General features: G+C 49.3%; 45 protein-coding genes, 1 other RNA gene and 1 pseudogene (1 of these 47 running past the window's edge). 37 read left to right on the top strand and 10 right to left on the bottom strand.

Features of this window, described 5'->3' with window-relative positions:
* The 3 genes from DW819_RS07135 to DW819_RS07125 all read right to left on the bottom strand — a co-directional run.
* Positions 1-646, bottom strand: partial view of a GDSL-type esterase/lipase family protein gene (locus DW819_RS07135; protein WP_118732713.1) — the 5' end (the start) only. 1,007 nt of this gene lie to the left of the window's left edge; the window shows 646 of its 1,653 coding nt (coding positions 1-646); it begins with the start codon at positions 644-646; the stop codon falls past the left edge of the window.
* A gap of 217 nt (positions 647-863) precedes the next feature.
* On the bottom strand, positions 864-2,138 hold the full coding sequence (gene aroA, locus DW819_RS07130) for a 3-phosphoshikimate 1-carboxyvinyltransferase (RefSeq protein WP_118732712.1): 1,275 nt from the start codon (positions 2,136-2,138) through the stop codon (positions 864-866).
* A 62-nt stretch (positions 2,139-2,200) separates the two neighbouring features.
* Positions 2,201-3,301 carry a prephenate dehydrogenase gene (locus DW819_RS07125; RefSeq protein WP_118732711.1) on the bottom strand — a complete coding sequence of 367 codons (1,101 nt, stop codon included), beginning with the start codon at positions 3,299-3,301 and terminating at the stop codon, positions 2,201-2,203.
* A gap of 202 nt (positions 3,302-3,503) precedes the next feature.
* Here DW819_RS07125 and DW819_RS07120 point away from each other — a divergent pair, with 202 nt between their 5' ends.
* From DW819_RS07120 to DW819_RS07105, 4 genes are all read left to right on the top strand, one after another.
* The gene (locus tag DW819_RS07120) at positions 3,504-5,606 is read left to right on the top strand and encodes an elongation factor G (protein WP_118732710.1); all 2,103 of its coding nucleotides are present in this window, start codon (positions 3,504-3,506) and stop codon (positions 5,604-5,606) included.
* A 4-nt stretch (positions 5,607-5,610) separates the two neighbouring features.
* The gene (locus DW819_RS07115) at positions 5,611-6,528 is read left to right on the top strand and encodes a CPBP family intramembrane glutamic endopeptidase (RefSeq protein WP_182432585.1); all 918 of its coding nucleotides are present in this window, start codon (positions 5,611-5,613) and stop codon (positions 6,526-6,528) included.
* Between the two features lie 273 nt (positions 6,529-6,801).
* Positions 6,802-7,239, top strand: a complete 438-nt coding sequence (locus tag DW819_RS07110) for an Lrp/AsnC family transcriptional regulator (RefSeq protein WP_118732708.1) — start codon at positions 6,802-6,804, stop codon at positions 7,237-7,239.
* 114 nt (positions 7,240-7,353) lie between these two features.
* On the top strand, positions 7,354-8,136 hold the full coding sequence (locus DW819_RS07105; protein ID WP_118732707.1) for an N-acetylmuramoyl-L-alanine amidase: 783 nt from the start codon (positions 7,354-7,356) through the stop codon (positions 8,134-8,136).
* Positions 8,137-8,715: 579 nt separating this feature from the next.
* Here the strand turns inward: DW819_RS07105 and DW819_RS07100 are convergent.
* Positions 8,716-9,651, bottom strand: coding sequence for a radical SAM protein (locus DW819_RS07100; RefSeq protein WP_118732706.1), 936 nt, complete (start codon positions 9,649-9,651; stop codon positions 8,716-8,718).
* A gap of 181 nt (positions 9,652-9,832) precedes the next feature.
* Between DW819_RS07100 and ssrS the strand changes: the two genes are divergently transcribed.
* From ssrS to DW819_RS07060, 8 genes are all read left to right on the top strand, one after another.
* Positions 9,833-10,010, top strand: a non-coding RNA gene (ssrS, locus tag DW819_RS07095) — 6S RNA.
* A 152-nt stretch (positions 10,011-10,162) separates the two neighbouring features.
* Entirely contained in the window at positions 10,163-11,416 is a 1,254-nt protein-coding gene (locus tag DW819_RS07090; RefSeq protein WP_347560183.1) for an AI-2E family transporter, read from the top strand.
* Between the two features lie 8 nt (positions 11,417-11,424).
* Positions 11,425-13,683, top strand: coding sequence for a SpoIID/LytB domain-containing protein (locus DW819_RS07085; protein ID WP_118732705.1), 2,259 nt, complete (start codon positions 11,425-11,427; stop codon positions 13,681-13,683).
* Positions 13,684-13,941: 258 nt separating this feature from the next.
* Positions 13,942-15,171: a 6-phosphofructokinase gene (locus DW819_RS07080; RefSeq protein WP_118732704.1), complete on the top strand. Its 1,230-nt coding sequence runs from the start codon at positions 13,942-13,944 to the stop codon at positions 15,169-15,171.
* Between the two features lie 102 nt (positions 15,172-15,273).
* Positions 15,274-15,786: an SEC-C metal-binding domain-containing protein gene (locus tag DW819_RS07075; RefSeq protein WP_118732703.1), complete on the top strand. Its 513-nt coding sequence runs from the start codon at positions 15,274-15,276 to the stop codon at positions 15,784-15,786.
* 72 nt (positions 15,787-15,858) lie between these two features.
* On the top strand, positions 15,859-16,611 hold the full coding sequence (locus DW819_RS07070) for a class I SAM-dependent methyltransferase (RefSeq protein WP_177304691.1): 753 nt from the start codon (positions 15,859-15,861) through the stop codon (positions 16,609-16,611).
* 27 nt (positions 16,612-16,638) lie between these two features.
* Complete coding sequence (gene hslO, locus DW819_RS07065) at positions 16,639-17,520, top strand: Hsp33 family molecular chaperone HslO (protein WP_118732702.1); 882 nt, start codon at positions 16,639-16,641, stop codon at positions 17,518-17,520.
* A 42-nt stretch (positions 17,521-17,562) separates the two neighbouring features.
* Complete coding sequence (locus DW819_RS07060) at positions 17,563-18,108, top strand: DUF5662 family protein (RefSeq protein WP_118732701.1); 546 nt, start codon at positions 17,563-17,565, stop codon at positions 18,106-18,108.
* A 13-nt stretch (positions 18,109-18,121) separates the two neighbouring features.
* Here DW819_RS07060 and DW819_RS07055 read toward each other — a convergent pair whose 3' ends face one another.
* The 3 genes from DW819_RS07055 to DW819_RS07045 form a co-directional block, all read right to left on the bottom strand.
* Positions 18,122-18,376, bottom strand: coding sequence for a hypothetical protein (locus DW819_RS07055; RefSeq protein ID WP_118732700.1), 255 nt, complete (start codon positions 18,374-18,376; stop codon positions 18,122-18,124).
* A gap of 141 nt (positions 18,377-18,517) precedes the next feature.
* The gene (locus DW819_RS07050) at positions 18,518-19,309 is read right to left on the bottom strand and encodes an N-acetylmuramoyl-L-alanine amidase family protein (protein WP_118732699.1); all 792 of its coding nucleotides are present in this window, start codon (positions 19,307-19,309) and stop codon (positions 18,518-18,520) included.
* 115 nt (positions 19,310-19,424) lie between these two features.
* Positions 19,425-21,038, bottom strand: coding sequence for a CTP synthase (locus DW819_RS07045; protein WP_118732698.1), 1,614 nt, complete (start codon positions 21,036-21,038; stop codon positions 19,425-19,427).
* Positions 21,039-21,247: 209 nt separating this feature from the next.
* On the opposite strand from DW819_RS07045, the gene ftsH reads away from it, so the two are divergent.
* On the top strand, positions 21,248-23,152 hold the full coding sequence (ftsH, locus tag DW819_RS07040) for an ATP-dependent zinc metalloprotease FtsH (RefSeq protein ID WP_118732697.1): 1,905 nt from the start codon (positions 21,248-21,250) through the stop codon (positions 23,150-23,152).
* A 47-nt stretch (positions 23,153-23,199) separates the two neighbouring features.
* Here the strand turns inward: ftsH and DW819_RS07035 are convergent, their stop codons facing one another.
* Complete coding sequence (locus tag DW819_RS07035) at positions 23,200-23,637, bottom strand: hypothetical protein (protein WP_118732696.1); 438 nt, start codon at positions 23,635-23,637, stop codon at positions 23,200-23,202.
* 111 nt (positions 23,638-23,748) lie between these two features.
* On the opposite strand from DW819_RS07035, the gene addB reads away from it, so the two are divergent.
* The 6 genes and pseudogenes from addB (at position 23,749) to DW819_RS07010 (ending at position 33,535) form a co-directional block, all read left to right on the top strand.
* Positions 23,749-27,171 (top strand): helicase-exonuclease AddAB subunit AddB, encoded by a 3,423-nt coding sequence (addB, locus tag DW819_RS07030; RefSeq protein WP_118732695.1) that lies wholly within the window; start codon positions 23,749-23,751, stop codon positions 27,169-27,171.
* Positions 27,153-30,761, top strand: coding sequence for a helicase-exonuclease AddAB subunit AddA (gene addA / locus DW819_RS07025; protein ID WP_118732694.1), 3,609 nt, complete (start codon positions 27,153-27,155; stop codon positions 30,759-30,761). Before addB ends, addA begins: the two co-directional genes overlap by 19 nt.
* A gap of 175 nt (positions 30,762-30,936) precedes the next feature.
* Positions 30,937-31,350 (top strand): annotated as a pseudogene (locus DW819_RS16130) (MATE family efflux transporter); the annotation flags it as partial.
* Positions 31,351-31,374: 24 nt separating this feature from the next.
* A complete protein-coding gene (locus DW819_RS16125) occupies positions 31,375-31,848 on the top strand; it encodes a DUF6472 family protein (RefSeq protein ID WP_347560185.1) in 474 nt (157 codons plus the stop codon).
* A 22-nt stretch (positions 31,849-31,870) separates the two neighbouring features.
* Positions 31,871-32,122, top strand: coding sequence for a DUF4321 domain-containing protein (locus DW819_RS07015; protein ID WP_118732692.1), 252 nt, complete (start codon positions 31,871-31,873; stop codon positions 32,120-32,122).
* Between the two features lie 27 nt (positions 32,123-32,149).
* Positions 32,150-33,535: an MATE family efflux transporter gene (locus tag DW819_RS07010; protein ID WP_118732691.1), complete on the top strand. Its 1,386-nt coding sequence runs from the start codon at positions 32,150-32,152 to the stop codon at positions 33,533-33,535.
* A 79-nt stretch (positions 33,536-33,614) separates the two neighbouring features.
* On the opposite strand, the gene DW819_RS07005 is transcribed toward DW819_RS07010, so the two are convergent.
* Positions 33,615-34,073, bottom strand: coding sequence for a hypothetical protein (locus DW819_RS07005; protein ID WP_347560182.1), 459 nt, complete (start codon positions 34,071-34,073; stop codon positions 33,615-33,617).
* 256 nt (positions 34,074-34,329) lie between these two features.
* Between DW819_RS07005 and yqeB the strand changes: the two genes are divergently transcribed.
* The 16 genes from yqeB to DW819_RS06925 all read left to right on the top strand — a co-directional run bounded on the left by yqeB (position 34,330) and on the right by DW819_RS06925 (position 55,299).
* Entirely contained in the window at positions 34,330-36,627 is a 2,298-nt protein-coding gene (gene yqeB / locus DW819_RS07000; RefSeq protein WP_118732689.1) for a selenium-dependent molybdenum cofactor biosynthesis protein YqeB, read from the top strand.
* A 68-nt stretch (positions 36,628-36,695) separates the two neighbouring features.
* Positions 36,696-37,325, top strand: a complete 630-nt coding sequence (locus tag DW819_RS06995; protein ID WP_118732688.1) for a hypothetical protein — start codon at positions 36,696-36,698, stop codon at positions 37,323-37,325.
* 6 nt (positions 37,326-37,331) lie between these two features.
* The gene (locus DW819_RS06990) at positions 37,332-37,820 is read left to right on the top strand and encodes a dihydrofolate reductase (RefSeq protein WP_118732687.1); all 489 of its coding nucleotides are present in this window, start codon (positions 37,332-37,334) and stop codon (positions 37,818-37,820) included.
* A gap of 146 nt (positions 37,821-37,966) precedes the next feature.
* Positions 37,967-38,851 (top strand): sulfide/dihydroorotate dehydrogenase-like FAD/NAD-binding protein, encoded by an 885-nt coding sequence (locus tag DW819_RS06985; RefSeq protein WP_118732686.1) that lies wholly within the window; start codon positions 37,967-37,969, stop codon positions 38,849-38,851.
* Between the two features lie 78 nt (positions 38,852-38,929).
* On the top strand, positions 38,930-40,318 hold the full coding sequence (gene gltA, locus DW819_RS06980) for an NADPH-dependent glutamate synthase (RefSeq protein ID WP_118732685.1): 1,389 nt from the start codon (positions 38,930-38,932) through the stop codon (positions 40,316-40,318).
* 234 nt (positions 40,319-40,552) lie between these two features.
* Positions 40,553-41,245 (top strand): hypothetical protein, encoded by a 693-nt coding sequence (locus tag DW819_RS06975; RefSeq protein WP_118530060.1) that lies wholly within the window; start codon positions 40,553-40,555, stop codon positions 41,243-41,245.
* A gap of 18 nt (positions 41,246-41,263) precedes the next feature.
* The gene (locus DW819_RS06970) at positions 41,264-42,274 is read left to right on the top strand and encodes a GGGtGRT protein (RefSeq protein WP_118530062.1); all 1,011 of its coding nucleotides are present in this window, start codon (positions 41,264-41,266) and stop codon (positions 42,272-42,274) included.
* Between the two features lie 258 nt (positions 42,275-42,532).
* Entirely contained in the window at positions 42,533-43,147 is a 615-nt protein-coding gene (locus DW819_RS06965) for a metal-dependent hydrolase (protein WP_178275933.1), read from the top strand.
* A gap of 158 nt (positions 43,148-43,305) precedes the next feature.
* Complete coding sequence (locus DW819_RS06960; protein WP_118732683.1) at positions 43,306-44,886, top strand: glucose-6-phosphate isomerase; 1,581 nt, start codon at positions 43,306-43,308, stop codon at positions 44,884-44,886.
* A 9-nt stretch (positions 44,887-44,895) separates the two neighbouring features.
* Positions 44,896-46,269, top strand: a complete 1,374-nt coding sequence (locus tag DW819_RS06955) for a Wadjet anti-phage system protein JetA family protein (RefSeq protein WP_118732682.1) — start codon at positions 44,896-44,898, stop codon at positions 46,267-46,269.
* Between the two features lie 119 nt (positions 46,270-46,388).
* Positions 46,389-47,006 carry a DUF4194 domain-containing protein gene (locus DW819_RS06950; protein WP_118732681.1) on the top strand — a complete coding sequence of 206 codons (618 nt, stop codon included), beginning with the start codon at positions 46,389-46,391 and terminating at the stop codon, positions 47,004-47,006.
* On the top strand, positions 46,987-50,370 hold the full coding sequence (locus DW819_RS06945) for an SbcC/MukB-like Walker B domain-containing protein (RefSeq protein WP_118732680.1): 3,384 nt from the start codon (positions 46,987-46,989) through the stop codon (positions 50,368-50,370). The genes DW819_RS06950 and DW819_RS06945 overlap by 20 nt, the downstream gene beginning before the upstream one ends.
* Positions 50,360-51,541, top strand: coding sequence for a Wadjet anti-phage system protein JetD domain-containing protein (locus tag DW819_RS06940; RefSeq protein WP_118732679.1), 1,182 nt, complete (start codon positions 50,360-50,362; stop codon positions 51,539-51,541). The genes DW819_RS06945 and DW819_RS06940 overlap by 11 nt, the downstream gene beginning before the upstream one ends.
* 327 nt (positions 51,542-51,868) lie before the next feature.
* Positions 51,869-52,690 carry an MBL fold metallo-hydrolase gene (locus DW819_RS06935; protein WP_347560181.1) on the top strand — a complete coding sequence of 274 codons (822 nt, stop codon included), beginning with the start codon at positions 51,869-51,871 and terminating at the stop codon, positions 52,688-52,690.
* A 14-nt stretch (positions 52,691-52,704) separates the two neighbouring features.
* Positions 52,705-53,877: a sugar diacid recognition domain-containing protein gene (locus tag DW819_RS06930; RefSeq protein ID WP_118732677.1), complete on the top strand. Its 1,173-nt coding sequence runs from the start codon at positions 52,705-52,707 to the stop codon at positions 53,875-53,877.
* Between the two features lie 78 nt (positions 53,878-53,955).
* Positions 53,956-55,299, top strand: a complete 1,344-nt coding sequence (locus DW819_RS06925; RefSeq protein ID WP_118530243.1) for a GntP family permease — start codon at positions 53,956-53,958, stop codon at positions 55,297-55,299.
* Positions 55,300-55,374: 75 nt separating this feature from the next.
* Here DW819_RS06925 and DW819_RS06920 read toward each other — a convergent pair whose 3' ends face one another.
* Positions 55,375-56,211 (bottom strand): AIM24 family protein, encoded by an 837-nt coding sequence (locus tag DW819_RS06920; RefSeq protein WP_118732676.1) that lies wholly within the window; start codon positions 56,209-56,211, stop codon positions 55,375-55,377.
* Positions 56,212-56,408: 197 nt separating this feature from the next.
* Between DW819_RS06920 and DW819_RS06915 the strand changes: the two genes are divergently transcribed.
* Together DW819_RS06915 and DW819_RS06910 are read left to right on the top strand one after the other, a co-directional pair.
* Positions 56,409-57,260, top strand: a complete 852-nt coding sequence (locus DW819_RS06915; protein WP_118732675.1) for a hypothetical protein — start codon at positions 56,409-56,411, stop codon at positions 57,258-57,260.
* Between the two features lie 175 nt (positions 57,261-57,435).
* Positions 57,436-57,618 carry a hypothetical protein gene (locus DW819_RS06910; protein WP_118732674.1) on the top strand — a complete coding sequence of 61 codons (183 nt, stop codon included), beginning with the start codon at positions 57,436-57,438 and terminating at the stop codon, positions 57,616-57,618.
* Positions 57,619-57,671 lie beyond the last annotated feature (53 nt).

Below are 57,671 nucleotides of genomic sequence, written 5' to 3'. Positions count from 1 at the left end.
CCTCATTCTTTTTTGAGGTGGTGATGTGTCCGTCTTCGCCGGTATAGTTGCTGGCCGCATTGCGGCGAACGATCGGGGTAACCAGGATCGGATTTGCCTGTTTGTTCTTCACCGGCTTGATATACTTTTCATAGAGGTTGTACTGGAAAGAACCACTGCTGGAAACAGAACCGGTCGGGTTGGAGTAGCGCCCCTGTTCGGTACGTTCGTCGTTATGGCCAAAACCGATCAGCACATAGTCACCGGCCTGCACACTCTGCAGCAGGGTCTGATACTGGTCCGTGTCCGAGTAGGACTTGGAGCTGGTGCCGGAGATGGCAAGATTGCGGATATTGACACCCTGCAGATACAGGCCGAGCTGGGTGCCCCAGCCGTAACGCGGGGAGTAGTAGGTGGTATCGCTGAATGCGGCTGCGGTGGAGTCGCCTACGACCCAGACGGTGGGGGGTGCGGATGGCTTGTCAACGGAAGTGCCGCCGGACTGCTGTTCGGTATAGGTTCCCGGTGCTGCGGTGAGGGCCGGATCGTTTGTGGCTGCGGAACCGCCTGCGACAACGGTGGCAGCAGAGGCAGGAACGGCAGACAGGGCTGTCGTCACCGCGCAGATGCACCCGAGAAGCAGAGCTTTCATGCGTGTTTTCTTCATGAGTCAGATATCTCCTAAGTTAGAAATTTGAAGGGCCTCTGCAGGGCAGAAAAAACCCGATGGTGTTTATTATAGACGATTGGGAAAAGGATGCCAAGGGATTTAAAAAGGTTGTAAGAGAATCTTAAAAAAGAGTTGTGACGAAAGTACGCGAAAAAATTATCCCGGCACTCCCATATGCCGGGATAATTTTTTGGCTGTATATTTCTGGCTAAAATTATTGAGCTAGTTTATTTAAGTCTTGGTAGAAGTCAGGATAGGAGATGTTGACGCATTCGGCACCGAGGATCTCCGTCTCGCCCTCAGCCAGGGCGGCGGTGATGGCAAAGGTCATGGCAATGCGGTGGTCGAGGTGACTGTCGATGGTGGCGCCGTGGAGCGGTTTGCCGCCGTGGATGATCATGCCGTCCACGGTCTCTTCTACATCAGCGCCCATGGCACTTAAGTTTTCTGCCATAACGGCAATACGATTGGACTCCTTGACCTTCAATTCAGCTGCGTCACGGATGATGGTGTCACCCTCTGCAAAGCAGGCCATGGCTGCGATCATCGGGAGCTCATCGATCAGGGTCGGTATGATGTCGCCGTGGATGTCGGTGGCGTGCAGACTGCTGGTGCGGACCAGAATGTCGGCTACCGGCTCGCCGGTCATGCGGACATTTAAGAGGGTCAGATCACCGCCCATGGCCCGGCAGACATGGATCATACCGTCGCGGGTCGGATTGATGCCTACATTTTTTATGAGGAGCTCAGAATGGGGGATCATCAGTCCGGCGGCCAGGAAAAAAGCAGCCGAGGAAATATCACCCGGAACGGCAATCTCCTTTGCAAACAGTTCTTCGGCCGGTCGGATCATGGCAGTGGTTTTTTCTGTGCGGACATCAGCACCGAATTCTTTTAACATCAGCTCGGTGTGGTTGCGGGAGAGGGAAGGCTCTGTTACTTTTGTTTCGTCTTCCGCGTAAAGCCCTGCCAGGAGAATGGCCGATTTTACCTGGGCAGATGCCACCGGAGACTGGTAATGGATTCCATGCAGTGTCCGTCCGTTGATTGCAAGGGGTGCACAGCCGTTGCCGTTTACACTGGTGATGTCTGCGCCCATCTGACTTAAGGGATCCATGATGCGCTTCATTGGGCGCTTCTGGATAGAGGCGTCTCCGGTGAGGGTCACGGAAAAATTCTGGGCGGAGAGAATACCGGAAATCAGCCGGGTGGTGGTGCCGCTGTTGCCGCAGTCAAGCACACTGTCCGGCTTTTTTAAGCCATGAAGACCGTTACCGTGTACCAAAACGGTATCTTCAAGATTTTCGATGGAAATGCCCATCTTTCGGAAACAGGAGATGGTGGAGAGGCAGTCTGCACCCTGCAGAAAGCCGGTGATCTTTGTGGTTCCCTTTGCCAGGGAGCCAAACATAACACTGCGGTGTGAGATGGATTTGTCACCAGGGATGGTGATTTCTCCACGCAATCCGCTAAGTGGATTAAATTTCATGAGAATAAGCTCCGTTTCTCTGATCAAAGCCTGGAAGCATGCCGGAAAGCCAGGCAGGCATGCTAGTGCTTTGGAATCAGTTCGTAATTATATTTTTTCAGCTGCGCCCATGCCTGTTCCATGGACTCCTTGTTATAGAAAACAATCTTTAAGGCACCCTCGCCCTGCTCCCGGTTATGGTTGATGCCGATGTTGCCGATGCTGATGCCGCGGGCGCTTAAGATACAGGACAGCGTAGAGATTGCACCTGGCTCGTCCACGATATCTACGGTAAAGGAATACTCCGGGGTGACGGATCCCTTCCTGCTTTCCGAGATGGAGTTACGGTATATGCGGGAGGTATCAAAAAGCTCATAGATGTCATCTCCGCGGTGCTGCTTTAAAGAGTCCAGGATCTGGGTTAAGGAAGCAATATAGTGTTCCATCATATCGATGATGTTGCCGGTATTGGTCATGCAGATCTGTTCCCACATCTCCGGCGAGGAGGATGCAATACGGGTGATATCCTTAAAACCGCCTGCGGCCAGACGTTTCATGAGCTCGTTCTGATTGTCGGAATCCTTTACGAGGTTTACCAGGCTGGAAGCGATCAGGTGAGGCAGATGGCTGATGGCAGCCACGATCCGGTCATGCTCATGATAATCCAGAACGATGGGGATGGAGCCGATGGATCTGGCAATTTCAACCAGCCGGTCGGCATCTTCCTGCTTTGTCTTTGCGGTCGGTGTCACAATATAGTAGGCATTTTCAAGAAGATGATCGGTCGAGTTTTCATAACCGGTCTTTTCAGAACCTGCCATAGGGTGTCCGCCCACGAAAAATTCCTCCATGTGAAGCGTGGTAACGACACGGTGGATATCTTCCTTGGTGGAACCGACATCGGTGATCAGGGCACCCGGCTTTAAGAATGGGCGGATCTGTGTCAGGTACTGGGCATTGTACTCTACCGGAGTGCATAAAAATATGATATCACATTCCAGCAGAGGTTCCCCGATGCCGTCAAGGATCACATCGACAATCCCGTCTTCTTTTGCCTGTTCCAGCTTTGCGCGGGTGCGCATATATGCCATGATCCGGGCAGTCGGGCAGGCACGCTTGATGCCTCTGGCAATAGATCCGCCGATCAGTCCCAGACCGATAAAACCAAATGTGGTGTCTTTCATTTCAGAATTCTCCTGTCATAGGTTACTTTCAATACTAACTGCTATTTTATGATAATCTGAAAATGTTGTCAATGCTTTATTGCTTTAAATTGCGATAGTGTTATAAAATAATTTGTGCAAATCGTATATCCTACTTGAAATTTTCGAACTTTTTTAGTAGAATATCATTATAGACTAAATTTGATGTACAGGAGGGAATTATATGAACGTTTATGGTACGAAACAGATCCGAAACGTCGTTTTACTTGGTCATGGCGGGGCCGGCAAGACGACGGTTGCAGAAGCGCTTGCCCTGGTAACCGGAGTCACCAAGCGCATGGGCAAGGTTGTTGACGGTAACACCATCAGCGACTATGACAAGGAAGAAATCAAACGTCAGTTTTCCATCTCCACGTCACTGATCCCGATCGAGTATCAGGGCGATGAAGGCATGATGAAGATCAACATCCTGGATACCCCGGGTTATTTTGACTTTGTCGGTGAAGTAGAAGAAGCAGTCAGTGTGGCTGATGCGGCGATCATCGTTGTAAACTGCAAGGCAGGCATCGAGGTCGGCACGGAAAAGGCATGGGAGCTGTGCGATAAGCTCAAATTGCCGCGCATCATTTTTGTCACCAACATGGACGACGACCACGCAAGCTTTAGAGAGCTTGTACTGAAATTAGAGAGACGGTTCGGCAGATGTATTGCTCCGTTCCAGCTCCCGATCCGTGAAAATGAAAAGTTTGTCGGATATGTAAACGTTGTCAAGATGGCCGGCAGACGTTTCACTAATCTGAGTGATTACGAAGAATGCGAGATTCCTGACTACTCCCAGAAAAACCTTGGCATTGCCAGAGACGCCCTTTTAGAGGCAGTGGCAGAGACCAGTGAGGAGTACATGGAGCGCTATTTCTCCGGCGAGGAGTTTACACTGGAAGAAATCCAGGGCGCTCTGCGGGAACATGTTATAGATGGCTCCATCGTTCCGGTCCTGATGGGTTCCGGCGCAAACTGCCAGGGCTTCAAGACCCTTTTACAGGTCATTGACCGTTACCTTCCGACTCCGGACAAGTTTGAGTGTATCGGTGTTGACGTCTCCACCGGTGAGCGCTTCACTGCCAAATACAACGACCAGGTTTCCTTATCCGCAAGAGTATTCAAGACCATCGTAGATCCATTTATCGGCAAATACTCTCTTATGAAGGTCTGCACCGGTATCTTAAAACCGGACAGCACCATCTACAATGTCAACAAGGACACGGAGGAGAAAGTTGGTAAGCTGTATCTGCTGCGCGGTAAGGATACCATTGAGGTTCCGGAGCTGCGCGCAGGCGATATCGGTGCTGTAGCAAAGCTCGGTGTAACCCAGACCGGTGATACCATTGCCCTGCGTTCCGCACCGATCGTATACCACAAACCGCAGACCTCTACTCCGTATACTTATATGCGCTATAAGACCGTAACCAAGGGTGATGAGGATAAGGTTTCCAGCGCACTGGCAAAACTGATGGAAGAGGATTTAACCTTAAAATCTGTAAATGACAAAGAAAACCGTCAGCTTCTGTTATACGGCATCGGTGACCAGCAGTTAGAGGTGGTAGTCAGCAAGCTCCTTGGCCGTTACAAAGTGGAGATCGAGCTCAGCAAGCCGAAATTTGCATTCCGCGAAACCTTAAGAAAGAAAGTTGAGGTTCAGGGCAAATATAAGAAACAGTCAGGCGGCCATGGTCAGTACGGCGATGTTAAGATGATCTTTGAACCATCTGGAGATCTGGAGCATCCATATGTATTCGAGGAGAAGGTGTTCGGCGGTGCTGTTCCGAAGAACTACTTCCCGGCAGTCGAAAAAGGTGTGGCAGAAAGCTGCGTAAAGGGTCCGTTGGCTGCATATCCGGTAGTCGGTGTCAAGGCCACCCTTGTGGATGGTTCCTATCATCCGGTGGATTCCTCCGAGATGGCCTTCAAGACTGCTGCCATGATGGCCTTTAAGAAGGGCTTTATGGAGGCAAATCCGGTTCTCTTAGAGCCGATCGCTTCCCTGAAAGTAACAGTTCCGGATAAATTTACCGGTGACGTTATGGGTGACTTAAACCGCAGAAGAGGACGTGTTCTTGGTATGAACTCCGATCACCACGGCAAACAGGTGATCGAAGCTGACATCCCGATGTCTGAACTGTTTGGCTATAATACGGATCTTCGCTCCATGACCGGCGGTATCGGCTTATATGAGTACGAGTTCAGCCGCTATGAGCAGGCTCCTGGCGACATCCAGAAGAAGGAAGTCGAGGCCAGAGCAGCCAAGATCGACACGCTGGACGTATAATCCTATGGAAACCAGAAGACAGATATCCAGGATATGCTGGGCGTATACCACATTCCTGGCGGTTTCTACCGCAGCGCCGCTTCTTCTTGGCGCGCTACTTAAGCCGCTTATTCTGATCTTTGGAGAGAGCCGTGCGCTTACGCGTGCGGCTCTTCTGGTGTCAGAATTTGCTATGTACGGTGTCGCTTTTCCGTTGTTTGCCTGGCTGATGGGACGGATTCCGTCCTGCGAAATGAAGGAGAAAAAGAAAATACGGTTAGGTCAGTTTCTGGGCATGCTGGTTTTTTGCTATGGCCTTACCTATCTTGGAAATATGATCGGCGGCCTTTTTATGGAGGCAGTGGGAATCCTCAGAGGAACAGCGTATGGGAATCCGGTAGCAGAAGCGATTGAGCAGATGGATATGGGTATGATCTTTCTGACAACGGTGCTGATCGCGCCCGTGATGGAAGAGCTTGTGTTTCGAAAATATCTGATCGACCGTCTCGTACCATACGGACAGAAGACTGCCGTAATCCTTTCCGGTCTGTTTTTTGCACTGTTTCACGGAAATTTTTATCAGTTTTTTTATGCGCTGCTTCTGGGTATGGTTTTTGCATGGCTCTACAGCAGCACCGGAAGAATCCGCTATAACATCATGCTGCATATGCTGATCAACCTGATGGGCGGAGTACTGCCGATTATGATGTCTCATGGAATGGATAGTGGAAATATCCTTGCTCTGATCGGATATGGCTGTATCAATATCTTTGCCTATATCAGCATGGTGATCGCAGTGATCATTCTTGCCTCCCATTACCGAAAGATTCCATGGTTTTCCGGCTGGGTTTATCAGGAGAAACCGATCGCAGTGATCCTTCTGAAAACACCGGGCTTCTGGGGATTTCTGGCCGGGTGTGTTTTGCTGTTTGTAATTGGCTGAAGCGTAAGAGCTTTCTTTCTTAAATTTTTTTATTGACAAGCAGATTAGAAAAGGGTATGATACATTACAAGATTAAGTGTTAAGAGCAAAGGCGTTCGAACAGAGGGTTCGGGCGCCTTTTTCATATGATAGGAAATTGCGTCCTATCATATAAAAATGCTCCGCGAGGAAGCGCACTCGGCGCAGAGGTAGATGGTTGCCGAAGCAACCGCGCCTCGGCGCGAGAATGTGCCAAAGCACATTCTTTTTCATATGGAGAGGAGATATAGAATTATGGATGACATCGACAGAAAAATATTAAAGCTTTTGCAGGATAATGCGCGCATTTCATTAAAGACCATGGCAGAGAATACCTTTCTTTCTTCTCCGGCTGTGTCAGCCCGCATTGAGAAATTGGAGAAGGATGGCGTGATCGCAGGCTATCATGCCCAGGTAGATCCCATTAGGCTTGGATATCATATCATTGCCTTTATCAATTTGGATGTGACACCGGAGGATAAGCCGAAGTTTTATGCATATGCGGAAAGCATTCCCAATGTACTTGAGTGCAACTGTGTGACCGGAGACTATTCAATGCTGCTGAAAGTAGCCTTCCAGAGTACCATGGAGCTGGATATTTTCATTGGTCAGCTGCAGAAATTTGGCAAGACCAGTACCCAGATTGTATTTTCCACTCATGTTGGCCCGCGCGGGGTGGACGTAGAAGAGTAGCCTGAAAAGCTTCCGGAAAAAGCTGCAGGCGGGAACCGTGCTGCATTGCGACACCAGAGAAACTTCCTTTTCATATTGTATTAAGAGAACAGTAGGAAAAGGAAGTTTTTTATTTTGGCAGAGACAAAGAAAGTGATTTTGGACGCCGGTCATGGCGGGACTACAGATCCGGGTGCGGTTTACCAGGGAAGACAGGAAAAAAATGATAATCTGCGGATGGCGCTGGCAGTCGGACAGATTTTGAGTGAGGATGGTGTAGATGTGGGCTATACCAGGGTGCAGGATGTGTACCAGAGTCCACTTCAGAAAGCACAGATGGCGAATAACTGGGAGGCAGATTATTTTGTTTCTTTCCACCGGAATGCCATGCCGGTTCCGGGAACTGCCTCCGGCACAGAAAGCCTGATCTTTTCGCGTGGCGGGGAGGCAGAGCAATTGGCTTCAAACATCAATGCTGAGCTTGGGCAGGCGGGGTGGAATGACCTGGGGACCACAGAACGGCCCGGACTCATTGTCCTGCGAAAAACAGAAATGCCTGCAGTTCTGGTGGAGGTTGGTTTTCTGGACAATCCGGAAGATAACCAGCGGTTTGATGCGCATTTTGAGCACACGGCCCGGGCCATCGCTGACGGGATCCTGAATACACTGCGAAGTCCAGAGGGGCAGCCGGAGTATTATCAGATCCAGGTTGGGGCATACGCGGATAAGGATCTGGCGCAGGGACTTCTCAGCCAGCTTCAGGCAGCCGGTTATCCGGCATTTCTTGTCTACCAGGATGGCCTGTATAAGGTACGGGTGGGGGCTTACTTAAAACTGGATAATGCAGCCTGGATGGAAAAGACCTTGCGGGCAGCCGGTTATCCCACGCTGATGGTGCAGGAAGCAGCAGTGTATTAATAATTTAAAATAATCAAACAAATTAAAAATAATACACAAAATAATCAAAACAAATAGATAAAACTAATAAAAAATTGCAAAAACATATTGACATATCAGAAACAATCTGCTATTATAAAGACAACAAAGAAAGAGAAACAAAAAGGAGCAGAAAACTCCAGATCAGAAATCCGGAAACGAAACGGATTTCAAAAATCTAAGAAAAGGAGGTACGGACCACCGAAATAGTTTAGCAGTATTTAAAAGTTTTCCAACAGACCAGAACGAAACCTGACAAACTTCATTTGAGAAACCTGTTAAAAACTGAAAAGAATTGTTTTAGCTGTATGACGAGAAAGTGCAGTTAGGGTGATAGATTTCAGAATCGGACAGGAAGAAAATAAGAAACAAACATCAGATAAGAAACAGTCAGAAGGTCAGAGAAAACAAAAACTGAATAAGGGAACGTATAAACCGAAAAAGTGAGGTACAGTCCAGTGGACGAAGTGAATTAAAAGCGGATATCAAAGATGTAAACCTTTGGTATCCGCTTAAATCATGTCTGAAACAACGTGTCCGGCAGCGCAGCTACGCAGGATATTACAGGCCTTCCAGATCAAAGGCCGGTGTATATTCTTCTCTGGCGCTGCTTTTTTTCTGCATAAATCCCTGTGTGAGTCCAAGATCCAGGGCAGTATCCACAACCTTCTGGTATTCGTAGCTGGTGATGCGGCGGTTCAGTTCCGGAAACTGCGGATTCTGTTCATAGGGGGTATACTGGCTCATGAGGCTGATATAAAAGCTGTCCTTTGGCAGCTGCTCTGCGATCCAGTGCATCAGCCGGATGGAGTCATCCTTACTGCCGGGAAGAACCAGATGCCGGATGATGACTCCGCGGTCCATGACCGGGGCTGCTTCTCCGGGTATCTTTTTGAGGTGCGGGTTCCCGGTCTGGCGGATCATCTGCGCAATTGCTTTCGCGGCAGCCTGAAAATAGAAAGGAGCTTGGGAGTAGCGCGCAGACAGTTCAGAGCTTTCGTATTTGAGATCCGGAAGCCAGATATCCACATAATCCTTCAGCGCCTCGATCGTTTCCGTCCGTTCATAACCGCCGCAGTTGTAGACAACAGGAATGCTCAGCCGGTCTTTGACAAGATCCAGTGCCGGGATGATCCAGGGCAGAAAATGGGTGGCGGTTACCAGGCTTATGTTGTTGGCACCCTGATCCTGAAGGCGCAAAAAGACATTGGCCAGCTCACGTGCAGTCAGTGTTTTGCCGTATAGGTCGCGGCTGATCTTGTGATTCTGGCAGAAGCAGCAGCGCAGGGTACATCCGCTGAAAAATACGGTGCCGCTTCCCCGGGTGCCGCTGATGCAGGGTTCTTCCCAGTAGTGCAGTGCGGCCCTGGCAGCCACTACACCGGACGGAGCCTGGCAGAAACCTCGCTGAATGCTGCGGTCAATGCCGCACATGCGGGGGCAGAGCTGGCAATGGTGAATCTGTTTCTGAAAATAGGATAAAGTCTGGTCTGGCATGATGGTGCTCCAATCTGGAATAGGATAAATGATATAATGAATGCGGTTTTCAGTATACAAGAATCTGCGGGAAAAAGCAAGAAAGTGCAGATGAACTGGAAACTCGAGGATGTTTCGAAAAGGAACTTGAAAAAGAACACTACATGTTGTATAATCAGTTCAGAACAAACAAGACAGCAAGTAATTCCTGAAGTGTTCGACAACCTTACCCATTTTGAACCTACATTACTGACTAAGGGATTCCTATATCTGCCGGCAGATGTCAGGCCTCCATCGAGTGGAAGGCAGAAACCAGCGTGCGGTTGCCCACCTAGCTTCGCTAGGCGTCAATAAGTAAGAACGGCACATTCGGGATTACAAAAGAGAAAAGAGCAGCGGAGAACCCGCTGCTTTTATTGTGTTATTTTATGATTTATTAACTTTATCTTTATATTGCGGTGTGATAAACTATAAATAGTGTGCATAGTTATCCATTGTGATTAAACCATGCATGTTCTGGGAATCATATTCCATGAAAGGATCAATGAACATGAAGAATGATAAGTACCGCACCTACATATACTGGGGTGTGACAGCTCTGACCGTGCTGCTGCTTCTGGTCGCGGCAGTGTTTGTGGTCATGCGCTGGTCTCTGGTGGCAGCGCTGGGAGCAAAAATCGCGAATATTCTTGCACCCGTGATTTACGGCGCTGTCTTTGCCTATCTGCTGAATCCTGTGTATAACCGGGTACAGGCAGCCGTCATGAAAATGACAGAAAAGATCATTACACAGGAAGAAGGCCGGAAACGGCTGGGAGGTTTTTTGGGTACGCTGGCAAGCTTGTTTTTGCTGATAGCTGTGGTGGTCGGCCTCATTTCCATGCTGATTCCGCAGTTGATCAACAGCATTCGCGGTGTTATGGAAACCCTGCCGGCCAGCATCAACAATCTGGAAATCTGGCTGGAAAAGGTTCTGGCAGACAATCCGGATCTGGAGCAACAGGTCATGCAGCATTATGGCGCAGCAGCAGATTATCTGCAGAACTGGCTGACAAATGTAGTGGTACCGAACATTTACCGGATCATTGGAAGCGTATCCAGCGGAGTGGTACTGGTGGTACGGGCCGTGTTTGATATTCTTATCGGTCTGATCGTTATGGTCTATCTGCTGAATATGAAAGAGAAACTGCTGGCTCAGGCCAAAATGATCATTTACGGTCTATTCCCGTTAAAGATTGCAAACAAAGTGATCGAGGAAGGCCGGTATGTGCATCAGGTGTTTGGCGGATTCATCATTGGAAAACTGCTGGATTCCCTGATTATCGGCCTGATCTGTTTTGTGCTGCTTGGTTTTGCAAATATGCCGTATGTGTTGCTGGTCAGTGTCATCGTAGGTGTGACCAATGTGATTCCGTTTTTCGGCCCGTTTATCGGAGCAATCCCGAGTGCATTCCTGATTCTGCTGTCAGATCCAATGAAGTGCCTGTATTTCCTGATTTTTATACTCCTTCTGCAGCAGTTTGACGGAAACATTCTCGGCCCGAAGATCCTCGGAGATTCGACCGGTCTTTCCAGCTTCTGGGTGCTGTTTTCCATCCTGCTGTTTGGCGGACTTATGGGCTTTGTGGGAATGATCATTGCGGTCCCGACGTTTGCGGTCATCTACCGCCTGGTGACAGAGTATACAACGTGGAAGCTTGGAAAAAAAGCACTGTCAGGTAGCCTTGATTCATATGACAGGCTGGATTATATCGATGAGACAGAACAGACTTATATGAAAAAATAGAGGAATTTATGAAAAAATGGAATATGATCCGGTGGATTCTCGGAATTCCGGTGATCGTCCTGACGCTTATTCTGGTGATCCTGATCTGTGAACCGGAAAAATCAGGAATCACCAGGGCGGCGGCTGCAAAGTCAGTCGCCCTTGCTCTTTTATCGCCGGAAGAGTTAAATGCCTGGGAAAAAACGTATGGGGCATCCCGCTTTGCAGCAGATGAAGTAGGAGAATGGTATGTTCCCTATCTGGATTATCTGTATGAAAATGACTATCTGGACGAAGCAGAGACTCCGGCCGACCGGGAACATGCAGAAGGATTTCTGACCTACCGTGAGGCGGCCCGGATCGCGGAGCAGCTGTCCGGAAATCTGAAACGGCTTGTCCCGGCAAATCGTCGGAACGGGGAGAAGGCATATCCCGCGGAGGACTGGTGGCTTCTATATGATTCGCTGTTAAAGGAAGCAGACCGGGAGGGTGCGGTACATACGGAAACCGTGTGTATATACGGAACTCCGGAAAACATTCAGGGCTGTCCGGCATGGACTGCGTACACCAGCCTGGGTACTCTCACATTCTATGGTCTGTCACTGGATTCCTATGTAGATCATGAGCTGTCCGTATTGCTGCGGGACGGCGAACTGATCCATGTGCAGAAAGATGAGGGACAGAATACCCTGTACCGGAATGTGTGGATCCTGGATGGGGATAGTCAGGGGCTGATGGTATATATTGGAGATATTCAGCGCAGGATCCCGTTTCGGAAAAATTATAAAAAAACGGATGAGCTGATCGGGAATCTGGCAGATCTGACCATGGACCGTGGAAAGATCACAAAGGTTTCCGTAAAGAAAGAGCGGATTAGCGGAAAAGTCCTTTCTGTTCAGGCGGCATCCATTGAACTGGAAGGCTATGGAACTGTACCGCTGGATACGGAATATAAGGTATTAAAGACTTACGGGGATGTAAAACGGCAGCAGCTTTCGGATATTCTGGTGGGAAGTGAAAACCAGGAATTCGTCGTGGCAAAGGGGAAAATCTGTGCGGTGATAAAAGAACGGGAGGATGCTGCAGACCGGATTCGCGTGTTGATCATGGGGAATGGTTTTGAGAGCCGTTATCATGAGAAAATCGAGATCACCTGTTCGGGAAGCATCAAAAAGATTCAGGGAGATTCTGAAACCATGCTGGATCCGGCAAGTGTGATTTCTGTGACCAGCGGGGACGGCACCTGCAGCGAGCGTCTGATCCTGGAGCCGCAGGATGGCAGCGAGCTGACGGTTAACAGTCTGGCCAGGGCGCAGGGAACTCCGTCCTATGGCGGACGTCTGGAAATTCTGGATACGGAAAACGGTCTGGTGCTTGTGAATGAGATTGATCTGGAAGCGTATTTAAAGAAGGTAATTCCCAGTGAGATGCCATCCAGCTACGAAAAGGAAGCCCTGAAAGCTCAGGCAGTCTGCGCCAGGACATACGCGTTTGTACAGAGCAGGAGCAACAGCTACAGCGAATATGGCGCGCAGATTGATGACAGCACCCAGTTTCAGGTTTATAATAACGTAGACCCGGACGAGAAAACGGCCCAGGCCGTGCAGGAAACCTATGGAAAAATGCTTTATTATAACGAGAATCCGATTACAGCCTATTATTTTTCCACATCCTGCGGTACTACCACCAACGCAGCTATCTGGGACAGTGATCCGGAAGATACGCCGTATCTGCGCTGTCTGAGTCTGCAGACGGCAAGAAGCCGGTTAAGCTTTGCCAGTGAGGAGGCCTTTGCTTCGTTCATCAAAAAAAAGAATTTTCCTGCATATGATGCTTCCTATCCGCTCTATCGTTGGAATTTCAAAACCAACGGAACCATCATTGCGTCCCATGTGGGCGGGGTTGGAAAGATAACCGGTGTTTCTGTGACAGAGCGCGGGCCGGGCGGTGTAGCCATGAAACTTCTTGTAAAGGGAAGTGAGGGAGAAACCACAATATCGGGCCAGAATGCCATCCGCAGCGCACTGGGAGATGCCTCCCTTACGCTGACCCTTATGGATGGAAAAACCTCGGACGGCTGGTCTCTGCTTCCAAGTGGTTTCCTCGCTATAGAAGAAACAGGAACGGATGAACAGGGGGTGGTTCAGTTTCGTGTTTACGGCGGTGGCTACGGGCATGGTGTAGGCATGAGCCAGAACGGTGCCCAGGGCATGGCCAAAGCCGGTATGGGGTATGAAGAAATCCTGAAATATTTTTATGATGGCGTGACCATCGAAGAAAAGGAATAAATATTTTCCTGAAATGTATAAAGAAAGAACGGGAGGACATAATAGGAGTAGTACCAAAGAAAAGAGAAATACTTATCCTCCCCTTTTTAGTAAGCTCCGGCGCGAGAACGCGCTGGGGCTTATTTTTTGTGAAAACTTATAAAGAATACATGAAATATGAAACCGGATGGTTGCATTCAGGCAGGAATCTTCGTATAATAAGGAAACATGTGTAACACCAGAAAATAGCTACAGATAGAGACAGAAATGAGGACAGATATGAAAAATCTATTAGTTGGACAGTCTGGCGGACCTACCGCTGTGATCAATGCAAGTCTGTACGGTGTCGTGAAAGCGGCACTTGCATCACCGGAAATCGACCATGTGTATGGAATGGTCAACGGCATTGAGGGAATGCTGCAGGATCATACGATCGACCTGGGAGAGAGTCTTTCGGAAACGGAACTGGAGCTTTTGAAGCTGACTCCGGCGGCGTATCTCGGTTCCTGCCGCTATAAGCTTCCGGAAAGCCTGACGGATGCTTTTTATGAGACCATTTTTGACAAATTCCACCGGATGGAGATTGGTTATTTTCTGTACATTGGAGGCAATGATTCCATGGATACCGTCAGCAAGCTTTCCCGCTACGCAGCCCATCACGGAAGTGACATTCGCTTTATCGGTATTCCGAAGACTATCGACAATGACCTGGTCCTGACGGATCATACGCCAGGCTACGGCAGCGCGGCAAAATATGTGGCGGCTTCCGTGCGTGAGATCGCGCTGGATGCTTCGGTATACCAGCAGAAGGCGGTCACTATTGTGGAACTTATGGGACGCCATGCCGGATGGCTGACGGCAGCCAGTGCGCTGGCCCGTAAGTTTGAGGGAGACAATCCGGCGCTCATTTATCTGCCGGAGGCGGATTTTGAACTTGAGCAGTTCGCAAAAGATTTAAGAGCCGCTCTGGAAAAACAAAACAGCGTAGTGGTTTGTGTATCGGAGGGTATTTCCGATGCATCCGGAACGTTCATCTGTGAGTACGGAGATGAGGCCATGGTGGACAACTTTGGACACAAGATGCTGACTGGCTGCGGCAAGGTTCTGGAGAACTTTATCCGACACCGCTTTGGTGTGAAGGTACGCTCCGTGGAACTGAACGTGAATCAGCGCTGCAGCGGTATGCTGGCTTCGGAAACAGATATCGAAGAGGCAGCGGAGGCCGGACAGAAGGGCGTGGAGGCTGCTGTGGCGGGAGAAACAGGAAAGATGGTGGCTTTTGAACGCGTGCAGACAGAGCCTTACCGTATGGAATGCCGTCTGGTGGATGTGAACGAGGTTTGCAATCTGGAAAAGAAAGTGCCGCTGGAATGGATCACCGGACATGGAAGTGATGTCGGTCAGGAATTCCTCGATTATGCCCGTCCGCTGATCAAAGGAGAACCAAAACGCCCCATGGAGGATGGAATTCCGAAATATTTATACAGAAATGGCGGATTTACGGTATAAAAGATTTGCAAAATATGGAGAAATGTTATATACTTATCGGGAATATGCACGTGAAGAACTTAACATGCGCACAGGATTATAGAAGAAGGAAGGATACACAATATGGCAACCTTATTAGAAAACTGGAGAAACCTTGCCTATGGCAACGGTCTGGATGATAAACAGAGAGAGCAGCTTTGGACTGGTTATTTTACCATTGAGAAGGGCATCTACGAGCAGATCTTAAGCAACCCTGCAGAGGTTGTTTCCGGCACAGTAAAAGAGCTGGCTGACAAATACCAGACCGAGGTTCTGATCATGACCGGTTTCCTGGATGGCATCAACGAGAGCTTAAAGGGTTACGAGAACCCGATCGAGACCATGGATGAAAACACCCAGGTTAAGATTGAGATCGACCCGGAGAAGCTGTACTACAACATGGTAGAGGCAAAGGCTGAGTGGCTGTATACTCTTCCGCAGTGGGATTCCATCTTAAGCGAGGAGAAGAGAAAAGAGCTGTACAAGCAGCAGAAGGCTTCCGGAACCGTTCGCAAGGCAAAGAAAGTTTTCCCGAACGATCCGTGTCCGTGCGGAAGCGGCAAGAAGTACAAAAAGTGCTGTGGCAAGAACGCATAAGGAAATGAACGGTAAGCAGGAGTGTTCGAAAAACATTCCTGCTTTTCTTTCCGATAGAAGGAGGTTTCAAACGTGGAGGCATATACAGGTTTTGCGTCCGTGTACGATCTGTTCATGGACAATATTCCCTATAAGGACTGGTGCGCTTATGTGACCGGTCTTTTAAAAGAACATGGCATATCAGACGGCCTGCTCCTGGATCTTGGCTGCGGGACCGGAAAGCTTACACGGCTGCTGGCTGCGGAGGGCTACGACATGATCGGCGTAGATCTTTCCGAGGAGATGCTGGAGATCGCGCTGGAGCATGAGATGGAAGACCCGAAGCAGATTCTGTACCTTCAACAGGATATGCGGGAGTTTGAACTGTACGGCACCGTTCGTGCCATTGTCAGTATCTGCGATTCCATGAACTATCTGGAAGACTATGAAGATCTGGTACAGGTTTTAAGGCTGGCAAACAATTATCTGGATCCGAAGGGGATTTTCATCTTTGACATGAATACCGTGTACAAATACCGGGAACAGCTGGGTGAACAGACCATTGCGGAAAACCGGGAAGAGAGCAGCTTTATCTGGGAAAATTATTTTGACGAAGGTGAGATGGTCAATGAATATGACCTGACTTTGTTTATCCGGGACGAGGATGGCCGTTATTCCAAATACGAAGAAACTCATTACCAGAAGGCCTTTGAGATCAGTGAGGTGCTTAAGGCTGTGAAGGAGGCCGGCATGGAGCTGGTAGCTGTATACGATGCCTTTACCAGAGAGCCGGTGAAGGAAAACAGCGACCGGGTTTACTTTGTTGTGCGGGAGTGCGGAAAGTAAGCTTACAACAAAAGGAGGAACGACAGTATGTCTGATTATATTATCCGAGCAACTGCGGCAGAGGGCCAGATTCGCGCCTTTGCCGCTACGACAAAAGAATTGACTGAGTTTGCGCGCCAGGCTCACAATACCAGCCCGGTGGCAACGGCAGCCCTGGGACGTCTTCTGACGGCAGGCACCATGATGGGCGTCATGATGAAGGGCGCAGATGACATCCTCACCATCAAGATCGAAGGTGACGGCCCGATCGGAGGTTTAACCGTAACCGCTGATTCTAAAGGTGATGTCAAGGGCTATGCCTACAATCCGGAGGTTATGCTTCCTCCGAATGAGAAAGGAAAGCTGGATGTCGGTGGTGCCCTTGGTATTGGCGTGTTAAGTGTCATCAAGGATATTGGTTTAAAGGAGCCGTATGTAGGCCAGACGATTCTCGTGACCAGTGAGATCGCGGAGGATTTAACCTACTATTTTGCAACCTCTGAGCAGACTCCTTCCAGCGTGGCCCTGGGCGTGCTGATGAATAAGGACAATACCGTACGCCAGGCAGGCGGATTTATTTTACAGCTGCTTCCGGGCGCTTCTGAGGAGGTTATTTCCACTTTGGAGAACCGCCTAAAAGAGATTACATCCATCACATCCCTGCTGGATGCGGGCAATACTCCGGAGATGATCTTAGAGCACATTCTGGGTGATTTCGGTCTGGAAATTCTTGATAAGATCCCGACTCAGTTCGCCTGCAACTGCTCCAGAGAGCGCATCGAGAAGGCTCTGATCAGCATCGGAAAGAAAGAACTGCAGGAGATGATCGATGAAGGCAAGACCATCGAGATGAACTGCCACTTCTGTAATAAAAATTATCCGGTGACAGTGGAAGAACTGAAAGGGCTGCTGGAGAAAGCGGTACGATAGACAGAGGAAACGTTTATACGAGATATCAGGAGGTTTGGAAGGATGGAGCATAAGGCATGGCACCATTTTCTTACGATTACACAGCATAAGCTTCTGGTTATGCAGAATTGTTTCAGAGTAGGGCTGTTTAAACAGGGACTGCTGCATGATCTTTCCAAGTACAGTCCGGCAGAATTTTTGACAGGAGTCCATTATTATCAGGGGGACCGCAGCCCAAATGCGGCAGAGCGGGAAGAAAAAGGATATTCTTCCGCATGGCTCCACCACAAGGGCCGGAACAAGCATCATTTCGAATACTGGATTGATTTTTCCAGAACCAGTCAGGGCATTGCCGGAGCAAAGATGCCGGTCAATTACCTGGTGGAGATGGTTATGGACCGCATTGCGGCCTGTAAGGTGTATCGGGGAAAAGATTACACTGATGCGTCAGCGTGGGAGTATTATCAGCGCGAACGCCCTTATCTGAACAGTGCCATGCATACTGAGACAAAGGCAGAGCTGGAAAAGATCCTCATCATGTTGAAGCAGCGCGGAGAAAAGACAACGTTTTCTTATTTGCGGAAACTTTTGAAAAAAGGAAATTATTAGTCCGTATGGTTTATCATGATCCGTGAAAGATATCTGCAGGATAATGATAAATCTCAGCATAAGATTCCAGAACTTCGTCGGAATCGGTGCCAGAGGGAATCAGGCCCGTACAGTCGGTAACGGATGCGGCCCGGACAGTCAGCGTATCTGGATCATCGGTTCCATACGGGTCATGTACAGGAATTTTTACGGGGCTGTCTGCCGGTCTGACCGGAGGCAGCTCCTTTTTTCGGACGGTTTCAAGATTTTGCAGCATGTTGTTTTTCATGAAATTCATCTCCTTTGTCAGCAGTATGCGCAGGAACGGTGGATTCATACAGTGACTGACAAGGAAACAGAAAACAAAAATACCAGATTCCGGAAAAAACTCGGGATCTGGTATTTTTATGCATGTGGGTTAGTATAAATGTCAGCTTCTGGAAGAACCAGCTACAACGACATTCTGTCTGCCGTTTTCATCATCTGCAGCGCTTGCCTGGGAAGACTGCTGGTTCTGCTGGCTGCTGCTCTCAGAACCGGTAGTGTGGGACGGAATGCCGGAGAGAGTAGTGGTGCAGGTACCGTCTGCATTGAAGGTGTAGCTTACACCGCTGATGGTCTTGGTGGTGCCTGCTACCATGACGCCGTTTGACGGATCGAAGTAGTAGGTTGCGCCGTTGACGTTGTGGAAACCGGTCTGCATCTTGCCGTCCTCACCGAAAAGGAACCAGTTGCCGTCAACCGGCATAGCCACGTTCAGCATGCATTTTCCGGAGGCCGGATCAAAGTAGTATTTGGAACCGTCAATCGTCTTCCAGCCGGTTCCAAGGGAACCATCGTTGTCCATGTGATAGTAGCTTCCATCCAGATTCAGCCAGCCGATGACCAGAGTGCCGTCGGACTGTCCGTAGTAATATTTGTCAGATGCGGCATCGTGGATCAGGCCGGTCTGCATGATCCCGTTGGAACCGAAGTAGTATAATTTGTCATTGATCTTCTTAATGCCGGTGGACATTACGCCGGTGGAAAGATCCATATAGTAGTAACCGTCGCCAGTCTGTACCCAGCCCTTATGTAAGGTGCCGTCGGTATCATAGTATACATAGGAGCTTCCATTCTGTACCCAGCCGGTGGCTGCCAGAGCAGTGATGCCGGTAGCAAGGGTAACGGTTCCTAATACACCTGCAGTGACAGCTGCAGCAACGTAACGCTTTATTTTCATAATAAAACATCCTTTCTTTTGTCAGCGGTAATCGTTTTTTTCATAATTCAGTATAACCTTGTGAAAACGTGGATTCAAGAGGTTTTCACGATTATTCAGAAAAATGTAAGGTGTTTTATTTATGCTTTTCCTGATAATCCAGAGATGCCTCAATGAAGCCCTTGAACAGAGGATGTGGACGGTTCGGTCTGGATTTTAACTCCGGGTGTGCCTGTGTAGCCACAAACCATGGGTGATCCGGCAGCTCGATCATCTCGACGATGCGGCCATCCGGTGAGATGCCGGAGAGCATCATGCCGTGCTCCTGCAGTACGGTACGGTAGTCATTGTTGACCTCATAGCGGTGACGATGACGCTCATGGATGGTTTCGGTACCGTAGAGTGCATAAGCTTTGGAATCCTTGTTCAGGACGCATGGATAGGAGCCAAGACGTAAGGTGCCGCCAATGTCCTCGATACCGTCCTGATCCGGCATCAGATGGATCACCGGATGCGCGGTGGAAGGATCCAGTTCGGCGCTGTGTGCGTCAGAGTAGCCAACGACATCGCGCGCAAATTCCACGATGGAGAGCTGCATGCCAAGACACAGACCCAGGAACGGGATCTGGTGTTCGCGTGCATATCTGATAGCCTGAATCTTGCCCTCGATACCGCGGGAGCCGAAGCCGCCTGGAACCAGAACGCCGCTGACATCAGCGAGAAGCTCACCGATATTCTCCGGTGTTACAGTTTCAGAGTCGATCCATTTGATGTTGACGCTGGCACGATTTGCAACACCGCCATGCTTTAAGGACTCAACTACGGAAATGTAAGCATCGTGCAGCTGGATGTATTTGCCGACCAGGGCAACCGTTACCTCTTTCTCCGGGTGCTTCCATGCGTCGATCATGGCACGCCACTCAGCCAGATCCGGCTCCGGGCACGGAAGGTTCAGGCACTGGCAGGCAACCTCAGCCAGATGCTCCTCCTCCATGGCAAGCGGTGCTTCGTACAGGACCTCTACATCCAGGTTCTGGAGTACATGAGTCTTTGGAACGTTACAGAAGAGGGCAATCTTGCCGCGCAGGCCATCATCTAACGGATGTTCACTGCGGCATACCAGAATGTCCGGCCAGATGCCCATAGCCTGCAGGTCTTTTACACTGGCCTGGGTCGGCTTGGTCTTAAGCTCACCGGATGCTTTTAAATATGGAATCAGGGTGACATGGATGAGAATGGCATTTTCATGACCGACCTCATGCTGGAACTGACGGATAGCTTCCAAAAACGGCTGGCTTTCGATATCACCGACGGTTCCGCCCACCTCAATAATAGCAATCTCAGTATCGGTGGTGGAATAGTTGCGGTGGAAGCGGCTCTTGATCTCATTGGTGATATGCGGGATGACCTGAACGGTACCTCCGCCAAAATCACCGCGGCGTTCTTTCTGGAGTACGCTCCAGTATACCTTACCGGTGGTGACATTGGAGTTTTTGGTCAGGCTCTCATCGATGAAGCGCTCGTAGTGGCCAAGGTCCAGATCGGTCTCGGCGCCATCGTCGGTAACAAAAACCTCACCATGCTGGACCGGGTTCATGGTACCCGGATCAATATTGATGTACGGGTCGAATTTCTGCATGGTTACTTTGTAGCCGCGCGCTTTCAGCAGACGCCCAAGGGATGCAGCTGTGATACCTTTACCGAGGCCGGAAACAACGCCGCCGGTAACGAAAACATACTTTACAGGCATGGAAAAACCTCCTTTTATGATAATTGTATTATGTGGGGTGTGTAACAAAAGAACTGTCGAAAAAATAACGGAACTATTATACAGCGCTGTTATTCCAAAATCCAGATGTTTTTTTAAAACTTTATTTTTTTAAGTGACCTGTCCTTGATTTATGGAAAGACTGCCTTTATAATGGTTCATAAATGCAAAAACAGGAGAAAAGTTCTTTTATGGATAAACAGCAGAACAATCAGCCGCAGGATGGTGAAAACGGAAGTAACGGAAAATTTCCAAAAAACCAGTTTTATATCGTCCTGATCGCGGTATTTATCACCTTTGCGATCGCGGCTTTTATGAGAAGTTACATGATTGACAAAAGTCAGAAGGAGATTACTTACGACGAGTTCGTTTCCCAGCTGGAAAACGGAGACATTGAGGCAGTCACCATCCGCAACACCCAGATTGATATTCAGTATAAGGAAGACTCCGGGGAGTATAACCCAATCTTAAAAACCTATACGGTTCCGGTGGAGCGGGACTATAAACTGACAGACCGGCTGCTGGCGGGCGGTGTTGAGATCCGCAGGGAGCGCCAGGACAGCATGGCCATGATCGAGTCTCTGCTCAGTTTTATCCTTCCGTTTGTACTGATTGTTGTCATGATGAATTTCATGATGAAGCGCATGGGTGGTGTGGGAAAAAGCACTGCCAAGATGTACATGCAGAAGGAGACCGGCGTCACATTCGCAGATGTGGCCGGTGAGGACGAGGCAAAGGAATCCCTGGTCGAGCTGGTGGATTTCCTGCATAATCCGGGAAAATATACCCATATCGGTGCAAAGCTTCCGAAGGGTGCCCTGCTTGTGGGCCCGCCGGGAACTGGTAAGACACTGCTTGCCAAGGCTGTGGCAGGAGAAGCAAAGGTTCCGTTTTTCTTTCTGTCCGGTTCGGATTTCATGGAGATGTATGTGGGCGTGGGTGCCTCCCGTGTCCGCAGCCTCTTTAAGCAGGCGCAGCAGAATTCCCCCTGCATCATTTTCATTGATGAGATCGATTCCATCGGCCGCAGCAGAAGCGGGGGAACTGGTGGAGGAGAATCGGAACAGCAGCAGACGTTAAACCAGCTGCTTTCTGAGATGGATGGAATGGATACTTCCAAGGGTCTTTTGATCCTGGCAGCCACCAACCGTCCGGAGGTGCTGGATCCGGCCCTCCTGCGTCCGGGCCGTTTCGACCGCCGCGTCATTGTAGACCGCCCGGATCTGAAGGGCCGGGTCGATATTTTAAAGGTACATGCCAAGAATGTCTCCCTGGATGAAACAGTAGATTTACAGGCAATTGCGCTGGCAACCGCAGGTGCGGTTGGTTCGGACCTTGCAAACATGATCAATGAGGCAGCTATCCTGGCAGTCAAGAATGGGAGAAATGCCGTGAGCCAGAAGGATCTGTTTGATGCCGTGGAAGTTGTTCTTGTGGGTAAGGAAAAGAAAGATCGTGTTCTCAGCAAAGAGGAGCGCAGCATTGTTTCCTATCATGAGGTTGGGCATGCTCTGGTAAGTGCCCTGCAGAAGGATGCGGAGCCGGTGCAGAAGATCACCATTGTACCGAGGACGATGGGGGCGCTTGGCTATGTTCTGAACGTGCCGGAGGAGGAGAAATACTTAAACAGCAAGAAGGAGCTGGAAGCCAGGATCATTGTATTTCTGGCGGGACGGGCGGCAGAGGAGCTTGTGTTCCATTCCGTGACGACCGGCGCCGCAAACGATATCGAGAAGGCCACCGGTATTGCCCGCGCCATGGTAACCCAGTATGGTATGTCTGATAAGTTCGGGCTGATGGGGCTGGCTGCACGTCAGGATCAGTACCTTTCCGGACGCACCGTGATGGACTGTGGAGAGGCAACCGCTGCCGCGGTAGATGATGAGGTCATGCGGATCTTGAAAGAATCTTATGAGGAGGCAAAGCGCCTGCTTGCGGAGAACCGGGATGTGCTGGATCAGATCGCTGCTTTTCTGATTGAAAAGGAGACCATCACCGGAAAAGAATTCATGCAGATCTTCCGCCGCTGTAAGGGAATTGCGGATCCGGAAGAAGAAACCGATACAGAAACGAAACAGGACCAGGCTGAAGCATAAGGCTTTGCCATAACAGAAAGCTGCGCCCACAGTCTGACCGGAAACGGTCAGACTGTGGGCGCAGCTTTTTTCAGGGCCTTTTTCACAGCAGTTAAGAGCACCTGGCATGTGTAGCGGGTTTCTTCCGGATAGGTCAGATGTTCCAGAGACTGTGCGGTTAAAATCTGATCGGTGAGATTGCTTAAGGATGGCTGCATAAGCGGGTACATGGTTTCCACGGCATCACTGAGTGGTGTCATGGTAATGGAGGTGATCCGGTCTGCGTCTACCGATACCTCCACATTGATTTCCTGCGTACCAAGAGTAATGGAGGAGGTGTAAATGCCTGGTATGTACTGCGCTTTTGCGGAGGCAGGAGTGCTCTCCTTTCCTGGGCGGAACATCACCAGCAAAAGCAGGATCAGAAGGATCCCGAGACCAACAAAGATTGCGGTGTAGATGATCTCTTTCATTCGAAGGACAATGATCTTGGTTTTGGAGCTCATGGGAGACCTCCGGGAATGTTTGTTATAATCTATTCTCAGGGATTCTCTTTTATGCTATACTGAAAGATACGTATTCAGAACAGAATTTAGATACAGGAAGGGAAAGAGCATATGGCATTGCAGCTGATTTTGGGCGGTTCCGGTTCCGGAAAAACTACATATCTGTACGACGAAGTGATCCGCCTTTCCATGGAACATCCACAAGAGCAGTATTTTCTGATCGTGCCGGAGCAGTTTACCATGCAGACCCAGAAGGATATAGTGACCCGGCATCCGAACCACGGTACCATGAATATTGATATCGTGAGCTTTGCCCGCCTGGCCTACCGGATTTTTGAGGAGCTGGCGGTGGAACAGCTTTCTGTGCTGGATGACATGGGAAAGTCCATGGTGCTGCGCAAGGTGGCTGCGGCCCAGAAACGGCAGCTGGTCTTATTTGGCGGACAGTTGAGCAAACCAGGCTTTGTAGGACAGTTAAAATCCATGCTTTCCGAGTTTTATCAATATGGCATCACACCGGAGGCACTGCGGGAGATGGCGCCTTCAGCCAGGTCTCCGCTGTTAAGGCAGAAGCTCGAAGATCTGGCCCTGGTAGAGCAGAGCTTTCAGGAATATATTGAAGGGCATTACATTACGACAGAGCAGGTACTGGATGTGCTTTGCAGGCTGATCCCGGAGTCAGGGCTGATCCGAAACAGCGTCATTGCCCTGGATGGCTACACAGGGTTTACACCGGTCCAGTACCGGCTGACGGAGCTGTTTCTGGTTTACGCGAAGCAGGTTTATGTAACGGTGACGGCCGACGAAGCGGCAGGTATTTACGGGAAAATGGGGATTCAGAACCTGTTTTACATGAGCCGTCAGATGGCAGTCCGCCTGTCGGAGATTGCGGAAAAGAATCAGGTGAAAAAACTGCCGGATATTATACTTGGCGAACAGAAAAACCGCCGGTTTGCCCGGCGTCCGGAGCTTGCCTGGCTGGAGCAGAATCTGTTCCGTTATGGGACAGAAACTGCGTATACCGGTGAAGCTACAGACAGTATCGTCTTTTTCCAGGCATCCAATCCATCGGGTGAGGTCAGTCATATCGTTCATGAGATCCAGCGGCTGGTACAGGAGGGAAAAGCCCGCTATCGGGAGATCGCGGTCATCACAGGGGATCTTCCAGGATACGGAAAAGAAATCACGCATCAGTTTACCCAGAATCAGATCCCGCATTTTATGGATGACAAGAAAAATGTACTTGATAATTGTCTCGTGGAACTGATCCGGGCCTCTCTTGAGGCAGTACGCCAGGACTTCTCTTACGAGAGTGTCATGCGCTATCTGCGTACCGGTCTGGTGAGTCAGGAGCGTACGATGGTGGACCGGCTGGAAAACTATATCCTGGCCATGGGAATCCGCGGAGGAAAGCGATTCCGGGAAACCTGGGAGCGGACCTACCGGGGTGCCGGGGACTTAAATGTGACAGAGGTGAATGCCTTTAAGGACCGGGTGCTGGCGCCTCTTTTTGCCATGCAGGAGCGTTTCCGTCAGGCGGATCTGACGATAGCAGGCATGACAGAAGCGGTGCTTACGCTGCTTGCAGACTGCAGGGCAGAGGAACAGCTGGAAAGCTATCAGGAGTATTTTACAAAAATCGGGGAACACCGACTGGCAAAGGAGTATGGCCAGGTGTACGGTCTTGTAACGGAACTGTTAAAGCGCCTGTCAGATCTTCTGGGAGAGGAGCGCGTGAGCCGGAAAGAGTATCTGGAAATTCTGGATGCCGGCTTTGCGGAGCTGAAGGTAGGTGTTATTCCGGCAGTGGCAGACCGGGTTGTGGTGGGGGACATTACCAGAACACGTCTGGCTCATATCCGGGTGCTCTTTTTTGCCGGCGTCAACGATGGAATCGTACCGGCAAGAAAAGAGCGGGGAAGCCTGCTTTCAGACCGTGACAGGGATTTCCTGGGAGAGCATCATCTGGAACTGGCCCCCACCGCGAGGGAAGAAAGCTTCCAGCAGCGGTTTTATCTGTATCTGATGATGACCAAGCCATCGAAGCAGCTCATTTTGTCCTGGTGTCGTACCGGCGCAGACGGAAAGAGTCGTCGTCCATCCTTTCTCATTGGGGAGCTGCGGGCCATGTTCCCGGATGCGGTTCTGACGGATCAGGAGACGCAGATGGATTCTGAAATTTACTCTGTGGCAGAGGCGAAGCAGAGACTGTCCACGAAACTGGGACAATACCGGGACGGACAACTGGAGCAGGATGAGGAAAAAGCGCAGTTTCTGGAATTATACCGCTGGTTTGCGTCCTCAAAAGACAATCAGAAGATTCTGCGCCGTTTCATGGATGCAGCTTTTTTCGTTTACGAGCAACAGGGCATTTCCCATGCGGTAGCAAAGGCTCTGTACGGGGAAATCCTAAGCGGCAGCGTGACCCGGCTGGAGCAGTATGCTGCCTGTGCCTACAGTCATTTTCTCAGGTATGGTCTGGAGCTGTTGGAACGGAAACGATTTGAATTGGCTTCTTCCGATATTGGAACGTTGTTTCATGAGTCCATTGATCTGTGTTTTCGCAGGGTGAAGGAAAAACAGTATGACTGGCATACCATGACGAATGAAACCAGAGATATGCTGGTGGAGGAATGTGTGGCTGCCGTGACAGAAAACTATGGAAATACCATTCTTGGAAGTTCGGCAAGAAATCGCTATCTGGCCCAGCGGGTGGGGCAGATCACAAAACGGACGGTGTGGGCGCTGCAGCAGCAGATCAAAAAAGGTGACTTTATTCCGACCGGATTTGAGGTATCCTTCTCTGCGGCAGATAACCTAAGTGCCATGAAGATTGCTCTTTCAGAGAGCGAGGCTCTGCATCTGCGCGGAAGGATTGACCGTATGGATGTCTGTGAGGATGGCGGAAAGGTCTATGTCAAGATCATTGATTATAAATCCGGAAGCACTTCATTTGATCTGCTGGCACTTTACTATGGCCTGCAGCTCCAGCTGGTGGTTTATATGGATGCAGTGACAGAGATGGCACAGCATCATTATCCGGATAAAGAAATCGTTCCGGCAGGCATTCTGTATTACAACATTGCGGATCCGCTGGCAGAGAAAAAGGGCCAGCCTGATCCGGAGAAGATCGATGCGGAGATTTTGAAGAAGCTTCGCATGAACGGTCTGGTAAACAGCGAGCTGGAAGTGGTCCGTCATCTGGACCGGACGATTGAGAAGGAATCAGATGTGATCCCGGTAGTCTTAAAAGACGGTGAGGTACAGGCAGGACGTTCTTCGGTGGCAAACCGGGAACGCTTTGCGCGGTTAAGCCAGTTTGTGCACCGGAAATTAAAGGAAGCAGGACAGGAAATCCTGGATGGTGAGATTGGTGTGGCACCATACAAAAACGGCCAGCGCACCGCCTGCGATTATTGTCCATATCATGCAGTTTGCGGGTTTGACCGGAAAACATCCGGCTATGAATTCAACCGGTGGAAAAACCGGAAAACAGAGGAAATCTGGGAGGAAATATGCAGAGAGCAGCAGTAAACTGGACCAGGGAGCAGAGCCGGGTCATTGAAAGCCGCGGAAAAAATCTGCTTGTCAGCGCGGCGGCAGGAAGCGGAAAAACAGCGGTTTTGGTAGAGCGCATCATCCGCATGGTGACAGAGGGAGAAAACCCGGCCGGAATCGATGAACTTCTGGTTATGACTTTCACCAATGCGGCGGCAGCAGAGATGCGGGAGCGGATCGCGGCGGCCATAGAGCAGAGATTAAGGGAGGATCCGAAGAATGGCCATCTTCAGATGCAGGCCACACTGGTCCATCATGCCCAGATCACCACGATCGACAGTTTTTGCCTGAATGTGATCCGGGAGCACTTTCATTTGCTGGACCTGGATCCGGCATTCCGCATCGGTGATGAGGGTGAACTGCTTCTTATGCGGGCCGATGTTATGGCTGAGCTTCTGGAGGATGCTTACGCTTCTGGCGGCAGCCGTTTTGAACAGTTTGTTGAGACCTTTGCCCAGGGAAAGACGGATGCCGGAATTGAAGATTACATCATGCAGGTTTACCATTTTTCCCAGAGCAATCCCTATCCAGAGCAGTGGATCGCAGACTGTCGGAAGGAACTGGCAGATGAGCAGTCGGGCCCGTGGATGGAGTTTCTGCTTCAGGATTTAAAACGCCAGGCGGCAGAATTGAGGATTCAGATGGAGGATGCCAGTGATATCTGCCGGGATGATGAATTTCTCTGTGCCTATGAGCCGGCATTTCTGGAAGATGTGTTTCTGTTAAAGAGACTTTCGGAGGCGGAAGATTTCACTGCCTTTCACGGACTTCTTACCGAAGCCGGATTTGGGAGGCTTGCTGCAGTGCGGAGCAGGGAAGTTGATCCGGAGAAAAAGGCCTATGTGACCGGATGCCGTGACCGGGTGAAGACTGCCATCAAAAAAATGAAAGAGCTGTATGCGTTTGACACGCTGGAAAACATGTTTGCCGATCTGGAGGGAACCAGGGAAGCAACGGGAGTGCTGTTAGATCTGGCAGAACAGTTTGCGGAGAGGTTTCAGGCAAAGAAGCGGGATAAAAATCTTGTAGACTTTAACGATCTGGAGCATGAGGCATTGAAGGTGCTGATCCAGGTCCGGGAGGATGGAACACACATCTATACGGACGCGGCGGATGAACTGAGCATGCAGTACCGGGAAGTGCTGGTGGATGAGTATCAGGACAGTAACCTGGTACAGGAGGAGCTGTTGAAGGCAGTTTCCCGTGAGCGTTTCGGCCAGCACAATGTGTTTATGGTGGGGGATGTAAAACAGAGCATTTACCGCTTCCGCCTGGCAAGACCGGAACTGTTTCTGGAAAAATACCATGCCTATCCGTCTGAACCGGAGGAAAACGGCCCGGATCTCAAAATCGAGCTTCATCAGAACTTCCGAAGCCGGGATACGGTGCTGACCGGGATCAATGATATCTTTTACCGGATCATGACGGAAAATCTCGGAAATATCTGCTATACGGAGGATGCGGCCCTGCATCCCGGCGCGGTCTTTGCAGAGGCAGCGGAGCCGGAACGAGTGGGCGGCCTGTCAGAGCTTCTTATGGTCGACACCGGAGATGAGGCTCTGGCAGGACTGGATGAGGAAACGGCAGATTACACCGCAAAGGAACTGGAGGCGAAATTGATCGCTGCAAAGATCAGGGAGATGACAGATCCGGAGCATGGCTTTCTGGTATGGGATAAAAAAGCAGGGGAGGGCGGAGGCTATCGAACGGCCCAGTTTCGCGATATGGTGATTCTCCTGCGCAGTACTGCGGGCTGGACGGAGACGCTTTTGCAGATTCTTTTAAATGAAGGAATACCGGCGTATGCGGAGTCCCGTATGGGGTATTTTAATACGCTGGAAGTGGAGACCGTGTTAAGTATGCTGGCAGTGATCGACAATCCCATGCAGGATATTCCTCTGGCAGCGGTCTTAAAATCACCGGTGGTTGGCATGAGTGACCGGGAACTGGCAACGATGATGGCAGATTACCGAAGCTGCGCGGATAAGGGGCAGGACCGCGGTATCTACGCAGCTGCTGTGCGCTGGAAACGCCTGAATGGTTTTTTTGAAAAGCTGGAGCAGTTTCGTCTGCTTGCTTCCTATCTGCCGATCCATGAGCTGATTTACCGGCTGTACGAGGAAACAGGCTATTATGATTATGTTTCGGTGATGCCTGCAGGAGAGACCAGACGGGCGAACCTGGATATGCTGGTGGAGAAAGCGTCGGAATATGAGAAAACCAGCTACAAGGGGCTGTTCCATTTTATCCGCTATATCGAAAATCTGAAGAAATATAACTCCGATTTCGGCGAAGCGTCCACAGTGGGAGAGGAAGATAACACCGTGCGGATCATGAGTATCCATAAGAGCAAAGGACTGGAATTCCCTGTTGTTTTTCTGGCAGGAATGGGAAAGAAGTTCAACAGGCAGGATGTATACGGAAAAGTCCTGATCGATCCGGAACTTGGCATTGCCGCCGATTATCTGGATGCAGAGCATCGGGTGAAAACTTCTACGATCAAGAAAAACGTACTGCGACGGAAGATGGAGCTGGACAGTCTCGGAGAGGAATTACGTGTGCTTTATGTTGCCATGACAAGGGCAAAGGAAAAGCTGATCATGACCGGAACAGACCGAAGCCTCGGGAAGACTCTGGAAAAGTACAGCCAGATTCCGCTTGCGAACGGACAGATTCCCTATACCATTCTTTCCGGTGCGGCTTCCTTTCTGGACTGGATCCTTATGTGTACCGGCCAAACCGGAAACGGACTGGGAATTCTGGTGAGGAAAATTCCGGTCATGGAATTTATTGGCAGTGAGCTGCAGCGTCAGGTACTGAAAAGGAATGCAAAGGATGTGCTTCTGGAGTTTGATACGAAACAGGAGTACGACAGAGATTTTGGAATGCAGCTGAAAGAACACCTGGAATTTGTCTATCCCTACATGGCAGATGTAACCTTGCACAGTAAGATGTCGGTATCAGAAGTGAAAAAAATGGGCCAGCCCGCCGATGATGAGTCGGAGGTACCATTTGAGCCTGTGAAAAAAGCATCGGACGCATCTGTGGATTCCGGGACCGGAGCTGCCCGCGGCAGTGCGTATCACCGTGCGCTGGAACTTCTTCCCTTTGACAGGATCCGGAGTCTGGAAGATGTGGATGCCTGGCTGACGCGGTTTGTGGAAGAAAAGCAGTATACGTCAGAGAGTCTGCAGATGGTAGACAGCACTGTGCTCTGGACCTTCCTCTGCTCAGAGACAGGACGACGCATGGCTAAGGCCCAGGCATCAGGAAAACTTCATAAAGAACAGCAATTTGTCATGGGTATCCCGGCGCGGGAGATCGGGCCGGTGGACAGCGACGAGCTGGTGGTGATACAGGGTATCATTGATGCGTATTTTGAGGAAGATGGAGAGCTGATCCTGGTGGATTACAAGACAGACCGGATCCGGAGCAGCCGAATCCTTTTGGATCATTATCAGAAACAGCTGGACTATTATGCCAGGGCGCTGACCCAGCTGACCCGAAAAAATGTCCGGGAAAAATGGATCTATTCCATGACCATGCAGAAGGCTATCCAATGCTGATCCGGCGTGAAAACAGAAAAACCGGATTGCATAATTCTCCAAAAAGTGGTAGCATTCTAAAGGCGCGGTGCTCGCAAACGTCGTTTTTCAGGCAGTGCCGCTTCAGATTTTACGGAATGTGAGGATAATATATTGTGATGAAAGACCTGACTGAGGGGAATCCGCAAAGCGTTATGAGCTGATGAAGACTTCTGTGTACACGACGCTGATTTCTGCTTCGGTTCTTTCTGTTGTTCTGACGGGACTCGGACTTCTGGGAAGCCGTTTTCTGATGCGCATGATCCAGACATCGGATAATATTTTTAATCTGGGCGATCTCTATCTGCGGATCTATATCGGAAGCTTTGCATTTCTGTTTTTATATAATGTAGCAACCGGTATTTTTACATCGCTGGGCGATTCGAAAACGCCGCTGTATTTCCTGATCGGTTCTTCTCTTGGCAACATTTTTTTGGATTACTGGTTTGTGGCAGGCCTGCACTGGGGGGGAGCCGGCGTGGCGTGGGCAACCTTTATTGCCCAGGGCATTGCCTGTGTGCTGGCACTCATTACCATGGTGAAACGCCTGAGGCAGATTAAGACAGATAAGAAAGCAGAGTACTTTTCCGCAGATATGTTAAAGCGGATCGCGCACATTGCGATTCCGAGTATTTTGCAGCAGAGCTTTGTCTCCATTGGCAATATTTTTGTGCAGGGACTGATCAACTCCTTTGGTTCCTCTGTGATTGCCGGTTATTCCGCGGCAATTAAACTGAATACCTTTACCATTACCAGCTTCACTACGCTTGGCAACGGAATTTCAAGCTTTACCGCCCAGAACATCGGCGCCGGAAAAGTAGATCGTGTAAAGCAGGGAATGGTCTTGAGAAAACATTTACCTGAAAGGAATGTATCCATGAAAAAGAAAAAGCAGCAGGGAAGCTGTGAAAGCTGTCTGTATTACGAGTATGATGAGGATTATGAGTGCTATGTGTGCGAAGTGAACCTGGATGAGGATGAGATGGCGCGCTTTATGGAGGATCGTTTTTATGACTGTCCCTATTACCGCCTGGGTGATGAATATATGATCGTACGCAAACAGATGTAAGGCAACGGGGAGGAAACAAACAATGCGAAATAAGAATTTCTGGATTCTGCTTTTAATGCTGCTGGCAGGAATCGTGCTCGGCGGCTTTCTGGGAGAGGCAACCAAGAGCATCAGCTTGCTGTCCTGGCTGAATTTCGGACAGTCTTTTGGATTAGACACTCCGCTGGTATTAAATCTTGGCGTGCTGGTCATTACCTTTGGCCTGACCATCCGCATTACCATGGCCAGCATCATCGGTGTAGCCATTGCACTTTTGATTTATCGTTTTTTGTAGATATTTGTGATTGAGGGGAAGGGGAACATGGAACAGTCAGCAAAGAAAACAGGGAAAACCTATGAAATGGATATGTGCAGCGGACCGCTTTTTCCGAAGATTGTGGCGTTTGCGGTTCCGCTGATCTTATCCGGTATCCTGCAGCTGTTATTTAACGCGGCAGACATTATTGTAGTGGGACATTTCGCAGGCAGGGAATCTCTTGCTGCGGTTGGTTCCACGACAGCACTGATCAACCTGATGATCAATGTGTTCGTGGGACTTTCCATCGGTGCCAATGTACTGGTGGCTCAGTATTCCGGTGCAAAAAAATTAAAGGATCTGGAAGAAACCGTGCATACAGCCATGATGCTAGCTCTGGCCGGTGGCTTTTTTCTGATTTTTGTGGGAGTCTTCTTTTCCAGTCCGATGCTGGGCCTGATGGGAACGCCGGATGATGTACTGCCGCTTGCGGCGCTGTATCTGAAGATTTACTTTATCGGTATGCCGGCAACTCTTACATACAATTTTGGGGCTGCAATCCTGCGAGCTGTTGGTGACACCAGAAGACCACTGTATTTCCTGCTGTTTGCGGGTGCAGTCAATGTGGTGCTAAACCTTGTTTTTGTGATCGCTTTTTCTATGGGAGTGGCCGGTGTTGCAACCGCAACCGTGGTATCCGAGTGCATTTCCGCAGTACTGATCGTGCAATGTCTGGCACGTTCAGATTCCGCATACCGCCTGTGCCGGGAAAAGATGAGGATTACAGAGTCTAAGGTAAAGCAGATCATGAAGATCGGACTGCCTGCCGGATTCCAGGGAGCAATCTTTTCTGTATCCAATGTGCTGATCCAGTCCTCTATCAATTCCTTTGGATCCATTGCCATGGCAGGAAGTACGGCTTCGGCGAATGTGGAGGGCTTTGTATACAATGCAATGAACGCAGTTTACCAGACAACCTTAAGCTTTACCAGCCAGAACTATGGAGCAGGCAAGATGGACCGCGTCACAAAGATCCTTCTGGACTGCTTGGGGCTGGTCGTTCTGGTAGGTGTTGTGATGGGCGGCGGAGCTGTTTTGCTCGGACCGAAGTTGTTACAAATCTACTCCTCTGATCCGGAAGTGATTTCCTATGGCATGATGCGTATGCGGATCATAAACGGAAGCTATTTTCTGTGCGGAATTATGGACACTATGGTAGGCGGTCTGCGGGGGCTTGGCCATTCTGTTGTTCCGATGCTGGTATCACTGACCGGCGCCTGCCTGTTCCGTGTGGTATGGATTTTTTCTGTATTTGCAATGCACCGGACAGTGACCACGCTTTATCTTTCTTATCCGGTCAGCTGGATCATTACCTTCACGGCTCACATTATCTGTTATATCGTGATTCGCAGGCGGATGGCAGCGCGGCGAAAATCGCGGGATGAAATCTAAAAGACGAGAAAAGAGAAAAGGCCTCGTGCTTGCCGGCATGAGACCTTTTTTCTGTATTATGGGAAATTGCATATGTGTTTCAGCTTTTCGCATCTGCGGTGAAATGCTTTTCCAGCAGATAGAAAAGGAAGTGCACAAGTGCTGCACCCAGGCAGATGGTAAAGAGATATAACAGATTGGCAGGGATAATGCCGGCAGCCATCGCAATCTCATGGAAAACCGGCTGGGTACTGGGGTAATAGGGTGAAATGTAGAACATATCGGCTTGTCCATGTCCCGGTGCAAGGATGTTGATGAAAAAAGCAATGGAACAGCTGGCCAGGAACAGAGGGAGTGTCTGCAGATACCCCCTCAGGCATAAATCGGAACGTCTGCCTGCAAAAACAAACAGTCCTATGAAGACCAGGAGCAGATGCCAGATATACCCGTGCAGGGTCAGTGTCCAGTGGATGCCGCGAAAGCCTTCTGATACGATGAGCGCAGCCAACCCGCCAAGCAGGTTAAAATCCTGCAAAAAGGTGCAGACAGCAGTCTTCATACTTTTATGCTTCAGAAATGGAAGAAGCAGGCAAAGATACATGGGGAGACTGCACAGCTGAAATGGAAAAAACCACCAGTCGTAATGGCACTTGTCGATGATAAAATATAAAAAGCATTGTTTATAACACTCTGTCAGAAGCAGGAAAAGACCGCAGGAAAAGAGAATCCGGTCATATGTCCTATCCGGGAGAGAGCGAACATGGTATAATAATTTCATGGAGAAATTATAGCACGATGAGGGGGAAAGAACAAGGATGGAGCAGAAACTAATTGTTGCTTCGGTGAAAGCAGAACGCTGGGATCCGGAAAAACAGAATTTTGAAGAGACGGACAGCATTCTGGCAGCACTGGGGTTCGCAGACTGGAGGACTCTGCCACGAGTCATTTCCATAGTAGGTGCGGGAGGAAAGACCAGCACGATGTATGATCTGGCAGAAGAGCTTGCCGCAAAAGGCGCCCGGGTCCTGATCACTACCAGCACGCACATTGCGAAGCCGGAGCAGTACAGGACTGAAGTGATACCGAAGCTTGCAGATCTGGATGCGGCGAGTTATGCCGGTGCGCTCCGGAATCCGGGCGGTTTCATTCTGGCAGCAGGAAAACAGGTGGAGGATCCGGACAATGCGTGGAAGCTTGCCATGCCGGAGGACCTCGGAGAGGAGCGTGTGATGAAGCGGCTGCTCTCACAGTTTGATGTGATCCTTATTGAGGCAGACGGAGCCAAGCGTTTGCCGTTAAAAGTTCCATCAGATACGGAACCGGTTTTGATTCCGCAGACCGGGCTGATCATAGCCTGTGTGGGGCTGACAGCCGGTGGAAAGCAGTTCGGCGACAGCTGCTTCCGGTTCGCGTCCAATGGCGGCTGGCTTCATAAGGAGGCACAGGATGTCATAGGCGCAGAGGATATGACGCTCCTTCTGATGGATGAGCGTGGAAGCCGAAAAGGCGTGGATGGCCGCTATTACCGCATTCTGCTGAACCAGGCAGACACAAAAACGGAGCAGAAGCTTTCAGAAAAAATTGCCTTTATGCTGCCGGGAAATCTGCAGTCGGGATGTGCCAGAACAACCAGGAAAAGGAGAAGAAATACCATGATTGATACAGAAACAACTGACACGGTGATGACAAACACAGAATCAAAACAGAGACTTACCGGAATAACGGACGGTATGGGCCGGGTTCTGATCAAAGGCTCCGGAGATCTGGCCAGCGGCATTGCACTGCGCCTGCACCGGGCCGGCTTCCGGATCCTGATGACGGATATTGCGGTGCCGACTACTGTGCGGCGTACTGTGGCATTTTCTCCGGCAGTTTATCAGGGGCACATGCAGGTGGAGAACGTGACCGGTGTGCTGTGTGATTCTGTAAAAGTGGCAGAGCAAGAGATCCAAAATGGCAATATAGCTGTTATGGTGGATGAAACAGCACGATGTATCCATGAATTTCATCCGGATGTGGTGGTTGACGCCATTCTGGCAAAACACAATCTTGGAACAAAGATCACAGATGCCCCCTTTGTGGTTGGTGTTGGACCAGGATTTACTGCCGGGGAAGACTGCCACTGCGTTGTAGAGACGAAACGTGGCCATTATCTGGGCCGGTGTATCTGGAAGGGAAGCGCCATTCCAAATACGGGAATTCCGGGCATGATCGGCGGGTATGGACTGGAACGTCTCATTAAGGCTCCGGCAGCCGGTGCTTTTAAAGGAGCAGTAGAAATTGGTGCAGTAGTGAAAAAGAATGATGTGGTGGGCTATGTGGACCAAACTCCGGTGCTGGCGCAGATTGATGGTGTTGTGCGGGGACTTTTGCAGGATGGTGTGGAAGTGACAGCCGGCATGAAATCCGGTGATGTGGATCCACGCTGCGATGTGGCACACTGCTTTACTGTTTCCGACAAGGCATCCTCCATCGGTGGAGGCGTGTTGGAGGCTGTTTTGAATTACCGCTTCCGGCCTCATGACCATATGCCGGTTGCCATGGTGCTTCTGGCAGCCGGGGACAGCCGCCGTTTCGGCGGAAACAAGCTGCTGGCGGAGGTGGATGGCCGGCTGATGTACCGCCATGTGGCAGATGAGGTAAATACCATGCCGGAGGATTTTTTTGCGAAAAAGATTGTGGTGAGCCAGTATGATGAGATTCTGGAGGATCTTGGGAGAGAGGGATTTGAGACGGTAAAGAACAATCAAAGTGCCCTGGGAATCTCCCATTCTGTTCACCTCGCCCTGGAACAGATCCCGGAGCATTACGCGGTCTGTTTTTCAGTCAGTGACCAGCCGTGGCTGACCCGCGAAACCATTCGCGGACTTGTGACAGCATTCCGTAAAAATACAAGGGGAATGGTCTGTGCATCCTGGGAAGGCATGGATGGAAATCCGGTCATCTTTGCACCGGAATACCGGAAAGAACTGCTTGCACTGAGTGGGGATGTGGGAGGAAGAAAGGTACTGCTGGCGCATCCGGAGGACGTGGCCCGCTTTGTTGCCGGGAGCAGCCGGGAGCTGGCGGATGTTGACGAGAAATCCCAGCTTTGCTATAATCAGAACGATTGACTGCGGAATATAAAAGCATATACAGGCTGCAGCCATTGTTTTGACATCCCATAAGGAAGGAATACAACATGATTAAATTAGAACGTACCAGCGTCATGAATCTGGAAAATGCCATGCGCGGGGCACGCAATCCTATGAACAGCTGGAACCGGATGGACAGCTTTTATGATGAGGACGGCAATTACGTGCTGGGACCAAATGATCTGGGACTGGCCAAGCGCCTGCGCCGCGCCGGAAGTGACCACCGCAAATATATCCGCCAGGTCTTCGTATCGGTGGATATCACCGCGCCCATGTACTGGTGGAAGGAATATGATACCTACAAGGTGGCAACGGTGGCAAACTCCACCAGCACCATGCATAAGATCCACAGCAAACCCTTTGAGTTAGATGATTTTAGCCATGACCATCTGACACCGGAGAGCGAGGCCTATATGCAGACCATTGTGGATCAGCTGGAAAAGATCCGCTTGAAATATGTGGAGACCAAGGACAAGGCATACTGGTATGACATGATCCAGCTTCTGCCCTCCAGCTACAACCAGATGCGCACCTGCACCTTAAATTACGAAACCCTGATCAATATCTATTTTTCCAGAAAGAATCATAAGCTGGATGAATGGCATACCTTCTGCGACTGGATCAAAACCCTGCCTTACGCAAAGGAACTGATCCTGGCTGAGGAAGAGGAGGCGTAAAATAGCGTGAAACTGATTGCGGCAGTAGATAAAAACTGGGCCATCGGAAATAAAGGCCAGCTTCTGGTGTCCATTCCCCAGGATCAGAAAATGTTCCGGGACGAAACCATGGGCAAGGTTATTGTCATGGGAAGAAAAACGCTGGAGAGTCTGCCGGGAGCACAGCCTCTGTACGGGCGGACGAATATTGTACTTACGACCGACCCGGATTACAGGGTCAAAGGAGCTTCTGTATGCGGCAGCGTGGAAGAAGTGATGGAACTGCTCCGTGCTTATCATACGGATGATGTCTATATCATCGGCGGGGAAAGCGTATACCGGCAGTTTCTCCCGTACTGTGATGAGGCACAGATCACCTGGATCGATTTCGCATATGCGGCAGATACACATTTTCCGAATCTGGACCAGGATGCAGCCTGGGAAATGGTTCAGGAAAGCGATGAGCAGACATATTTTGACCTTTGTTACGAATATCGGCTGTACAAAAAGAAATAAAGCTGTATAATATATGTTATGTTATTAACAATAAGTGTTGCCATTTGAACCGGGAAGTGCTAAAATAGTTTTAGCATATCTAAAAAAATTTTTTGCTGCTATAGATGGCATGCACAATTTGCAGAACGCAAAACAGGAGGAAGGAAATGTATAAGATTTTAAAAGCGGAAAAGCTTGCGGAGAAGATTTTCCTGATGGATGTAGAAGCTCCGAGAGTGGCAAGATCCTGCCAGCCGGGTGAATTTGTCATTGTGAAGATGGATGAGAAGGGTGAGCGTATCCCGCTTACCATCTGCGATTTCGACCGTGAGAAGGGTACCGTAACCATCGTATTCCAGATCGTAGGCGCATCTACCTTAAAGATGTCTGAGTTACAGGCAGGCGACGCATTCCAGGACTTTGTGGGACCGCTTGGTCAGCCGTCCGAGTTTGTAAAGGAAGATATCGAGGCAGTAAAGGGCCGCAAGTACTTATTTGTAGCAGGCGGCGTTGGTACTGCACCGGTTTATCCGCAGGTTAAGTGGATGAAGCAGCATGGTATCGATGTTGATGTTATCGTTGGTGCCAAGAATAAAGAACTGCTGATCCTGGAAGACATGATGAAAGCGCAGGCCGGAAATCTTTACATTACCACCGATGACGGTTCCTATGTGCGCAAGGGCATGGTAACCGAGGTGATCAAAGACCTGGTAGAGAACCAGGGCAAGCAGTACGATGTGTGCGTAGCCATCGGACCGATGATCATGATGAAATTTGTATGCAAACTGACCAAGGAGCTGAATATCCCGACTATCGTCAGCATGAACCCGATCATGGTAGACGGAACCGGTATGTGCGGAGCATGCCGTTTAACCGTTGGTGATGAAGTGAAGTTCGCATGCGTTGACGGACCAGAGTTTGACGGTCATCTCGTGAACTTTGATGAGGCAATGAAGCGTCAGCAGATGTACAAAACCGAAGAGGGCAGAGCTATGTTAAAGGCAGTCGAGGGTGATACCCATCATGGCGGCTGCGGACACTGCAACGGTTGATCCGGGCATCAGACTCACTCATTGGGATTCATTAGACAAGGCAGCATAAAGCTGTCTGTGATCGGAGGATAATTAAGAATGGACGTATTAAAGAAGACTCCTGTCAGAGAGCAGGACGCAAAGGTGCGCGCTACCAATTTTGAGGAAGTGTGCTATGGATACAACAAAGAAGAAGCTATGGAAGAGGCTTCCAGATGTTTAAAATGTAAAAATAATGCAAAGTGTATGGGCGGCTGCCCGGTCTCCATCAATATCCCTGGCTTCATCAAAGAAGTCGAGGCCGGAAACTTTGAGGCTGCAGCCAATGTCATCGCTGAGTCTTCCGCACTTCCTGCAGTATGTGGCCGTGTGTGCCCGCAGGAGAGCCAGTGTGAGGGCAAATGCATCCGCGGAATCAAGGGTGAGCCAATCTCCATCGGCAAGCTGGAGCGTTTCGTGGCTGACTGGTCCAGAGAAAACGGTTTTGTTCCGAAGGCAGCGGAGAAGAAAAACGGCAAGAAGGTTGCCGTTGTCGGTTCCGGCCCTGCTGGTCTGACCTGCGCAGGCGATCTGGCAAAGCTGGGTTACGATGTTACCATTTTCGAGGCACTTCACGAGCCGGGCGGAGTATTAACCTATGGTATTCCGGAGTTCCGTCTCCCGAAAGAGACCGTTGTCCGTTCTGAAATCGAGAACGTAAAGAAATTAGGTGTTAAGATCGAGACAGACGTTATCATCGGCAAATCCGTTACCATTGATGAGCTGATGGACGAAGAGGGCTTTGAGGCTGTCTTCATCGGTTCCGGAGCAGGACTTCCGAAATTCATGGGTATTCCGGGTGAGAATGCAAACGGCGTGTTCTCAGCAAATGAGTACTTAACCAGAAACAACCTGATGAAAGCCTTCCGCGAGGACTATGATACCCCGATCGTAGCAGGCAGGAAGGTTGCTGTAGTCGGTGGCGGCAACGTAGCCATGGATGCTGCAAGAACAGCACTTCGTCTCGGCGCTGAGGTACATATCGTGTACCGTCGTAGTGAGGCAGAGCTTCCGGCCCGTGTGGAGGAAGTTCACCATGCAAAGGAAGAGGGTGTGATCTTTGACCTTCTGACCAACCCGGTAGAGATCCTGACCGATGAGAATGACTGGGTAAAGGGCATCAAGGTTGTGAAGATGGAGCTTGGCGAGCCGGATGCATCCGGAAGACGCCGTCCGGTAGAGATTGCAGGCTCCGAGTATGTGATGGATGTAGATACCGTCATCATGTCACTCGGTACCTCTCCGAACCCGCTTATTTCCTCTACTACGGAGGGACTTGAGATCAATAAGCGTAAATGTATCGTTGCGGAGCCGGAGAACGGACAGACCTCTCGTGCCGGAGTGTTCGCAGGCGGTGATGCCGTAACCGGTGCTGCAACCGTAATCCTGGCTATGGAAGCAGGAAAGCACGGTGCAAAGGGTATCCACGAGTACTTAAGCAATAAATAATCAAACATAAAATAATGGAAAAAAAGAGCAGGTGCCACATATATTTGAGGTATCTGCTCTTAAATTTCTACAAAAAAACTATGGACTATTTGTCACTTTTGTGAGAAAATGTATTCAAGTATGGTGTGATGTTTTTGACAATCTTTCATTTGCCGGGTACAGGGCTGAAAAAATTGCGGAAACATCGTGCAGCACGTACTTTCAGGACATTACATAGTTGAAAGGAGTTTTAACATGATTTATTCACATGAAGTAGAAGAGATGTGCACAGTTGCACAGGGCGTTCATCATGGCGCTGCTCCGATTCCGGAAGAAGCAAAATGGGTACAGTCCAAGCAGGTTTCCGACATTTCCGGTTTGACCCATGGTGTGGGCTGGTGTGCTCCGCAGCAGGGTGCCTGCAAGCTTACCCTGAACGTAAAAGAGGGTATCATCCAGGAGGCTCTGGTTGAGACCATCGGCTGCTCCGGCATGACTCACTCCGCAGCAATGGCAGCAGAGATTCTTCCGGGCTTAACCGTTCTGGAGGCTCTGAACACCGACCTGGTATGTGACGCAATCAACACCGCAATGAGAGAACTGTTCTTACAGATTGCATATGGCAGAACTCAGAGCGCATTCTCTGAGGATGGACTGCCGATCGGTGCCGGCCTGGAGGATCTTGGTAAAGGTCTTCGTTCCCAGGTTGGTACCATGTACGGAACCTTAAAGAAAGGTCCTCGTTACCTGGAGATGGCTGAGGGCTATGTAACCGGTATCGCTCTGGACGCAGACGATCAGATCATTGGTTATCAGTTCGTAAGCCTTGGCAAGATGACTGACTTCATCAAGAAGGGTGATGACCCGAACACCGCTTGGGAAAAGGCAAAAGGTCAGTACGGCCGTGTTGCTGATGCAGTTAAGATCATCGACCCGAGACAGGCGTAAAGAAGGAGGACTATAATCATGGCATTATTTGAATCATATGAGAGACGTATCAAACAGATCAATGAAGCATTAAACAGCTATGGCATTGCTTCCATTGAAGAGGCAGAGAAGATCACCAAAGACGCAGGTCTTGATGTATACAAGATGGTTGAGGGTATTCAGCCGATCTGCTTTGAGAACGCTAAATGGGCTTACACCGTAGGCGCAGCAATCGCAATCAAGAAAGGCTGCAGAAAAGCAGCTGAGGCAGCAGCAGCAATCGGCGAGGGCCTGCAGGCATTCTGTATCCCGGGTTCTGTTGCAGATACCCGTAAGGTAGGTCTTGGCCATGGTAACCTCGGCAAGATGCTTCTCGAAGAGGAGACCGAGTGCTTTGCATTCCTGGCTGGCCACGAGTCCTTCGCAGCAGCAGAGGGCGCAATCGGTATCGCTGAGAAAGCAAACAAAGTTCGTCAGAAACCGCTTCGCGTTATCTTAAACGGTCTTGGAAAAGACGCTGCTCAGATCATCGCACGTATCAATGGCTTCACCTATATCGAGACTGAGTACAATCCATACACCAACGAGGTTAAGGAAGTATTCCGCAAATCCTACTCTGAGGGTCTTCGCGCAAAGGTTAACTGCTACGGCGCAAACAGCGTTCCGGAAGGTGTTGCAATCATGTGGAAAGAGAACGTAGACGTTTCCATCACCGGTAACTCTACCAATCCGACCCGTTTCCAGCATCCGGTAGCAGGTACCTACAAGAAGGAGAGACTGGAAGCAGGCAAGAAGTACTTCTCCGTAGCTTCTGGCGGCGGTACCGGACGTACCCTGCATCCGGATAACATGGCAGCAGGCCCGGCTTCCTATGGTATGACCGATACCCTTGGCCGTATGCATTCCGATGCACAGTTCGCAGGTTCTTCTTCCGTTCCGGCTCACGTAGAGATGATGGGTCTGATCGGTGCAGGTAACAACCCGATGGTTGGTATGACTGTAGCTGTAGCTGTAGCTGTTGAGGAAGCAGCGACCGCTGGCAAGTTCTAATTAAAAATGGCTTAAAATCAAGCGAAAAGGGACTTTTAGAGATTACTCTGGAAGTCTCTTTTTGATTTCAACTATATCCAGGAATTAAAAAAGTCGTCTATAAAATGGCAAAAGTCTACGAAAAATCTCAATGTAGGCTTGGAAACGTTTAGGCTTAAATGTGATATCTTGAAATCGAGTTCATTGACAAATATAAAAAGTGGTTCGCATATAACAGAAGACAGAATGAGATATAGAAGGAGAATAGAGAGAAAAGATATGCTTGGAAAAACACACATGGCGGTTGGCGTGGCAGCCTCGCTGCTGCTGCTTCAGCCCCATACATTACCGGAGCTGATCCTTGGTGCCGGGACAGCGGCTGTAGGCTCTGTGATCAGTGATATAGATTGCGGAACTTCGGAGAGCAGCCGCAGAGCGGATCAGATTATATTTGTGCTGGAAACGATAGTGATCGGTATCGTGGTGGTAGAAGCACACTGGCATCTGGGCCTGTATCAGCGGCTGATGAGCAACAGCTCGGTCAGCCGCATTGTGCTGGCCTGTGCCGCCTTTCTGGCAATCTGTGCCTACGGAAAGAAGACGCCGCACCGTTCCTTTTTCCATTCCTTTTTGGCAGGAGGCCTGCTTATGAGCAGTGTTGGCGTATTTCTGCCAATACTGGTCCCATATTTTGGGATTGCTTTTGCATCCCATTTGGTTCTTGATTTTCTGAACCACAAAGGAGAACAGCTTCTGTATCCGTACCGGAAGCGGTTCAGCCTGGGAATCTGTTCCGCGTCAGGGCTGGTCAATCGGTTATTTCTGTTTTGCGGTTCTGTTTTGTCCGTGGGAGTAACGCTGAAACTTCTGACAGGCGTGATTTTTCATCGATAAGAAAGAATCGGGTAACAAGCAGATCAAAAAAGGGGTTATTGTGTCTCCTGTCCGTGAAAACTCTTGAAATTCAGAAAATCTGAGAGTATAATTATCATGATTGACAGAAAATTATCGACTTAAAAATCAGTATAATGTATTGAAGGAGGAATCAAAATATGATTACCTGGAATAACCTGGATACTCTTACTTCCTATCAGGAGCTGGAAAAGGCAGCCCGTGTGAATCTTGCGGAGGCAATGACCGGTGAGAAAGGCGCAGAGCGCGTTAAAAAATACAGTGTGCCGATGGCAGAGGGACTTGTTTACCACTATGCAGCAAAGCAGGTAGATGATACTGTGCTTGACGCATTGAAGAAACTGGCTGATGAAGCGCAGCTGGCAGAGAAATTTAAAGCTCTTTACAATGGCGAAGTTATCAATACAGGAGAGAAACGTCTGGTCCTGCATCACATGACCCGTGGTCAGCTGGGGAATGCAGTTATCGCAGATGGCGTGGACAAGCGTACTTTCTACAAGCAGCAGCAGGAGCGTATCGCAGAATTCGCCAACAAGGTTCACAATGGGGATATCACGAATGCCGCAGGAGAAAAGTTTACTACGGTTGTTCAGATCGGTATCGGCGGCAGTGACCTTGGCCCGAGAGCCATGTATCTGGCATTGGAAAACTGGGCAAAGAAGAACGGCACTTTCAAGATGGAGGCAAAGTTCATCAGCAATGTAGATCCGGATGATGCCGCAGCCGTATTGTATGGCATTGATGTGGCACATTCCATCTTTGTTCTGGTTTCCAAATCCGGTACTACGCTTGAAACCCTGACCAATGAGTCCTTTGTGAAAGATGCGTTAAAGAAGGCAGATCTCGATCCTTCCAAACACATGATCGCTGTAACCAGTGAGACTTCTCCATTGGCTAAGAGCAGTGATTATCTGGCAGCGTTCTTTATGGATGATTACATCGGCGGACGTTATTCTTCTACTTCCGCAGTGGGAGGCGCTGTACTCTCCCTTGCATTTGGCCCGGAGGTGTTTGCACAGTTTCTCGATGGCGCGGCAGAGGCAGACAAGCTGGCAGCAGAAGCAGATGCAACAAAGAATGCTGCTATGTTAGATGCCCTGATCGGTGTTTACGAGCGCAATGTGCTTGGTTATCCGTGTACTGCAGTGCTTCCGTATTCTCAGGCATTAAGCCGTTTTCCGGCACATCTTCAGCAGCTTGACATGGAGTCCAACGGCAAATCTGTCAACCGCTTCGGCGAGCCGGTAAGCTATGTGACCGGACCGGTGATCTTTGGTGAGCCGGGTACCAACGGCCAGCACTCCTTCTATCAGCTTCTGCATCAGGGAACCGATATTGTTCCTCTGCAGTTTGTAGGCTTTAAGAAAAACCAGATGGAGACCGATGTCGTGATCCAGGGAAGTACCAGCCAGCAGAAGCTCTGTGCAAACGTAGCAGCCCAGATCATGGCATTTGCCTGCGGAAAGGCAGACGAGAACCGCAATAAAAACTTCGAGGGCGGCCGTCCTTCCAGCATCATCATCGGTGAGCAGGTAAATCCGGGTGCTCTTGGTGCACTTCTGGCACATTTTGAGAATAAAGTGATGTTCCAGGGCTTTTTATGGAATGTAAACAGCTTCGATCAGGAAGGCGTACAGCTGGGCAAAGTTCTTGCAAAGCGTGTACTGGCTCATGAGACAGATGGTGCCCTGAAGGCCTTCAGCGATCTGCTCGAAATCTAAGCATACCTTATGGAAAATCAGTTTTTGGAAATTCCGGATTCCTTCTGGGGATTATTCCGTTCAAAAAACCGTCAGGTTTATATTGACGCACTGCTGCAGATTAATGAAGAATATCAATACAGCAACTATTTCCTAAGCAGGGAAATCTGTATTCAGACCCTGAGTGATTATTTTGCGAAAACACGCGTGGTGATGGTTCAGGACGAGCTGGAGGATGAGCTGGACATGCTGGAGCCACTGGCTACCCGCATTTTAAACTGGCTGCTGAAGTCCGGATGGCTCAGGAAGGTGGATGATTACCTCAATATGAGCGTAAATATCGTCATTCCGGACTATGCAGCAGTCTTTGTCAGTGCTTTTGCACATCTGGCAGGGGAAGATGAGGATGACACTCAGGTTTATATTCAGAATATCTATGCAATTTTGTTTGCCTTCAAGAATGATCCGCGCTGCAATATTTCATTGTTAAAGACAGCGCTGGTGAATACCAGGAGATTGAACAAAACGTTGCAGGATATGCTTCATAATATGGATCAGTTTTTTGCCAGTCTTCTGGAACAGAAAAGCTACGGAGATCTTTTGCAGGAGCATCTGGATGGCTATGTAGAGGAGATTGTCCGGAAAAAATATCATATTTTAAAGACTTCGGATAACTTTTACCTGTATAAGACAGATATCAAGCATTGGCTCATGCAGATGCGCCAGGATGTTTCTTGGCTGGATATCGTCTGTGTGCGGAATAAGCAGCTTCGTGGGTTGGACCTGACTCCGGAGGACATTATCGGCCAGCTGGATCTGATCGATCGCGGTTTTGATGATATTGAACATCGCATCTGCAACATGGATACAGAGCATACACGGTATATCCGGGCTACGGTGACCAGACTTAATTATCTTCTGAATCAGCAGGATAATATGAAGGGGCTGGTCATTCAGCTGCTGAATGATTTATCAGCTTCTTCGGAAGAAGATCTGGAGAAAAAACTGGCTCTCACGGCTTCCAGAATGAATTTTTCCCAGTTTACGGTGATTTCTGATCATTCCCTGTATAAACGGTATAAATCACGCCAGGATTTTACGGCGGAATTGATGCCGGAGGAGGAGCCGGAAGAGCTGACAAGAGAAGAAATCCTGCAGCTGAACCGTATGAAGAACCGTTACAGTCGGAAACAGATTCGTGCCTTTGTACTGGAGCGGATGGTCAACGGACGGTTTGCCGTGACAGAAGATACCGTTTCCTCACCGGAGGATTTTGAAAAGCTGGTTCTTGCGTACGATGATTCCGTGCGTAAGGACAGTCCGTACCGGGTTCTGGATCAGGAAGTGCCTGTGGTAGAGCATGCCGGATACCGGTATCCGGCACTGGTATTTGTAAAAAAATGAGCAGTAAACAGCGAAAGCCTGGCGAAATGTCAGGCTTTTGTTTTTTTCTTGGTATTTCGTCGAAAAAGGCATGGATTTATTGTATAATAGGTGTATTGATAAAAGAAAGGAAAAATTGGATGATCGATTATTTTGAGGCACTTTCCGGAGCTGAGCAGGAACAGGTTTCGGAAAGTATCCGTTTATTATACCGGCAGACCTTTTTGCTGGAACGTACCTATGACCGTAAGGCAAAGCGCAGCCAGACCAATCCGGCATTTTATGATTGCAACCGTCACCTGGAATTTATTCAGAAATACTTTTCTATTATGGGGATTGAGGTTGTGGAAAACAGTCAGCTTGGCCTGATCTATATCCGGGGAGAACAGGTTGTGGGAGAAAAACTCCCGAAACTGGCTACACTCTATGTTCTGATCCTGAAACTGATCTACGATGAGCAGATGTCATCGGTATCTACATCGGCCAATGTCGTCACCACCTTGAGTGAGATCCATGAAAAACTTGCTACCTACCGTTTGCTGAAAAAACAGCCCTCTGTCTCCGAAATCCGAAGAAGCCTGGCTATGCTGAAAAAGTATCAGGTAGTGGAACCGCTCGATGTGTTGGAGGAACTGGACGGATTCAGCCGTCTGGTAGTTTATCCAACCATTCATGTGATCCTGATGGGGGACGATGTGCGGGAACTGTTGGAAACATTCCGCGAAGGAGAAGAGGAAGATGGAAAATCAGAGATTTGAAGCCTTGTCCAGGATATGCCTGAACAACTGGCATTATATTAAACACAGGACCCTTTCTTTTGATGATGGGATCAATTTTTTTACCGGGCATTCCGGAAGTGGAAAATCTACCGTCATTGATGCCATGCAGATCGTGCTTTATGCCAATACAGACGGCCGTGGCTTTTTTAATAAGGCAGCGGCAGATGATTCTGACCGAAGTCTGATCGAGTATCTGCGCGGCATGATCAATATCGGAGAAGATAACAGCTTTTCTTATCTGCGAAATCAGAATTTTTCCAGTACCATCGTGCTGGAGCTTCGACAGACAGATACCGGAGCCAGTCAGTGTGTGGGCGTTGTTTTTGATGTCGAGACTGCTACGAATGAGATCGGTCGTATGTTTTTCTGGCATAAGGGACCGATACCGGATCATGAATACCGCAAAACAGACCGGGCCATGTCAATCAATGAGGTAAAAAACTGGCTGATGGAAAGCTTTTCCAGGGAGGAATGTTATTTTGGTTCCCATAATGAACGTTTTCGCAAACAGCTTTATGATATCTATCTGGGTGGTCTGGATGCGGAAAAATTCCCGCTTTTGTTTAAGCGTGCGATCCCATTCCGCATGAATATCAAGCTGGAGGATTTTGTAAAAGAATATATCTGCATGGAGCAGGATATCCATATCGAAGACATGCAGCAGAGCGTGACGGAGTATGGGCGCTTAAGACACCGGATTGAGGATACCTGCCGGGAGATCGACAGCCTGAAAGCTATCTGCGGGCAGCATGAGACTATGGCAGCAGCCCGGAAAGAAAAAGAACTGTGCGGATATTTTGCGGGCAAGTTTGATATGCTGCAGGACCGACGGAAAATCCAGGAAAGCCAGGACAAGATCCAGGCACTGGAGGCAGACCAGGAGAAAGCGGCTCAGGATGTGGCTGCCATGGAGACAGAGATCCAGGAACTGACGGCGAAAAGCGAAGAGCTTCTGCGCAAGATTTCCAGCAGCGGCTACGAGGAACTGAAAAGCCAGTTAAAGGCCGTCAACGAGCTGGTAGAGCATCTGGGCAGCAGCCAGGCCCGCTGGAAGCAGACAGCCGAAAAACTGGCGGCCTGGAACGAGGAAGAAATCGCATCCAACAGCACCCTCTGGGATGTCGAGGCCTTTGAGAAGGGCGTGATCAGTGAGGAAGCCTTAAAACGCCTGCAGGAAGATCTGCTTCAGATGCGGAAAGAAGTGGAGAGCCAGATGCAGGATGCCCGCAGCCAGATCCGGGAAAAGAGCAAAGAACTGAAGAAGGCCCAGGAGGAGATTGCCCAGTTAAAGGCTGGAAACAAAGCTTATCCGAAAGAACTGGAAACCGTCCGGAATATCCTTCAGACCCAGCTTTTCTTAAAGACCGGAAAGAGCGTGGAGGTAGAGGTTCTCGCAGATCTCCTGGAAGTGCGGGATGACGCATGGCGCAATGCCATTGAGGGCTATCTTGGAAACAACAAGCTGCTTCTGACGGTGGAGCCAAAGTACGCGAAGGCTGCGATGGAAATTTACAAAGAGCTGGACCCGAAAAAATATTACCGGGTTGCTGTGCTGGACACAGAGCGTGTTCTGGCAGATGAGCAGCCGGTTTTAAAGGGTGCACTGGCAGAAGAAGTGGAGGCTGGACGCGATTACGCCCAGGCTTACATGAATTTCCAGTTAGGCAAGGTCATCAAGTGTGACAGCGTGGACGAACTGCGCAGCTGCCGCGTCGGCATTACAAAGGATTGCGTGCTGTACCACAGCTACCGGATCCAGCACATCAATCCAGATTTGTATACAAGGTTTGCTTATATCGGCAAAAAGAGTATGCGTCAGCGCGTGAAGCTTCTGGAAGAATTCATCCGGAAACTGCAGGAGGAAATGGAACCGCTGCAGACTATGTTAAAGGATGGCGAGCGTGTGCTTGGTCTGGAATTCTTAAGCCAGGATCTGGAAGTCTACCTTGGCTGGAAAAAGGACAAGGCAGATTATCTGGAAAAGCAGCAGGAGCAGAAAGACCTGCGGGAGCGTCTGGAGCAGTTAAAGAGCCAGAACGTGGCGGCCTGGGAAGAAGAACGGGCGTCCATTGTGGAACTGTGCAAGCGCCGGGAGAAGGTGCTGGAACAGGTAAAAGAGCAGAGAAACCGGTCAGAGTGGGCTGGAGAAAATGAGAAACGGACTCTGGTGAATTTGGAAAAAACCCTGACAGAAAAAGAACGAAATCATGTGGAGCAGCCAGAATTTGACGCAGAGTTTCAGGAACTGTTGGAGCAAAAGCAGGCGAGCGGTGCGGTTATCCGCTATGATCTGCAGTGTGGAGGATATCTGAGAAAGCAGGAAAAGGCCGAAGAAGAACAGGAGACGGAAATGCAGAAGCTGCGGGAACTCCGGAATGCCTATCTGCGCACCTATCCTCACCGCAATTTTTCTGTGGAAGCCGAGAACAACGAGGAATATCAGAAGCTGCTGGATGATCTTGCCTGCGATCGCCTGGAGGAATATCGGAAACGTGCCGGAGAGCAGGCAAAGGCAGCAGTGGAGCATTTCAAGGATGACTTCATGTACAAGATCCGCAGTGCCATTAAGGAAGCATTACAGCGCAAAGACGAGTTAAACCGCATCATCAGCCACCTCGATTTCGGTAAGGACCGCTATCAGTTCTATATTGGAAAGAATAAGCGCAGCGATGGACGGTTTTACGATATGTTCATGGATGATGCCCTGCAGATCAAGCCATCGGATCTGGATATCGGACTGGACAACCAGTTGAATCTCTTTACCATGGAGCATGAAAGCCAGTATGGACCGCTTATCAATGAGCTGATCGACATCTTCATCCCGCCTGATCACGCGACCCCGGAGGAACTGGAAACAGCCAAACGCAACATGGAAAAATACGCTGACTACCGGACCTATCTTTCCTTTGATATGCAGCAGCTGATCCAGAATGAGGACGAAGTTCTGAAGATCCGCCTCAGTAAGATGATCCGCAAAAACTCCGGCGGCGAGGGACAGAATCCGCTTTACGTGGCCCTGCTGGCAAGCTTTGCCCAGGCCTACAAGATCGACTTAAAGCCGGGACTCAGGAGAAACCCGACCATCCGTCTGGTGGTGCTGGATGAAGCATTTTCTAAGATGGATGCGGAGAAGGTGGCAAGCTGCATCAAGCTGATCCGCGGACTGGGATTTCAGGCCCTCATCAGCGCCACCAACGACAAGATCCAGAACTATCTGGAAACCGTGGACAAGATCTTCGTATTTGCAAATCCGAATAAGAAAAATATTTCCATTCAGGAGTTCGAGAAACCGGAGTTTGAGCAGCTGAAGGAGGATCTGGCAGAGGAAGAGGATGAAGAATAAAAGGGAGAAGGATTATCTGGTGCGCCGGATTCTCGATAAGATCGAAAGCAGCAGCGTGGACTGGAGGGAAAACGCGTCGGGAAACCGGAGCCTGAAAATCCAGCAGGAGGATTTTAACCGGGCAGGAAAATCAGAACTCCTGGAGGAAGCCCGGATGCTGGAACAGCGCGGACTGATTCAGATCAAATGGCTGGAATACGGAAATGACATCGAAAAGATTACTTATTGTCTGAAGCAGGCTGGGCGGTTCTGTGAACTGTCTGGCCTGACTCCGAAATGGGGGCGGATTCAGGAAGAGATGCAGACGCTTTGCAAATGGAGTAAACAGGCTCAGACCGGGTGGCTGAAAGCGTATTATGAGGATCAGGCGGCATCTCTGGAAAAGGGGAAGCAGTCTCCAGATCTGTCGAAGTACGGGGAACAGCTTTTTACCTGCCTGGATGCCCTGGAAAAGCTGAAGGAGCCGGTTTATCAGCGAGTGTTCAGTGTTGCGGTACTGGGCAGTACCAAAGTATTTGAAAATGTGCTGAGAACAAGAGTTGTCTCAATTCTGTCTGCGTATCATCCGGATGTTGATGAGGCTATGAATGATAAAGAAATTTTATCTCAGGTTTATCTGGAGGAATACGCCCAGGAGCTTGCTGTGAAGGGAAATCTGAAAATCATCCTGAAGGGGAAAGAAATCTCCCTGGAGGACTTTTGTTATGGAACGGTGCTCAACACGAAAACGCTCCGCCATGCGGAAGTTCCGGCCGGTCAGAATATCAGAAAGATCATAACTGTAGAAAATAAGGCTAACTATGTTTCCATGCCTTACGAGGAGGAAACTCTGATCATATTTTCTCATGGTTTCTTTTCTCCATTGGAATGTGAGTTTTTAAGAAAGCTTCTGGCAGTTCTTCCTGATGTGGAATTTTATCACACTGGGGATTTGGACTACGGCGGCATCCGTATTTTTCGCCATATCCGTGAACATGTCTGCTCCCGGGTCCGCCCATTAAGTATGGACGCAGATCAATACGACTATTATATACAACGTGGTTATGAGATAAAACCGGAAACCCTGAAAAAACTGGAAGACATGCGGGGAACGGAACCACTCATGGAAGAACTCATCGAGCACATGATCAAAGGGAAAATGGGAATTGAACAGGAATGTTTTCTGATATGACGTTTTTTCTATATCAGATGGAGAAAAAATCTCCATAAAAGGGAGGAGCCGGTGAGCCTTCCAGGCCCGCCGGCGATTATGAAAAAATTTATCAAATTGTACTTGGCAGCTTCATTTGATGATGTAAGTATATCGAGAAAATGTGAAAGAAGTTTTTCCTGGATATGGAATGTTTGTAACGAATTTATGAACAGTTCATGAACAGGAGAGACTTCTTTTTACGTCAAAAAATAATTCTGAAAATTGTGATCTGTCACAATGATGAAAATGACAGAGTGTGTTATAATGAATTATACAATGAAATGAAAAAAATAAGGGGGTGAGTTGGTGAAAATAACAACTGTCATGGACAACAGGCGTGGGGAACAGAAATCTCTGACAGCGGAACATGGCTTGTCATTTCTGGTGGAAACGGAAAAATCACGGATTTTGTTTGATTTTGGCGCAGGAAAGGCAGCGTATGATAATGCCTGCAAGCTGAATATTGGGATGGAGAACATAAAATATGCGGTGGGAAGCCATGGCCATTATGATCATGCAGGCGGTTACCCGGAATTTGTGAAAGAGGGGCTTCATTGTCCACTGTATACAGGGACGGGCTATTTTGAGGAAAAATATGCCCGGGACGGCAGAAAAGCTACCTATCTTGGCTGCGGATTCAACGAAGCCTGGATGCAGGAACAGGGATTGGAACACCGGATCTGTGACGGATATCTGGAGCTGGAATCAGGATGTTATCTGGTCGGAAACTTTGAGCGCACCCATGATTTTGAGCAGATTCCGGATCGCTTTGTACGGCACCGCGGCGGCCAGTGGGTGAAAGATGATTTTTCCGATGAAATCTGCATGGTGTTAGATGGAGCGGAGGGTCAGACTGTGATCGTAGGCTGCAGCCATCCGGGAATCTTAAATATTCTGACCACGGTGCAGAAGCGTTTTGACAAACCCATCCGGGCAGTTTTTGGCGGCACACATCTGGTAGAAGCAGATGCAGGACGGATCCGCGCCACATTGGAACAGATGAAGCAGATGGGAGTCGGCCTTATCGGATTTAATCATTGCTCCGGAGAACTGCTTCAGGAGATCATGGATCAGGAAACCGGACTGGAACATTGTTATCTGGGTGCGGGGGACTGCATTTACCTGTAAAAGGAGAAAACGCAATGAGTGAATTCGCAAAGCTGGCACAGGATTTTGTAGAAGCTACCTCTCTGCTGGTTGGCCAGCGGACCATTAACATCATGGATCAGAAGGGCATCATCATTGCGTCTACGGAAAAGCACCGGATCGGTGATTTCCATCAGGGGGCTTCGGAGGTTCTGGCAACCGGAAAGCCGGTCCGGATCAAAAAAGAGGATCTGCCACGTTATCCGGGAACCAAGGAAGGCTACAATATGCCGATCTTCCTGAATGATGAGATCATCGGTGTAGTCGGGATCTTCGGATGCGAAGAAGAGGTGCAGAGCATTGCCAATCTGCTTCGTGTCTATGTGACACAGAGCTTTTCCCAGCTTCAGATGACACAGAAACAAAACCTGGAGGCAGAGCTTCGTAACCAGCTTTTTAGACTGCTTCTCTTCGGAGGGAAAAGCCAGAAGGAGATGATCGCAAAGCTGTGCGGCATGCTGGATCTGCAGCTGGAATTTCCGGTCTGGATCATTTTGCTGTATGAGCGTGCAGCGGAGCGCAATATGAAGCATCTGCTGGATTACCACCAGTTCATTCAGAATCTGATCTGGAAAAATGTGCTGGACAGGAGACGCGATGTATTTGGAATCCAGAATGCGGATTATGTGATCCTGCTTGGCGGAAGCGGTGAACTTCTGGAAACACGAAAGCGTCTGGATAAACTGCTTCAGGAGATTGAAAGAGAAGCTGTCTGGAATGCCGCAGTCAGCAGTCCATGCAGAAATATGGAAGAAGTATCAGAGGGTATGAAGGAAGTATCGGTGCTGAGAAACAGGAGAGGAGGTATGATTCAGAATCTGGAGGAGCATACATGCAGAATGCAGTATCTGATGGGGAGATTTACCGTTCAGGATGGTGCGCGGACCGTAGTACGGATGCTCCGCAGGCTGGAAGACCAGCACGGGGAAAAACAGGCGGAGCAACTATTACAGACAGCTCAGGTGTATTACGAATACGGAGGAAGTGTCGCAAAGGCGGCAGAAAAACTGAATCTGCATAAGAACACATTGCTGTACCGCATGAAACAGCTGTACCAGACTTTGGAACTGGAGCAGGATACCGTATTTGTGCGGGAATTCTTTATCCGAATGCTTCTGGAATACCGGAATATGCCGGAGAGCGGTAAAAGCCCGAATAGCATGGAATAAGAAAATGCAGTTCGTGAAGCGCATGAACTGTGACGAATTTGGAGAATGGATCGTGTTTAGCGAAAAGGAGGTATTTGTATGTCAGGTTTATTTATCTTTGGCGTGATATTTTTAGCAGTTGTATGTATGGTCATAGCCATATCGAAGTTTAACATGCACCCGTTTCTGGTGCTGACCGTTATTGCAGTTTTAGTCGGTCTTGTATGCGGAATCCCGACAGAAGAGGTAATCAGTACCGTCAAGAGCGGCTTTGGTAATATCCTGGCCAGCATCGGTATCGTAATCCTGGCCGGAACCATTATCGGAACAATTCTGGAAAAAACCGGTGCAGCACTCACTATGGCAAACACTATTTTAAAGATTGTCGGAAAAGAAAAGAGCGTTCTGACCATGGGCATCACCGGTTACATTACCGGTATTCCGGTTTTCTGTGATTCCGGTTTCGTTATCTTAAGCCCGATCTCCAGAGCACTGGCAAGCCAGAGTAATGTCTCCCTGGCTGTTATGGCTACCGCGCTTTCCGGCGGTCTGTATGCAACCCATTGCCTGGTACCGCCGACTCCCGGCCCGATCGCTATGGCAGGTACCCTGGAAGCAGACCTGGGACTGACCATTCTGGTTGGCCTGATCATTTCCATACCGGCTGTTGCATCTGCCCTGATTTATGCAAATAAGGTATCCAGCAAGATTGATATCCCGGCAAATCCGGAGTACACCGTAGAAGAACTGGTAGAGAAATACGGCAAGCTTCCTGGTGCATTACATAGTTTCTCCCCGATCCTGCTCCCGATCATCCTGATTGCATTAAAATCCGTCAGTGATTTCCCGAGCGCACCCTTTGGTGACGGCGCCGTGAAGATGTTCTTCTCCTTCATCGGTAACCCGGTTATCGCCCTGATCCTTGGTGTATTTCTTGCCATGACCCTGATCCCGCAGGAAGAGAAGCAGAATTCCCTGAAATGGATCACCGAGGGTGTTACCAACTCCGCAGGGATCCTGGCTATTACCGGTGCAGGCGGTTCCTTTGGCGCCATCCTTCAGAAGCTCCCGATCGCGGACGCTCTGAGCGCATCCTTACTGGGACTTGGTGTTGGCGTGTTCCTGCCGTTCATCATTGCAGCACTGTTAAAGACCGCAATGGGCGCTTCCACGGTAGCAATGATCACCACCTCCGCTATGATCGCGCCGATGATGCCGGCGCTGGGATTTACTTCTCCGTTAGCAAAGGTTCTGGTCATTATGGCTATTGGTGCAGGATCCATGACCGTATCCCATGCAAATGATTCTTACTTCTGGGTTGTATCCCAGTTCTCAGATATGGATACGCAGGATGCGTATAAATGTCAGACCGGTATGACGGCAGTTATGGGTGTTACCACCATTATAGTCGTATTTATTCTGTCTCTGATTTTTGTACACTGATTGCCAACAGGTAAATAAAGTCGTTTTAGACGATATGAATGCCCCGCAAACTTATGGGTTGCGGGGCATTATGAGTTATTTTCCAAATGTATTGCTATTTTTAGCAGCAGCTTTGGCTGCAAGTGTATTTGTAGAAGAAAACAGGGAATCAGTTGGTGCAACAGGACTCATCAGCACACGACCGGAACCGCGGTACACATTTACGAGGCCTTCGCCGCTTACTGCAGATCCAACCAGAGTTTTGGTGGTGCGTTCTACGGTAAAATCAAGATTTGAGGACCAGCATACAGCTAGATTGCCATCGATTTTTAATTCATCGTTTTCCAGTTCAATTTCAATCAGTTCATCTTCCGGTACATTACTCTCTAAAGCAACCGCACCGTTACCCTGCAGGCTCATATTAAATAAACCTTCACCGCCTAATACAGCGGAAGATAGAGTCTTACGTGCCACAATGTTGCGCTTAACATTTGCGTCACAGGCAAGAAACATTCCATCTTCAATGGTCATTCCAACACTTCCCCATTTGGAAACATCCTGAAGGATAATATATTTGTAGGTTGGTTCCAGAACAAGAAATCCTTCACCGATATATTCAGGTTTTACGGCAGTTTCTTTGGTGACGGCCCCTTTGATGGCCTTGCCAAAGAGATCACCGAGTCCCTTTACTCCGGATGTTGCCTGTACATTTCCACCCATCCATTGCATGGCACCGGCCTGAATGACGGCAGAATGATCTCGGCTGATGTCAATGACTACCTGCCGCCTCCGGACATTCATCTTACTCATGAAGTATTCATCGATAGCGTTCATAGGAGATACGCTGGCATCCTGAACATATTCTAATACATGAAAGTTATTGATAGTGTTGATAATTTTACGGTTATTGTTCTCAAGATTAACAATTCTCATGATGGATTCTCCTTTGTGTGATTATTGTAGAAAACCGTTGCATATGAATCATAGTATATATGGAAATTATACAAAAGTAAACATACGGATTAGGAAACGGTGAATCCAACTATTTTTGAATGAAACAAGCCCTGCACCACATATCCGTTTTTGTCATATGCTATACTGTAACCATTTAAAAAAGGGGACAACAGTATATGGCATTTTTCACAAATCAGGCGCAGCTGCGCTATGGAAATGAAGTGGCCAATTCCAATATTACCGTCGGAGAAATTCAGGAAGTATTGTCTGTTACCAAGAGTGCGGTAAAACGGGCGTACCGTCAGCATGATACCGTAACCTATATCATCAACATCGTTAATGCAGGTACAGTGGAGTATACCGGACTGACCATGACCGATGATCTGGGACGATATGCCTTCGGAGAAGGAGCGCGTACGCCGCAGGATTATGTCGCGGGGACCATTCACTATTACCGGAACGGTGTGCTCCAGACAGCTCCAACTGTAGAAGCAGGACCGCCGCTTGTGATTACCGGGATCAGTGTGCCGGCCGGCGGAAATGCGACGATCATTTATGAGACCAGGCTGAATGCCTACGCACCGTTGCAGCCGGAGGCAGAAGTCACCAATACCGTGACAGTATCCGGAACCTGCATTACCGGAATCACCGCGGCGGAAACGATTTCTGCAGTGGCAGAGCCGGTCCTCTCTATTACCAAATCGGTCAGCCCGGTCCCGGTGACGGAGTGCGGCAGACTGACCTATACCTTTGTGATCCAGAATACCGGTAACACTCCGGCTGTTCCGGCCACGGAAGCTCTTGTGACGGACACCTTTGACCCGATTTTAAGAGATCTGACTGTCACCTTCAATGGAGCTTCCTGGAGTGCGCCTGCAAATTATACCTACAATGAAACAACCGGTGAATTTACCACCACATTAGGAGAAGTGACGGTTCCTGCAGCCACCTACACTCAGGATCCGGCGACCGGAGCGTGGATTACCAGTCCGGGTGTCAGCACTTTGATCGTAAGCGGAACGATTTAACAGTAATGCCGGGATTTTTTGTTTGAGATTTGAGCCGTCTGATTCGGACTGCATTGCAATTCCAGTCCAGCCTTGCTATAATTGTCAGAAGAAAAAATGTACTGATTTATAAGTATAACTGGTGTTTTTGAAATAGGGAGAAGATAAAAGCAAAGGAAACAGGAGAAATTAAAATATGGGAAAATCAGGAAAAGAACGGCGCGCTATCATGCGTGACTACATGGAAACACATGATCTGGATTCAGCACAGTCACCGTTAAAATATGATCTTCATAAATATGCGTCTTATCTGGAAAAACATCATCTGGACGCAAAAAACGTGAAGCCGGAGATACTGGAACAGTTTCGCATAAAATAAAAATTTGAGTTACAAAGCTGAATAAAGGTCCGGAAGTGAAAGAGACCGCCTTC

It is taken from the genome of Clostridium sp. AM33-3 (genome assembly GCF_003480315.1).
Lineage (GTDB): Bacteria > Bacillota > Clostridia > Lachnospirales > Lachnospiraceae > Brotaphodocola.
This window is presented reverse-complemented; position numbering and strand designations above follow the sequence as displayed.

Bases quoted from the DNA above. Each gene is read 5' to 3' on its own strand.
- aroA (WP_118732712.1), bottom strand. From the start codon at position 2,138: ATGAAATTTAATCCACTTAGCGGATTGCGTGGAGAAATCACCATCCCT.
- DW819_RS07125 (WP_118732711.1), bottom strand. From the start codon at position 3,301: ATGAAAGACACCACATTTGGTTTTATCGGTCTGGGACTGATCGGCGGA.
- DW819_RS07120 (WP_118732710.1), top strand. From the start codon at position 3,504: ATGAACGTTTATGGTACGAAACAGATCCGAAACGTCGTTTTACTTGGT.
- DW819_RS07115 (WP_182432585.1), top strand. From the start codon at position 5,611: ATGGAAACCAGAAGACAGATATCCAGGATATGCTGGGCGTATACCACA.
- DW819_RS07110 (WP_118732708.1), top strand. From the start codon at position 6,802: ATGGATGACATCGACAGAAAAATATTAAAGCTTTTGCAGGATAATGCG.
- DW819_RS07100 (WP_118732706.1), bottom strand. From the start codon at position 9,651: ATGCCAGACCAGACTTTATCCTATTTTCAGAAACAGATTCACCATTGC.
- DW819_RS07090 (WP_347560183.1), top strand. From the start codon at position 10,163: ATGAAAGGATCAATGAACATGAAGAATGATAAGTACCGCACCTACATA.
- DW819_RS07085 (WP_118732705.1), top strand. From the start codon at position 11,425: ATGAAAAAATGGAATATGATCCGGTGGATTCTCGGAATTCCGGTGATC.
- DW819_RS07080 (WP_118732704.1), top strand. From the start codon at position 13,942: ATGAAAAATCTATTAGTTGGACAGTCTGGCGGACCTACCGCTGTGATC.
- DW819_RS07075 (WP_118732703.1), top strand. From the start codon at position 15,274: ATGGCAACCTTATTAGAAAACTGGAGAAACCTTGCCTATGGCAACGGT.
- hslO (WP_118732702.1), top strand. From the start codon at position 16,639: ATGTCTGATTATATTATCCGAGCAACTGCGGCAGAGGGCCAGATTCGC.
- DW819_RS07060 (WP_118732701.1), top strand. From the start codon at position 17,563: ATGGAGCATAAGGCATGGCACCATTTTCTTACGATTACACAGCATAAG.
- DW819_RS07055 (WP_118732700.1), bottom strand. From the start codon at position 18,376: ATGAAAAACAACATGCTGCAAAATCTTGAAACCGTCCGAAAAAAGGAG.
- DW819_RS07050 (WP_118732699.1), bottom strand. From the start codon at position 19,309: ATGAAAATAAAGCGTTACGTTGCTGCAGCTGTCACTGCAGGTGTATTA.
- DW819_RS07045 (WP_118732698.1), bottom strand. From the start codon at position 21,038: ATGCCTGTAAAGTATGTTTTCGTTACCGGCGGCGTTGTTTCCGGCCTC.
- ftsH (WP_118732697.1), top strand. From the start codon at position 21,248: ATGGATAAACAGCAGAACAATCAGCCGCAGGATGGTGAAAACGGAAGT.
- DW819_RS07035 (WP_118732696.1), bottom strand. From the start codon at position 23,637: ATGAGCTCCAAAACCAAGATCATTGTCCTTCGAATGAAAGAGATCATC.
- addB (WP_118732695.1), top strand. From the start codon at position 23,749: ATGGCATTGCAGCTGATTTTGGGCGGTTCCGGTTCCGGAAAAACTACA.
- addA (WP_118732694.1), top strand. From the start codon at position 27,153: ATGCAGAGAGCAGCAGTAAACTGGACCAGGGAGCAGAGCCGGGTCATT.
- DW819_RS16125 (WP_347560185.1), top strand. From the start codon at position 31,375: ATGTTAAAGCGGATCGCGCACATTGCGATTCCGAGTATTTTGCAGCAG.
- DW819_RS07015 (WP_118732692.1), top strand. From the start codon at position 31,871: ATGCGAAATAAGAATTTCTGGATTCTGCTTTTAATGCTGCTGGCAGGA.
- DW819_RS07010 (WP_118732691.1), top strand. From the start codon at position 32,150: ATGGAACAGTCAGCAAAGAAAACAGGGAAAACCTATGAAATGGATATG.
- DW819_RS07005 (WP_347560182.1), bottom strand. From the start codon at position 34,073: ATGAAGACTGCTGTCTGCACCTTTTTGCAGGATTTTAACCTGCTTGGC.
- yqeB (WP_118732689.1), top strand. From the start codon at position 34,330: ATGGAGCAGAAACTAATTGTTGCTTCGGTGAAAGCAGAACGCTGGGAT.
- DW819_RS06995 (WP_118732688.1), top strand. From the start codon at position 36,696: ATGATTAAATTAGAACGTACCAGCGTCATGAATCTGGAAAATGCCATG.
- DW819_RS06985 (WP_118732686.1), top strand. From the start codon at position 37,967: ATGTATAAGATTTTAAAAGCGGAAAAGCTTGCGGAGAAGATTTTCCTG.
- gltA (WP_118732685.1), top strand. From the start codon at position 38,930: ATGGACGTATTAAAGAAGACTCCTGTCAGAGAGCAGGACGCAAAGGTG.
- DW819_RS06975 (WP_118530060.1), top strand. From the start codon at position 40,553: ATGATTTATTCACATGAAGTAGAAGAGATGTGCACAGTTGCACAGGGC.
- DW819_RS06970 (WP_118530062.1), top strand. From the start codon at position 41,264: ATGGCATTATTTGAATCATATGAGAGACGTATCAAACAGATCAATGAA.
- DW819_RS06965 (WP_178275933.1), top strand. From the start codon at position 42,533: ATGCTTGGAAAAACACACATGGCGGTTGGCGTGGCAGCCTCGCTGCTG.
- DW819_RS06960 (WP_118732683.1), top strand. From the start codon at position 43,306: ATGATTACCTGGAATAACCTGGATACTCTTACTTCCTATCAGGAGCTG.
- DW819_RS06955 (WP_118732682.1), top strand. From the start codon at position 44,896: ATGGAAAATCAGTTTTTGGAAATTCCGGATTCCTTCTGGGGATTATTC.
- DW819_RS06950 (WP_118732681.1), top strand. From the start codon at position 46,389: ATGATCGATTATTTTGAGGCACTTTCCGGAGCTGAGCAGGAACAGGTT.
- DW819_RS06945 (WP_118732680.1), top strand. From the start codon at position 46,987: ATGGAAAATCAGAGATTTGAAGCCTTGTCCAGGATATGCCTGAACAAC.
- DW819_RS06940 (WP_118732679.1), top strand. From the start codon at position 50,360: ATGAAGAATAAAAGGGAGAAGGATTATCTGGTGCGCCGGATTCTCGAT.
- DW819_RS06930 (WP_118732677.1), top strand. From the start codon at position 52,705: ATGAGTGAATTCGCAAAGCTGGCACAGGATTTTGTAGAAGCTACCTCT.
- DW819_RS06925 (WP_118530243.1), top strand. From the start codon at position 53,956: ATGTCAGGTTTATTTATCTTTGGCGTGATATTTTTAGCAGTTGTATGT.
- DW819_RS06920 (WP_118732676.1), bottom strand. From the start codon at position 56,211: ATGAGAATTGTTAATCTTGAGAACAATAACCGTAAAATTATCAACACT.
- DW819_RS06915 (WP_118732675.1), top strand. From the start codon at position 56,409: ATGGCATTTTTCACAAATCAGGCGCAGCTGCGCTATGGAAATGAAGTG.
- DW819_RS06910 (WP_118732674.1), top strand. From the start codon at position 57,436: ATGGGAAAATCAGGAAAAGAACGGCGCGCTATCATGCGTGACTACATG.